The following is a 57,468-nucleotide window of genomic DNA, read 5'->3' as shown; positions in this document are numbered from 1 at the left end:
CTTTGATGGAGCTTGGTAAAGAGTTCAAAAATTTAGAAGAGACAAGGAAATATGTGTATCGGCAAATTTTGGCGTTTGAACGCAAAGGTTGGTTAGTCTCAACGGGTCACAGCAGAGCCAAAAAATACCAAAAAACCGAGTTACTGAAGTCTATCTCGGTGGTTCCGCGCAAGTTAAAAAATGATTCACGCCAAGTGGCGCTATCTCAAACGCATCAAGAAAGCGTTGATTTAAAAATTCTGCTAAAAGAGAAAAACAAGTATGAAGGCGAGCTTGCCATCGTGCTGGGTGAGGTTGAGGAATATCAATCGTTGATGGAGCGTTTTCCAAAGAAAACAGATTTGTTCCTGCCCATGTTTACTGAAAGCAAAGACCATTCAGCTAAATTGTTGGGCAAGATTAATGCCCTCTCTAAAGTTCTTCTGGCCTCAAAATCTGGGGTTTCTACTTCATGTTGAGGTTGTGGCAATCTGAGTGTGTTGCTCTAGCGATTGAAAAGTACAAAGCGTCAACGGGGCATTTCTTTTGTCAAGCGACTCCCGGTGCGGGAAAAACGGTAATGGCTGCGGAGCTGACGAAGTGTTTAATCCAAGAAAATAAGATAGACCTCGTACTTTGTTTTTCGCCGTCCTCTACCGTCGCGCTTGGGATTAAAGAGACATTCTCTCGGCATTTAGACTGCTCTTTTGATGGTGGTATGGGAGCGATGGGAGCTTCCTATACTTACCAGTCTATCCGCTTTTTAGACGATGCGTTTTGGAACACAATCAGGAAGTACCGCGTGCTTGTTGTGTTTGATGAAATTCACCATTGCTCTTTTGATGAAGAAGGTCGTTCCAATGTTTGGGGTGAACAAATCCTCACAAAAATTCAAGGTTTGGCTCGTTATACATTAGCACTATCCGGAACGCCTTGGCGCTCCGACAGTGTGCCTATTGCGATGACAGAATATACTGCCCCTGATGGACTGTTCTTATGTGATTATCAATATGGCCTAAAACGCGCCGTTCAGGAAAAAGTGTGTCGTGCTCCTAAGATTGTATTAGTCGATAGTGAGCATCTTTCTCTAACGGAAGGCTCTGAAATCAAGAAGTTTGCCTCTATTTTTGAGTTGCTTAAGCAGTCTAACGTTTCCTACCGGAGTGTGATTCAAAACGAAGCAGCGATGAACTATTTACTTGAATTAGGGTGTCGGAAACTTGCTGAGATACGTTTGTGCTCCCCACGAGCCGGAGGGTTGATCGTCGCCGCATCGGTGCAGCATGCCAAACTCATTCAATCATTACTCATTCAACATCTTGATCAGTCGGCTTGTATTGTGACTTATCAGCATGAGAACCCGATAGAAGAGATACAAGCCTTTCGCCATTCCAATACCCAGTGGATAGTGAGTGTTGGAATGATCAGTGAAGGTACGGATATCCCTAGATTGCAAGTATGTTGTCATATGAGCGCAATAAAAACTGAGTTGTATTTTAGGCAGGTGTTAGGGCGAATTTTGCGAGTGAATACCGCGCCAAATCAAGAAGCATGGCTATTCACCTTTGCCGAAGAAAGCCTAATAGGGTTTGCAGAACGAATTGAGCAAGATATTCCAGATACGTGCACGTATTTAAAACAAAACACAAAGGAGTTAAATCATTTCACAGCTGAGCCAAAAGATAACCTAAGTACAATTACTGGCAAGGCTCCATGTCAAACGGACAGCAACCAATTAAATTGGCGCGACTTAGAAGCAGTGCCAGAGAGATTATCTAGCTTACCCTTATCACAAGAGGAATTGAAACTTGGCCAGTTTAAGCAACGTGTCATTTCGGCATTTTTCGACAGGTTGTGAAATGGTTAGCTTAGGTAGCTCACTAAAAAGTGGACCTCGGGTAGGTTGCAGAAGAGTGGTTAACAGTTAAGGTCAATAACTTGCCTTAAACATCTTATACTTCCTACTTAGTTTTTCGTGAGGATCCATTTTTAAAAGTAATGGCGAAGTTCTTACATGCTGATGTGAAGCAAGGAAGGAGTAGGAACTGTAACACATTCTCATTAAAGCTATTGGAAGCTATTTCCTTAATGGAGCTGGCGATCCTCAGATTTAATTACGTAGTTTACAGCATTAGAAAGTACCAGTTCGTCATACTGAATCGTCAAATCAGTTTCAGCAAGCACGATAAGAAGCAGTACATTACTTTCAGACAAGTCATTCATCAAGTGCCAATCTATTTCTCTTTCATCGGTGCACATCACAGCTTAAATCATCATGCAAAAGAGTTCGTTTAAACCATTATTCCAATGCAATTTTACGCGATGGATGTGTGCTAGGAGGATAGCTTTAGTATTCATTCAACAATAATAGCGGCTTATTTCTATTAGCGAGTATGGCATTTGACTTTAGTATTGTGACATATGAGACGCGTGTAGGCGATATCATTCAACTCATTCCTGGACAAAAGCAAGCTAGCTCCTTTGCTCTAGATTTTGAGGTTTGGATTAGGAAATATATGGCTAACTCTCTAATGAGCAAGAGCCAGCCAGTATTCCTCTAAATTCACCATTCAAACCGTTCTTCTGATTGTCTTGACTCTAACTCTTCGTCGGCTCTTTCTCGTTCTACTCTTTTTTCTAGCTTGCTAAGTATCATTTTCGTACTTTCTACAACATCAGGGTTTTCATGGGAAAGAAGCTCCTCAAATATTTCAGCTCTTTGTTCAATTACAGATGCACATGAACCACTCCAAGACATCGGGATTGCTGCCCTTTCGAAAGCTTCAATCACTAACAACGGTTCAGGACTTTCATTGACTAGCGCGTTTGCCAAGTCGGTTAGTTTAAGGTGTTCACCATTCTTTTCATATGGAGTGATCGATGATGCTAGAGTTTTAAATCTGTATATTGGTGATTCCTTGCACCAAGCTATAGCTTTATCAATAGGGAGCTTGGAGAATGGGCTTGTTTCTCTAGATAAATGACTCGTTGCGATTTGATCAGACACATTGTCATCCTTGAGAAATACATCTAAGGCTTGGGTCGGCTGTAGTTCGATTAAAGTTGATAGAAACTCCCCATAGTCAAAAGCAGAAACTTTATAAGTAGCTATGCCTTCAAACAATTTTTTGAACAGAGTGTTAGCATCTTCCCCAGCCTCATCTTCCAAAAAACACATTTTAGCTATCTGCGTCAAAGAATAATCTCGACCACCATAGTCTCGTTGTTCTCGGCTATAATCATGCTTTAGTAAGAACTCCCTGCATTTTTTAATCAAATCCACACTAGGAGCATAAATGGCTTGTCTCTCCAATCCATGAAACCTCATGGTTAGTATTTCAATAACTGCGCTGTGCCCATTTGGTTGCAACCAGAGCAAATCCAAGATAGTAATTAAATCAAAGTCAGATATTGACTCATGCCGTCTACCAGATGCCATATTTCGGTACATCCAGCTCGGAGAAGTATTGTTTTTTAACGATGTTATGAGCCTACCTACAGCAACTTCATCTATAGGACAATCAAACTGCACCAATGGGTATATCTGACTTAGTCTATCGCTGTTTAATAAGTAATCTAAAATCAATTGTGCTTTATCAGAGTCATTATCGTAAACGTATCTAACAAAACCTCCGACAAAGTTCGAGTTTACTTTTTCGATATCTAGCTTTTCTAGGCAGGTGGCGATATCCTCCCATACCTTTTCAATATCATCTATTCCGCTCGCAACTCCATAACCAAATCTAAATAGGTGGTTGTTAGTACTCATAGTTGTAAGAATCCGAGCTAACTTGTTTATAAGATAGTTATAATGTTCTTGAGCAACATGTGTGCCTAGTTCTTCTGCGAGTTCTTGAGCTTTTTCATAGCCCCATTTTACCGTTTCACCTTCTTCATTTATCTCATCAAGACCGAAGTAATCATGGTTATCAGCAAATACATATAGCTCCATTTGACCATCTAGATCTTGAGCCGCAATAGTTGCCCTCAACATTTTAAGTCGGTTTTTATGCTCTTTCGTCATTGATGCTGAATCAAACCGCAATGTTGCCCCTAAAGCCAGCCAGCCTCGTGGCCATCCCCCTTTGCTACAGAAGCTTTTGGATATAGATTCGAGATCATCGTGTAGTTCAGCTATTTTCCACAGCCCCCTAATATGACTAGCAAAAACCTCTTTGATACGCTCATCAATAACATTATCTGACGAAGCAAGATTCCGAATAAGCAATAAGTATTCACGATACCAAGAAAGCACATCCTTTCGACTTTGAGGCTCGTAACCAAAGTCTCTTGATTTAGCACCAAAATCAAAACCATAACTTGATGAAAAATGGTAAGTCTTTAGCGAGCTATCGAGTAACTCATATCCCAGTTCTCTTTCGTTTTCATTCGTGCTATCTATGAGTTTACCAATGCAGTTAACTCGACGTTCCACTTTAGCGTGTGTACCTGATAGATAAAGCTGAAACAAACTACAAAGTAAGCTTCTAACTGAGTTGTTATTTTCTCCTTTTTTTTCAGATAATGCGAAACGACAGAGCAGATCAAAGCATTGACCGAACAAGTTATCTTCATATGCTAGAGAACGAAGAAGCCTTGTAATTGATATGTAGTGAGGGTTCTCCCTACTTAAGAAATCTGAATCACATTTTGCTCTTTGCTCCAGATAGGTGAGCACTTCATTTGGAATAACTGGGGCAATATTGCCCAACAATGAGATCGATAAGTCGTCATTACCTTTTTTAAAAAGTAGATCTATTACTCCATCAGCCTCTAGCCAAGATGATGCTAGCTTAACAGCTTCTTCACTATCATTAAGGTACCCAATACGACGTGAAAATGACTTAAGCAGTCTTGGTTGTGTGTTGCTGTTTATGAACTTAACAACATTTGAATGTGGTACGTTCTGCAACGCTAAACGGGCTAGTCTATTCGCAATAGGGTGAGGTAATATCGCCATCCAAATGCTACGTTCTTGCGCTAAGTTTCGTCGTTTCAGCTCTTTAGCAAACTTGTATATTTCATGAGGAGGAAGCATTACTATTCCACCGAGTAACTTTAACTCTTCACTAAAGTCATCTTCAGATTCCAACTGAAATGAATAAGCTAATGATAACCCCTCGGCTGCTTTTTCTAAGCCAATATCTGAATCATGGCGCTGATGAAACAGCCTTTTAAACAACTCTTCATCTTTTAATCTGGATATGTTTTCATCTTTCTCAACAGTACAGGCAAGTGCATTAGCCACTCTTGCATTACCGCCTGAAAAATCAGCGATTTTCTCAGTGGTTTGTTTACTTAAATGAGGGAATCTTGATGAAATCATTGCTTCGATAAGCTCACTAGAACTTGGCTCTAAAGTATAAACTTCAGTTTCCTCTGGCTGATCTTCTCTAACGTCGTATTCAACAGTTAGGATTCTAGCTTTGCTGTTATCTTTACATAAATTGGTAAGTTCACGATGCAAGTCGGGGGCACAGTTATCCACTACAATAACGGACTGAATATTGTCTCTAACAAGCCGTTCGACTAAAACTCGTGGAGTGGGTGAAGGAGATAGACTAATGTCCGAATAGAACACGCTCTCTTTATCAAGAGCATTTTCCCCGATTCTGTCATCAAATAGTGCTTGTACGAAGCGAGTTTTACCTACACCTGACAGCCCGACTAAACGAATAGACGCGCCAGCTTTGAGTAAGCGATTTCGAAGCAAATTCAATGCATCAACTGTAGCTAACCCTTCTGAGTCATTAGAGGAAGAATTGTGAAGGCGCACAGCTTGATCTAATATGTATTCTTCCTCAATGCCCTTTGGGCACTTAGCCCAATTACCATGCTCCTCCCAGCCACTGTAATCTCTCCCAAAATTAGCTCGTAACCAACTAGCTTGTTTGGATAGTGTATCTTCAGCCACAAACTTCTTAATATGCTTATATATATCGTCTTGTTTTGCAGATGGCTTACTTATATTAATATGATGAGCATCTATTGGAATTGCCCGTTCTTTTAAGCCTGGATCTGAGCTATCAGCCTTAACAATCCTTCCAAATATTAAATATGGCTTGGTTTCAACCAACACTAAATGCCGAATGTCTTTATCGTGACACCATCCTCGATACCAAGTATTCAGATCACGTAGAGTGGCATCGTTGCGCTCTAATGAGGCAGTTGCCGCAGAAGGTTGATGTAAGAACAGCTTGAGAAACAATTGCCCGAAAAGAGAATTACCTGTTTGCGCTAGATCTGCACCAGTATGAGGTGAGCCTAAAAACGCCACACCAGTAATTCTATTTATAAGTTCAATCGCACCCTTACGCCCATTCTGATCGCTTGCCAATCTAAGTAACTGTTTAATAATTAGTCCGCCTAAGCTATGACCGACTAGTATCAGCTCACCCTTACTTAGTTGCTGCTCAGCTAAGAGTGTCTCAAGTACGTTTTGCGCTCTATCAAGGAGACCCATTCCTGAATCGCGCACAGTTAGTTTAGGAGCCTCGTAACCAATCGACCATATACATACATCTTCTATGTCCTCATGTAACCACTTAGGCCAAAAAACTTTTTCTGAATCACTCGATTGCCATGTGGTTTCAGCATTGCCACCTAATCCATGAATAAACACAACATGTTTTCTAGCTAAAGAATCACCAGACATCAATCGTAAGTCAGCCATGCAAACCTCTATTGGTATAAATGTTATCGTTCGAATTTTATCCCAAACATTAATCACCTAATAGTTTTATTTCAACATGTTACATATAGACAAACTAAACATTAGTGATTGACACGCACAATCGTAGCCACTCAGCAGCTAAAACATTAGGCCACTCTCTCCAATTGATTGTTAGTAAACAGGTAGCCAAGTTCTTACCTATCACATTAGTTTTTGTATCGTGAAATACTCTGAATTGAATGTGACTGAAATGAATGCCCAACTCATTTCGGGGCAAAGACCTGTTTGCCGAGATCGACGTCAGCGCGTTCTTGGACATTTATTTGCCAGCGCCTTTGCTAAATTAGCAAGTCATGGACAACATAAGGTATGGCAAAGTTAGTGTGATTAGCTATAGCGATGAGTGATCACACTAACAAAAAGGTTGGTTTAGGTGCGTATTACTTGCACTTACGTTAAGTTATCAGTTTCCAAGTGCTATCAGCTCATCTAAGTCACTTTGCAAATGAGCGATGCGTTCATGTATCAAAGTTTCTAATTCTGATTGATATATTAGCGGGTAAATTGAACCACCTTGGTAGAAACTAGCAACTGCACGTGCTTGAGCTTCGCTATATGCCTCCCAGTCGATTTGGCTTTTCTCGTAGAATTGGATACGGTCGCTATCTATCTTAGATTTCAAAACACCAAACACAGCATTTAACTTGTCTACTGCTCTGGAGTAACTTTCAAGAGCTAGCTGATTCATTTCGATTTGAGTAAGATGTTCGCCTCTTACATTAGTAAGATGTGCAACTGAATCAGAATGAAGTACTTGCACATGATTTTGAACAGAATCGTTTTTTGCAGTAAGCAATTGAGCAAACGCATTTAAACTAGCTATATCAAGTTTTTGTTCACTCATCTTTCTGTGGATATCCAGAACTTTCTGGTGTTTATCAAGCTGCTCTACCTCTGGTTTTGACTCGATCTTCCTTTTAATCAAATAAGCAGCACCTGAAATCAACACCCCGAGAGCAATAAAACCTATTTTTTCAATCAATTCTGTCATTTTAAATAACCCACTTTGTAGTTCTTAGCCTTATTGTGGTCAAAACTGCCATTCATTCTTGAGTTCGCTTAGTCTCACAACCTCTGCTTTAAAACGAATTGGGTAGTTTTCTTGGATCTCTTCAACCTGACGCTTCACCTCATGCTCACTGATTTCATTTGAATCAAGCACAAGATACAAATGAAAAACCAACTTTCTAGCATCAAAACCTTGCCATTGTTCATGTAATTGATGAGCCTGTTCAAGTACTTTTTTAACTCTTGATTTGACTCCAGACTTATTGGAAACCAGTTTTGTTTCGATAGCGTGAACATAAGTCCCATCGACAGCAACACCATCAAAGAAGATGTTTCTGCCCGAGGGAGTTCGAAATGTTACGTCGGGTTTAAATGACAATTTGAGTTTCTTAGATAGTGAGGTTAAGACCAGTTTTTCTGCAAAAATGGCTTTTGATATTCGGTCGCTGTCTGAGTTTAGTGTTACGTCAACACCATCTTCGATCAAATCTTCTTTAATTTTGCTTAATTGTTCTTGAGGTTCTGCGTAACCAAATAACTTAAGAAAATTATCTTCATTCTGATAATCAGAAGGTGCGTAGAGTACTTTATGATTTAAGTTCAGCGTCACAAAAAAAGCGCCTACCAATAATGTTGGAAACAACATTAGAAACCAAATATATACGCCCTGATGGGCTACATCCACAAATGGCAAGACTATTGTTCCGCTAATCTCTGCGATTGCAGCAAACATAGCAATAACTGTTAGAGGATTTTTAACATGTGTTATTTTTTCGACCACTGAACCTTCCTTTTACTTTTAAAGCGTTATGTAGTGGTTAACTAATATTGGCCACGCTCTTAGAGTTTAACCCGAACAATCGCTCTGATTCATTGGGTGTCAAGCTACCGTTATATTGATGTGGGCGGATCTTGCTGGTACGACCTAACTTCTAAAGACACTATGCAGGTTAGAAAATGTAGGTCAAACCTATATCCTTAGATATGTGACGAATAGGTGCTCTAGCTTACAATGGGGCAAAATCTTGTAATAGCTTCAAAGTGAATAAGCTGACGGACAATAAAGAAGCCCCGCAATAGCGAGGCTTAATGATGTTTATTTGTAGTACTGGTGGCGTCTTCTTGAATTATGCTTCCAGCACTTCGCAACGTCGTATACGTATGCAGGATAATCATCCCACGAGTTAGCTAGTGCTTTCCCTCTAGCTGCTCGCAGTTTGATTGGATATCCACGACACTCAACTTTGTGTATGAAAAAGTAGCTCTTCTCCTGCTTAGTTGAAAAATGCTTATGTGTTCCGCTACGCACGCTCGGGTACACATCCCATAGATAAGTGCCGTGCGCCTTGATATGGCTTCGGTACTGTTGCTTAAGTTTTTTCATTTACCCTCCAGGTTTACATTACCTAGAAGGGGTCCTCTGCAAAGTAGTTCATTCGTCCACCATGATGTGCTCTTTACCTAAGTCTAGAAAATTCTAGTTAGGGCCTAAAATCATTACCAATGCTTATTAAGCAAACCATGCTTCTTAAAACACTTCGGGGCAATAGCGCGTTAGGGCAATTGCCCGATAAATATAGGCTTACATTAGATTCGTTATTGCAGGTTAGTCGAGTGACGCCTTGCTATGCATATTCACCTGCACCTGATTGTTCTTGAATGACTTTTAACTGCATAAGTTGAGTGCCCTCGAATTTTACGAATTCAAGTGCTTCAACTAAAGCTGTTGTTGCGATTCCTATTATTTGGTTTCTATACAAAGATACCAAGGAGGATTCTGGGCTGTGTCCTAGTGAGATCGCATCGCCTACCGTATGGTCTCTAACCAAAGTTTCAAGATTTCCATGTGCACTGCGACAGAGGTGAGCATAAAATCCCGAATACAAATTCTGCTCTCCTGCCAATTCGAATTTTCGCCAGATTTTCAGATTACCACCCTTAACTGTTTCACCTGCCATTTTTGCTTGGTAAATTTTAAAGGATCTGTTCATCTCTTCAACGTGATCAGAGCTTTTCGTTGTACACATTAAGTCTATATATGACTCTAATGCACTTCGCATTATTATTGGTACTGAAGCAACTCTGCCCCTCGTACAAAGCTCGTAAGCATCTGAACATAACTCTGTCACACGAGTTGCTAGCAACAACACATACTTCTGTTGCAAATCATAATGCTCAATTTCAGAAAATGCTTCAAATTGTAAGCGACTAATACTTAACCATTTTTCCATTAACTATCTACCTTACACCTTATAAGCAGACTAGTGTTTACGGCTTGGCACTTATTATTAGTGTAACTAACACAATAAGGCCGACTAGGAGTATCCAAACTTTTGATAAGCTAGCTTTCTTGGGCGTAGGTGGACTAGTGCTGACAGCGCTTTCTGTTGATGTCAAACTGACTTCGACAATAGCTTCTCTTTTTCCAGTATTCTCAAAGTCCCTCACTAGCTCAGCTTCGTCATTTAATTCAGCCATATAGCGCTTAATGATCGTATCTAATGAGACATCTAGTAAATGACAATAACTTTTGGCTGTTTGAGTATCTTTAATTAAATCGTAAACATTATCTGGTTCTGTAGTTAGTTGTTCTATGAGCATAAATTGGGGTCTACCAATTCTATGATCCATTGCATAGCCGCCTATCTTCCAATCTCGCCCATAACCAGTGACCATAAAACCAGCAACCAACTCAGCTAACGGTGTTCTATCTTGGCTTCTTTCGCACTGTACTTGTCTCAGCATTGATTCATAGGCTGAATACGCTCGATCCCAATCTTGTTTTTCGGTGGCCTCGGCTAAAACAGTATGCGACTCTCTCCATCTTGCATCCGCAATTGACACATTGACTTCATCTACATTCCATTCTTTTGCTAATTCTTTACGTGCACTTAATACACCGTTATTACCTTCATACCAGTCATGCCACCAACCATCTGCTAACGCTTTTAGTTCTTCTAAGAGAAATAAATCCCCTTCACGATATAGGCGCTGCTCACCAGACAATGGGTCTTTTCTAGGGTATATGGACTTCTTACAAGATTTACACTTCGCTTTACGTTTAGGTATTTTCTCTAGCGTGGAGTTGCAATACGGGCATTGAGACGTAGTGCCACAATTAGCAGCAAGTTCATTTAATTGTTGTTTCCTTTTCATATAACCTCTGCCCAAGGGCATCTATCGTTTGTATTTCGGCCATCTGTTATATCCGATATCGGGGTTGTTGGAGTTGTACTGACGGATCAGTTCAGCTTCCTTTTTTGTTTACTTCATCTGCGCTATCAGAAAAGAATATTATTTCGCGGTGAATAGTCATATTCATCCTTTCTTCAAAGCTGAAATCCTCTGCGATAACATCACTTTTCGCACTTCCCCAGTAGTTGATGCTGTTTGTGAGATCTTTCCCGATGTAGATCTTACCGTTTGGGTATGTGATTTTGTAGATAACCTTGCTATTACTATCCATGTTGGTCTTCAATGAATCTTGCTATATATGAGCTTCTAACATTAGAAATTGTTGGTCAATCTAAGCGCCCTAATTTAGTGAAGAGCATCTACTCTAAGTGATTTTGGGGCAGAATCTATTTAGGTTAGCCTGTTTGTAGTTTGTTACACGGGGTTATGATCGTATGTAGCAAAGGAGTAGTTATGAGGAAGAGTGCTTTCTCGTATTGTAGAGCTCTGACTAGTATCCAAACATCGAGATTTGGTTTGATCCAATTGATGGGATAGTTGAGAAGTTTGAGAGGGTTTTCTCAGGTTTTGGTTAGAGAAAGGGCTTTTTGTTGAGGAAGTTGTGAATCCATTGAGATTACTGGCTTCTCTCAGGATTCATAAATACAAAAATTAATTCTTGTTCTCGCATAACCATCCATCTGGTGTTGCAGAGCCCAGTCAGGCGGATCGAAGAATCACAAGGCAGTTGTCCGATGCATTGGGTTTGGTGGATATTCGAGTGCTCGATCATTTTGTGGTGGGGGATGGTGAAGTGGTGTCCTTTGCTGAAAGAGGCTGGATTTGAGCGAGTTAGGCGAAAAATTACCTTTTTATTGTAATATCTGTGAGACGGGTCTTTTGTTTTGATATTTTTCTGCTATTATTCGCGCACTAAAAGTATCATCTAACGCCAGCTCGCAGCAAAAAGATCAACAAATCCTAAAAAAGGATCTGTTCGGGTCTTGAGCAATGCATTGCAAGTTAGTATAATGCGCGACCTTTGATAGCCTTGTATGGGTATTCCATAATGGTAAGGCCTCTTGTATTTGAGGTTCGGCCACCAAGGTTGATATCGAGCTGAAACGATTTGGAGAGACATTCATGTCCCGAGTATGCCAAGTAACTGGTAAGCGTCCTGTAACGGGTAACAACCGTTCACACGCACGAAATGCTACCAAGCGTCGTTTTCTGCCGAACCTACAAACTCATCGTTTCTGGGTAGAAAGCGAAAAACGCTTTGTTAAACTACGTCTAACCGCTAAAGGTATGCGTATCATTGATAAGAAAGGCATCGATGCTGTTCTTGTTGACGTACGTGCCCGTGGCGAGAACGTTTAAGAGGAATTACGCAAATGGCTAAAGGCATTCGTGAGAAAATTCGTCTAGTATCTTCTGCAGGTACAGGACACTTCTACACTACTGACAAAAACAAACGTAACATGCCAGGTAAATTTGAGATCAAGAAATTTGATCCAGTTGTTCGCCAGCACGTTATGTACAAAGAAGCTAAAATCAAGTAATTGATTGGTTTCATTTGTCATGTAATGAAAACCCAGCTTTTAGCTGGGTTTTTTATTGCCTGTAATAAAGGCAATACCAAGCGAGGTGCTTGGTCGTTACCTTTAAGTCAGTAAGTAATGATGTAAGTAAGGAATTAGCTCGCGCCTTGGAAGTCGAACTGACGCCATGCCTCGTAGGCGATGATCGCCACCGCATTGGATAGGTTTAAGCTTCGTGCATCCGGCATCATTGGGATTCGAATTCGTTGTTCCATTGGTAGGCTATCAATCAGATCAGCAGGCAGTCCGCGAGTTTCTGGACCAAATAACAACACATCCCCTTTCTTAAAGTTAGCATCGGTATGATGCCCCGTCGTTTTTGTCGTACAGGCAAATATACGATGCTCTGGATTATGCTCGTTTAAGTAGGCAATAAATGCCGCATAGTCTTTGTGTCGTTTAACGCGAGCTAAATCATGATAATCGAGGCCTGCTCGGCGCACCTTCTTCTCTTCAAGATCAAACCCTAAAGGCTCTATTAGATGTAAATTAGCCCCGCAGTTTGCACTGAGGCGAATAATGTTACCGGTATTTGGGGCAATCTCTGGCTCATAAAGCGCGATATCAAACATAAAGTGGGGTCTCACCAATCTCAAAATAATGGCACGAGTATACCTTATGTGATCAGTAATGTGATGGTAGGGTTTTCGAGGGTGAAGAATTAAGCAAGGGAAAAAAGTCCGATGTATCGGCAGTGATAAGAGGATAGGCGCGTAGTGCGTTGTTGAGTGACTATTGCTCACCGTGTAGGTGAGCAATAGTATCACGGAGTTAAATCTTGTCGGTGACGACCAGCGTCGCCGCCAGCATGTCTTGGCCGAAGATAACGCTGCGCTCAGGTGACCAGCCATATAGAGGGTCTGGGTAGCTGTTGTTATCCTTAAATGGCATCTCGATGGTGTAGGACAAGCACTTAAACTGTTCCGCGACCCAATTTGAGCCAACCGTCAGGTTGGCTTTGCCTGGTTCGTCTTTGTCGTATCCGATGTCATCTTGGAACTCTGGAGTAATGGTCAACAATGCCTGCTTGAAGGTTGCTTCTAGCTCGGCAAACTGTGCGTCATAACTCGGGATACCCTCAGAGCCTGCTGCAAAGTTGTAAGGAATAGCTTCATCACCATGAATGTCTAAGAACATGTCGACACCTGTTTGAAGCATGCGCTCACGAACGAGGAAAACCTCTGGGCTATTTTCCATCGACGGTGTTTGCCATTCACGGTTTAGGTTAACACCGACGGCGTTCGTTCTTAGGTGGCCACGGATAGCGCCATCAGGGTTCATATTTGGAACGATGTACAGGACGGCTTTTTCGAGTAATGCTTTACTCACGGTATCACTGTCATCGAGTAAGCGTTGGATCATACCTTCGACGAACCACTCCGCCATGCTTTCACCAGGATGCTGGCGAGCAATGACCCAAATCTTCTTCTTGCCTTCTTCTGGCTCGCCAAACGTTAGCAGGCTCATGTCGTTGTTATCGAGTGTATGCCCAAGCGTCTCTAGCGAGCAGTGGTGCGCACTTTGTGCCATGTGAAGCAGGTCTTGGTGGCGGTCATAGGTATAAGGCGCGAAGTATGCAAAATACATAGACCCTCGCTCCGGGATAACATTGAAGGATAGGGTATCACCATCAAAATCTGATGGAATACGGAACCATTCTTCACGATCATAAGAAGCGACAACATCATAGCCCTTCCAGCCTTCAGGGTAGGCCGACTTAGCAAGGTCGATGATCTTAATCGTATGCGATTGCTCAGCAACCGTTTCTAAACGAAAGTGGAACCATTGATAGAATTCTGACTGATTGTCATTAGGGATGCTCAGTTGAATGTCATCTTTATTGTCTGCGCTGACAACATGAATGTTGCCACTGTCGAAGTTGCTGAAAATTCTCATTGGGTTCGTTACCTTTGATGCTAAGCAGTAAGAGGCGAGGCTAACACAAAGATAGCCTGATCTATATCATTCTGGCTTAAGCGAGGGGTAATTCAACCCGCATTTTTAGTCCACCAAGTGCACTACGAGACGCTTCTATCTGACCACTGTGTTGTAAAATAGCGCTTTGCGTAATGGCGAGCCCTAGCCCTGTTCCGCCTGAGTCTCGATCGCGCGCGGTTGAAACACGGTAGAATGGTCTAAAAATATCATTTAATTCATCATCAGGAACGCCTGGCCCATTGTCTTCGACCGTGATGATCAACGTATCCACTTGTTGCTGGATATTGACTTCAATTTTGTCGTGCCCATAGCGAATTGCGTTACGAATAATATTTTCAATCGCACTCATGAGTAGCTTAGGGTTACCGCACAAGGACGCCTCTGGGATAGTGGAAAAGGTGAGGGTTTTATCCATTTGTTCTGCCTCAAATTGAGCGTCATCTAAAATGGCTTCCCATAAGCTACTGGCGGGTTGAATCTCTCTGAGGGTATGGCTATCGGTGCTTATACGGGATAACTCGAGTAGCTCTCCAATCATTTGTTCCAACCGTTGCGCCTCAGTATCGATCCTAGATAACTCTGAGCTTTCGCCTTGTTTGCGGTTGGCCAATGCGGTTGCCATGCGCAGCCGAGTCAGTGGGGAGCGTAGCTCGTGAGAGATATCAGACAGTAATCGCTGTTGGCCTGAAATGATTTGGTTTATTGCCACAACCATCTGGTTGAAACTGGTTCCGGCTTGTTTAAACTCCGATGTGCCTTTCTCTAAGCTTGGGTCTACCTTAAATTCACCTTTGGCGACGCGTTTGGCTGCTCGCTCTAAGCGTCGAGCGGGCTGACTGAGTGCCCAGGCTAACCACAGTAATAAAGGAGTGCTCACCGCCATCACTGCTAATAATAGCTGGAAGGGTTTGTCGAACATTCGCAATAGAAAAGGAGGGGGTTGGTTCCATTTTAAAGCAATGAAAAGCTGCAGGTCCTGATTAGCAAGGGTAATAGGAACGGGGCCAGCCACCATATGCCTTCCATACAGTTTCTGCAGCGGTGTTTGTGGCGATTCAACCGAGGTAATAAAGTTTTTAAGTGCTTTGATCTTAAAATTTTCAAGTTTTTGAGTACTTAGGAGGTTACCATCAAGATCGGCAAGGAAGAGTTGTGGGGAGTCTGATTTTCTATGATTATTTGAGCGAACCGCTGCTTGCTCAAGGCGATAAATTATGTTGCCGAGATTCTTTTGATTCTCAAACCGTTGTTGTGTGTTATCCCGCAATTTATACAATTGTTGTAAATAATCGCCTTGCACCTCACGAGCCACTCTAGGGTCTAAGTGAGGAAGGGATAAAACCGCAATAAGCACCAGCAGCATCGTAAACCAAAAGATGGCAAATATACGTCCGTACAAGCTGGTCACGTTAGGCAACTTCATGGTTACTCCTTAACAAACAGGTAGCCACGGCCACGCAGTGTTTTAATTCTTGGTTTACCGTCTTGTTTTTCAGGCAGTTTTTTTCTTAGATTCGAAACGTGCATATCAACAGCACGGTCAAACGCTGATAGGCGTTTTCCCAACACATCGAGGCTTAATGCTTCTTTCGTGAGTGTCTCGCCTGGTTTGAGAACAAAATAATGCAACAGGGCAAACTCCGTGCTGGTGAGCTCGATAGAGAGCCCCTGACAGGATGCTTCTTGTTTTCCTGGATAAATCTCGATGTCATCAAAGCGAACACAATCACGCTTGGACTCTATTGGTGTGGACTGCGTGCGGCGCAGTATGGCTTTGATACGTGCGAGCAATTCTCTGTCGCTAAAGGGTTTAGGAAGGTAATCATCCGCACCGAGCTCGAGCCCAATGACGCGATCGATTTCTTCTCCCTTAGCGGTAAGCATTAATACCGGTGTTTGCCATTTTTCACGTAATTTTTTTAATGTATCCATACCATTTAGACGAGGCATCATGACATCCATGAGAACAAGGTCTACGTCGCTGTTCATTGCTTCTAGACCCGCTAAGCCATCATTGGCCTCGCTCACTTGAAACCCTTCAAAGTTGAGTATGTCTTTTAACAAACTTGTCAGTTCCGTGTCGTCATCGATAATCAGAATGTTCATCATGGTGCTATCTCTCTAATATTTACTACGATGTAATAATAATGCGTTAAATATCGTAAATATCTATCTTTACGATTCTTTACGCTCTCTGTGCGTTGCTTTACTTAAGAGCCCCTATTCTATACTCAAGCGCTGCAAAGCAAACGGGTGCAAGTGCAGCTTCCTAAACAAATGAAGGTAATGATTATGAAATTAGCAAAAAAACTTGTACTAGCCGCTGCAGTTCTTCCTTTGACGTTCGCGACAGCAAGTGCGTTAGCATACGGTGGTCAAGGTGATCACCACGGTAAGGGCGGGAAAGGCGGCGATGGTCAGTGTGGTGGTTTGGACCGTAAAGTCTTCAGTCAACTTGACTTAACTGATGCGCAGAAAGACCAGATGAAAGAAATGCGTCAATCTATGAAATCAGACAAGAAATCAAAACGTGGCGAAAACGTTGAAGCAAAAATGGCAGAGATGCAGGCTCGTCACCAAAAGATGCAAGATTTGGTGCTGGCCGATACGTTTGATGCTGACGCTGCCAATGCCCTCGCATCAGAGATGGTCGCACAGCAGACTGAGCGTCGCGTGAAGATGATGGAAAAACAGCATGAAATGCTGAGTATTCTTACTGCAGAACAAAAGACTAAACTAAAAGAAGTACAGCAAGAGCGCATGCAAAAGTGCGTGACTAAAATGGAATCTCGAGCAGCGAAGACGAAGTAATTTCGCCAAGAGATAAATACGGGACGCTTATTTGTTATAGGCGTCCTGAATGTTGGGCCAAGTGATGATGAAACAGTTAATCGCTGTTGTCGTTATGCGCTCCGTATGTTCAGCGAATGCATCGAGCGACAAGGAGTGATGTCATCAATAGGGTCGGGCGTTAGCAAATAACCATGCAGCAAATCAATGTTCTTATCGGGGTTGCACTAATATTGGGTATAAGGCCGTGGTCGCTGAATGCTAAGGAGCGCAGTGTTTATATCCAACGTGGTAAAAATGAGTGTAATATTGAGTTAGTTGGTCTTGTGAATGATGACTAACTATCTTGTCGTATTCGGCAATAGTGGTTGGGTAACCTACATTTTTCGATTTCCCTTATAGTTACCAGAAGCCTACGGCGCTTCTATCACTATTTTTAAGTGGCCTCTGGTCACTTTTTTTTTGTATTTTTGTCACTAATAATACGTATACTTACGTCACGTTAATTGAAAAATGTCACGGAAGATGGAAAACAGCTACGCCAAACTTGTTACTACGGCTGCTTGGGCCGCCACTATCATCGCTACTCTGCTTTTAATCACTAAGGTCATTGTGTGGTGGGTCACGGGTTCAGTGAGTCTACTTGCTTCGGTCATCGACTCATTGCTCGATATCGCTGCGTCAGCGGTCAACCTCGTTGTGGTTCGATATTCCCTTCAGCCAGCCGATAAAGAGCATACCTTCGGGCATGGAAAGGCCGAATCACTTGCTGCATTAGCACAAGCCATGTTTATCTCAGGTTCAGCGTGCTTTCTTATTCTCAATGGCGTTGACCGTTTTTTCAGACCCACCGAATTGCATTCTCCGGAGTTGGGCATCTACGTGAGCTTGTTTGCGTTAATCGTGACCTCTGGATTGGTCGCATTTCAACGTTATGTCGTTAAACAAACAGGCAGCCAAGCCATCGCAGCCGATTCTCTGCACTACCAAACTGATATTTATATGAATGCGGCAATTATGGTTGCACTTGGGTTGAGTTGGTATGGAATTGGACAAGCCGATTCTGTTTTTGCGGTTGGAATTGGTGTGTTTATTTTGGTGAGCGCATTTAAAATGGCGTCGACAGCCATTCAATCCTTACTTGATAGACAGCTTCCAGAGGACGAACTTCAACAAATAAAGCAAATTAGTACCGACGTCGAGGGTGTGTTGGGCGTTCATCAGTTAAGAACGCGCATGTCTGGGCCGGTTCGTTTCATTCAGTTACATCTTGAGTTGCATGATTTGATGCCATTGATTGAGGCGCATCGAATTGCCGATGAAGTTGAAGAAAAATTGATGATAGCCTTTCCTGAGGCAGATGTGTTGATTCATCAAGACCCTTATTCTGTGGTGATTAAAGATGAGAAGCAACAATTAGAAACAGACTGGTAGAGCGCTGACGGGTTATAGTCCCGACAGTGATAATGGTAATGTTATAATGCATTGCCTATTATCAGGGCTCGTGATAAAAAAGTGCGATTCTGATGTGAATCAACACAAGAGCGCCTATAAACTGTAATACTCTTACATAAGTAATATTCTTACATGAGTAACAACGTTACGTCGCCTGTGTTTTGGGGAACCCGGCGGCTCTATATAGCGAAAGCGATATAAGCGTAACGAGAAGAATTCCATATGTCGCTAAGTGCGCCATAATTAAATTGAAATTAGATTGTTAAATCGAGGGTGAGCATGATTAAAAAAATCGGTGTTTTGACAAGTGGTGGAGATGCACCTGGTATGAACGCTGCAGTACGTGGTGTCGTTCGTACTGCTTTGTCAGCAGGCGTGGAAGTATATGGTGTTTACGACGGTTATTTAGGTCTCTACGAAGACCGTATTAAGAAGCTAGATCGTTCAAGTGTCTCAGATGTGATTAACCGTGGTGGTACCTTTTTAGGTTCGGCGCGTTTCCCTGAATTCAAAGAGGTTGAAGTTCGTGAACAAGCGATCGAAAACCTAAAGAAACACGGTATTGAAGCACTTGTCGTCATTGGTGGTGATGGTTCTTACATGGGGGCTAAAAAGCTGACTGAGATGGGCTACCCATGTATTGGTCTGCCAGGCACTATTGATAACGATATCGCAGGAACGGATTATACCATTGGTTATCTAACCGCGCTTAACACGGTTATTGATGCGATTGACCGTCTACGTGATACGTCTTCTTCTCACCAGCGTATTTCTATCGTTGAGATCATGGGTCGTCACTGTGGCGACTTGACCTTGATGTCAGCGATTGCAGGTGGTTGTGAGTACATCATTACTCCTGAGACAGGGCTCGATAAAGACCTGCTCATTAGTAACATTCAAGATGGCATTGCGAAAGGGAAAAAACACGCGATTATCGCTCTAACTGAGTTGATGATGGACGCGAATGACCTTGCAAAAGAAATTGAGGACGCAACTGGTCGTGAGACTCGTGCCACAGTATTAGGTCATATCCAGCGCGGTGGTCGCCCAACGGCATTTGACCGTGTGTTGGCTTCTCGCATGGGTAACTACGCTGTTCATCTACTGATGGAAGGTCATGGTGGTCGTTGTGTCGGTATCCAAAAAGAAATCTTGGTACACCACGATATTATCGATGCAATTGAGAACATGAAGCGCCCAGTGCGCGATGATTTGTACAAAGTTGCTGAAGAACTATTTTAAGCATATCGAATACCACCGATAGGCTTTAGATACAAAAAACCGCTGACAAGTCAGCGGTTTTTTTATGCTTGCTTTAGAGGAAGCATTCGACAATGCCTCATCTAAAATCAGGAAAGCTTATGCCTTCGCTTTTGCTGCTGCTTTAGCGATAGCTGCAAAGCTTTTCGCGTCTAGTGCCGCGCCGCCAACTAGAGCACCGTCGATGTCTGGTTGTGCGAAGTATGCTTCAGCGTTTTCTGGCTTAACAGAACCGCCGTATTGAATGACAACGTTTTTCGCTACTTCTTCGCTCTTCGCGGCAATGTGTGCACGGATAGAAGCGTGAATGCGCTGTGCGTCATCAGCTGTAGCAGCTTTACCAGTGCCGATAGCCCAGATTGGTTCGTAGGCGATGATTGCACCATTAAGCGCTTCAACACCTGAAGTGTTGATCACTGCGTCGATTTGACGAGCACAGACGGCTTCAGTCTCGCCCGCTTCGTTTTGAGCTTCAGATTCACCGATACAAAAAACTGGCGTTAGGCCATTTTCTTTTAGGAAGGCAAATTTTTGCGCGATGAACTCATCTGATTCATTGTGGTATTGGCGACGCTCAGAGTGGCCAATGATGATGTGAGTTGCACCAAAATCTTTCAACATTTCTGGAGACATATCACCAGTGAAAGCACCGCTGTTATTCACATCAGTGTTTTGAGCACCAAGGATAATTGCGCTACCAGCATCTGTTAGCGTACGCTCTGCAAGATCAACGTAAAGTGCTGGTGGAGCGACTGCTACATCAACGCCAGTTACGCCTTCAAGTTCCGCATTTAAAGCAGTAAGCAATTCCGTGACCATTGCTTTGCTGCCGTTGAGTTTCCAGTTACCCATCACTACAGGTTGACGCATAAGATTTTCTCCAAAATCAATGTTTTTAAAAAACGAATGTAAAAAACAAACGTGAATACGAAAGAATATAACAGATTAATTCACACAGATCATGATTGGAGTCATGACTTTCTCGCTTTCATGTTTCCGAGTATGAGCATGACTCAGTGATCCAGTAAACAGAATAATAGATTAGTTCTCGGCATTTTCCCTTTGACTTGCTATACCTTGTTGCTCAGCTTGTCACACTAAGGAAAGACGATGCCAAATCTGGTTATGGAGTATTCCAATACCGCAGATCAACGGTTGAATATACAAGGCTTATTAGAAGACTTACATCAAGTTACGCTACACTGTGGGCTGTTTGAAGCGAATTCCGTGAAATCTCGGTCTCTTCGTTGCCATAATTGGCTTATCGGTGAACATGGAGACAGTGAAGACTTTGTCCATATTAGCTTTGAGCTATTGTCGGGACGCACTGAAGAGCAGAAGCGAGAGTTGTCGAGGCAATTAATGGATACGCTCAAGCAACAGGCAGGGCATTTGAAAAGTTTAACGGTCAATATTCGAGACATGGATAAGGCCTGCTTCCAAAAAATCAGTCAGTAAAGTGAGAGTATTTGATGTCGTTTAAATCACTGTTGTTTTCGTCAGAAGGACGAGTTGGACGTAAGACCTTTTGGGTATGGAATGTCTGCTATTACCTAGGAATTATGGTGTTTGCACAGGGCATGAATATTCTATTTCCTGCTGCTATGTCTATTTTATTACCGCTCTTTTTACTCATTATTCTTATCCCCGATTTGCTCATCACCGCCAAGCGTTGGCATGATAGGGATAAATCAAGCTGGTGGTTATTGCTCAATATCCCTTTAGTGATTGGACGCCTAAGCTTACCTACGCTCGATCCAGCGACGGCAGCTGAACCATCGTTGGTACAAAGTGTTATTTCTTTTGCGGCGATTGGGTGTGGATTGTGGATTCTAGTCGAGTGTGGTTTTCTCAAAGGCACCCCTGGCGAGAATCGGTTTGGGGCTGAACCCAAATGATCCTTACTCGATGATGAAATATGAAAGGAAGCGCAGGCTTCCTTTTTTATCGCAGTGGTTTACTTTAACGCCATTCTTCGCGACTCACAAAGGTCAGAACCGTTGCTTTACGGTTATGGCTGGGCAGGTCGCCATTTAGCGCTTTTGAGAATGTTGAAAGCTGACGATACAGCTCTTGTCGCAGGAGTATGTTGGCATGAATGGGGTTACTGGCTCGTTTAAGAATCCGTTCGATATGAGTTTGCTGAGCTTGCAATCTAGGCTGCATCTCTTCTGAGCATGAGTTAATTAGGTCTTGGCATAGAGTCTGGCGTAACTGGCTTAGTTGCTCTGGATGGTGCTTTGCCATCTCGGCGAGTTCATCGAAAGAAGGTAGCGTTTGCGAAATAGCCATGTTTCATCCTCATCTAGATCAAGCATTGCCCTTGTCTGAAAACAAGTGCTAGCACATTTAATGAGGTTAGGCGTTTTTGATGGAAGTCACATTTTTAATCGCGCTTATCTCAATTATAAGACAAGGCTCCGGCATGTGAATGAACCGTAAACTAACGTTTTGGCGTGTTAGCAATAAAGCGTTAAGACAACGCGATGTGACTCTAGGTAAGGACGTTAGTGCTCGATGAACCGATATACACAGCGTCGTGCACCCGCAACAATGTGTTCATCACGTTCGACCTGAACGGTATCCCCCATTAATGCTTGAAACACATTAATCTCGGATTGACAGAGTGCCTCACAGCGTGTGGCGGCTTGACAAATAGGGCAGTGATTCTCGATAAGAATAAAGCCTTCATCGCATTTCTGATACTCAGCCATATACCCATCTTGTTCACGTAATTCAGCTAACCGGATGAGTTTTTGTTCAAGACCCTGCAATCCCATCAAGTGATTTTGATAGTTGGCAAGCGTGGTTAACTCACGTTCTTTAGCGACTTTATGAACGCCTTCTACGCCGAATACATTCTCTATTGCATCAATGAATTGGATGGTGAGATCCGCATGTCTATCGGAAAAGTTTGCATGGCCTTTGCGCGTTAATAACCAGTGGCGGTTGGGGCGCCCAACCTTAACTTTTATGTCTTCAAAACGAAGAAACCCTTCGCTTTCCAATGACTGTAGGTGTTGTCTTGCCCCCATTGTCGTGATGGAAAGTCGAAGCGCCACCTGCTTGGCCGTGACCGCGCCTTCACGTTTGATGATATCGATGATGTGGTCAGTGGCTTTCATGTTTGATCCGGTTACTCGAGGCAAATGATAGGTGAAGTTTGTGGCTATTATGGCCGATAAGCTTTATAAAGCAAATTATTTACTATCGTAAAGGTAGCAACAAAAAACGCTGCCGTAGCAGCGTTTTTTCATCTCGAGTTAACGAAATTAGAGGATAATGCCTCTGATTTCTGGATCTTTGCGCTCTAGGTAGTGAATAGATTTGATGCGGCGAATGGTACGACAGCGGCCGCGAATCAATAGTGTTTCCGTGGTGGCGATGTTGCCTTGACGGGTAATACCTTCCAGTAGATCACCTTTAGTGATCCCGGTTGCAGAGAAGACAACATTGTCACTGCGGGCCATGTCTTCCATGCGAAGTAATACATTGGCTTTTACGCCCATTTCTTTACAACGCTCAAGTTCCAACTCACCGGCTTGACGGTTTTCTTCGTTATCGCCTTTCACTTCATGGCGAGGCAGTAAACGAGCATGCATGTCACCATCGAGTGCGCGAATGACGGCGGCAGACACGACGCCTTCTGGTGCGCCACCAATACAGTACATGACGTCTACTTCGCTATCAGGCATACAAGTAAGGATAGATGCAGCAACATCACCATCGGGCACAGCGAAGACACGAACACCCATGGCTTGCATTTCTGCAATGACATTATCATGTCGTGGTTTTGCCAATGTCGTGACGACTAAGGTATCGAGAGATTTGCCTAACGCAGCCGCGATATTTTTTAGGTTATCAGTTAGCGGTAAATCTAGGTCGATTGCACCTTTTGCGCCAGGACCCACCACCAATTTTTCCATGTACATGTCTGGTGCTTTTAAGAAACTACCTTTCTCACCAGCGGCGAGTACGGCTAATGCATTAGATTGCCCCATTGCCGTCATACGAGTGCCTTCGATTGGGTCTACTGCGATATCAACCGCATCGCCACCAATACCGACTTGCTCACCAATGAAGAGCATTGGAGCATCATCAATTTCACCTTCACCAATAACAATTTCACCACTGATGTCGGTTTTGTTCAGTAGGGTACGCATTACCTCAACTGCCGCGCCGTCGGCCGCGTTTTTATCTCCGCGCCCTAACCATTTGTATCCGGCCAGTGCGGCACCTTCGGTAACTCGTGAAAAAGCCATCGCTAAATCGCGCTTCATATTGACTCCAATAGATGAAAATTGACAAAAGGATTTACGGCGCGGATTTTAACATACCAAGAAGGAAACGTTTGCTTTTTTGTTTGATGCTGCGCAAAACCTTGACGACTTAATCTGATTTTTTATCGTTCAGCTTACCTAGGCGCTGCGAGATAAGGAGGTTCGCCTCGTATTCGATACGGTTTATTTCTTGCTTTTGTGTGTTTACGGTGTTTTTTTGACCGAATAGTGAAAAATCTGCAATATAGGGCGTGTCTATCTTCTCGAGGCTGAGTAGAATGGAGCAACGTAGAATGAAGCTATTTCATTACATAAGAATTTAACAAGGTAGGCTGAGATGTCTTTTGAAGTACTGGAACAACTAGAAGCAAAAATTCAAACTGCAGTGGACACTATCGCTCTTCTTCAAATGGAAGTTGAAGAGTTGAAAGAAGAAAAAGTTCAACTGACTAGCCAAGCAGAAGAATTGCGTAACGGCCGTGAAGAACTTGAGCAAAAAGCAGAAGTGATGCAGCGTGAACACACGCAGTGGCAAGAACGCATTCGCAATCTACTTGGTAAAATGGACGAAGTAGAATAAGCGTCAGTTCCCCCTGATTTCTAAAAAGCACTCCTCGTTGAGTGCTTTTTTTGTATTAAGTTGGTCTAACCAGTCAGACTATTGGTATCTCGCGCTTTCGCTCACAAGTTGAACACGTATACTAGCGCTAAACAGGCAAAGGATCAGTAAGAATGAAAACACGCGATAAAATAGTGTATGCCGCCTTAGAGCTCTTTAACTCAGATGGTGAGCGTAACGTTACGACCAACCATATTGCTGCTCATATCGAGATCAGTCCAGGTAACCTGTATTATCACTTTAGTAATAAGCAAGAGATTGTTCGCGATATCTTTACCCTTTATTCTCAAGAGCTCATCGAGCGTTTTACCCCGGTCCAAGGTCAACAAGAAAGCTTGGCACTGCTGAAGCATTATCTTGATTCGATTTTCACCCTGATGTGGAAATACCGTTTTTTCTACTCAAATCTGCCTGAAATTCTGCAGCGAGACGTCAAGCTGCATGATGAGTACATTGAGGTTCAAGAACGACTTCAAGGTAACCTTGTGAATATACTTCGCGCATTTGTCGATTTTGAACTGTTAAGTTTAACGGATAAAGATTTGAAATCACTCGTCACAACATTGCATATGATTGCGGTTGGCTGGCTGAGCTATCAATCGGCAATGTCACCAAAAACCAAGATTACCGAAGAAGTTATTCAACAAGGTATGCTACAGATGATCAATGTGGTTAAACCGGTGGCGACCTTGAAAGGGCAAGAGCAACTCTCTTTGCTTGAAGATGGTGTCAAAATGATGGGGCAAAGCAAGGATTAGCTTGCCGCTTTCATCCGGTGATAGGCATGTCATATAGCGAATTCGTATTTCAACAAACCCTGCTCTCCCAGTAGGGTTTGTTGCTATTGGGTGCTTGAACACCGCCGCAAACAAGGATAGGAAATGCATTACGATGTTTTTAATGGCGATGCAGATGGCATCATTGCGCTGTTGCAGTTGCGTTTATCTGAGCCGAAGCACAGCGAGCTAGTAACAGGTATTAAGCGAGATATTGCTTTGCTTGAACGAGTCCCGCTAGCGTTGGCGAGTACGGTGACGGTGCTGGACGTTTCGATGGATAAAAACCACGAGGCATTGGCGTTATTATTGGCCCATTCTATCCCTGTCACCTATATCGATCATCATAAGGCGACGTCTCCTCCGCAATCCCCACTTCTCACGAGCCATATTAATTTGGATGCTAATACGTGCACAGCCTTAATTGTCGATCAATTGCTTGAAGGTCAGCATCGGTTGTGGGCCATTACGGCGGCGTATGGGGACAATATGATTGCCAGTGCCGAAGCTTTGGCTGATGCGGAGAACCTCACTCGCACTGACCGTGATTTTCTTCGTGAGTTTGGTACCTTGATTAACTACAACGGCTATGGGGAAAAGCTAGACGACTTGCATTTCTCTCCGGTCGATCTGTATCAAGCGTTGTTGCATTATTCCAACCCATTTGAATGCCGCTCTGACCGTGACTCACCATACTACGCTTTGTTGGCGGCATTCCGGCACGATGAGGGCGCCGTTAATGAGGCGACGATATTATTTGAATCACCTGTGCTTCAGGTTATCGAATTGCCGGCAACCGCCGCTGCTAGAAGGATGTCTGGGACCTTTATCAACCGCCTTGCCAATGAAACGACATCACGCGCGCACATTACCCTCGTGGCACGTGAGTCCGGTGATGTTGATGGGGAACTGTGCTATACCGTCTCAGTGCGAGCCCCGCTTGATAATAAGCAGGGAGCGGCGGCCATTTGCAGCTTGTTTGTATCAGGGGGAGGGCGAGAAGCGGCCGGAGGCATTAATCAATTACCCCAAGCATCCATTCCTGCGCTAATAGAGGCAGCATTGAAACAATATCAATCATAACGTCACTGTAATACGTCACTTAAGTAATACGTCGCTGCAATAATAATAGCTGCGACGTTATAATAGCGTCGTCGTAACACATGGTAGTCCCGTCATCATTGATAATACTGCCGTGATAAACGACGAACTCATCGCCACACCGAAGAACCCAAGGTTAACGTTTTAGCCAGCTTTTTGGGTTCTGAACCTTGCTGTTTCTTCTAATCTCGAAATAGAGTGAGGATCTAGACTGCCCACCGGTGTCGCCTGCCAGAGCAATGGTTTCACCTGCCGTGACTTTATCGCCTTCTTTTTTTAGCAGGGTTTGGTTATAGCCATAGAGTGTCATGTCACCTTTCCCATGGTCGAGGAGGACGACTAATCCATATCCTCTGAGATAATCAGCAAAGACAACTGTTCCAGAATACACTGATTTGATAGGCGTGCCATAAGAGGCGGCGATCACCATCCCTTTCCAGTTTGCTTGCCCAGCTTGTTTTGTGCCAAAGCTATGCAAGACACCACCTTTAGTTGGCCAAGGCAGTTTGCCTTTTTGTTTGGCTAATCCATCCATCGGCACTTGATTACGTTTGGCTGCTTTGACTATCTCCGCTTTGAGACGAGTTTCATTGCGTTGTAATTCGGTGAGATAGGTTTTATCACTGGATATACTGTTACGGATCTTGCCAACGGTGCTTTTTCTATTGCGTTGATTTTTGGCTAATGTATCGCGGGTATCTTTTTGCTGTTGCAATAGTTGAGCAATCTGATTGCGCTCTAGTTCTAAGGCGCGTTCACTCTCCAATAACTGCAATTCAGTGGTAGACAGCTGTTCTAATGTTTCGGCTCTTGCAGTGGCAAGATGTTGATAGTATTGGCTGATTCTGTCATCACTGGAATCATTATTGAACATGCCTGAGCTATTGCGATTTTGTTTGGTGACGTAATAGGTTTGCACTAACTCCGCGAGAATTTTTTGCTGTGTTTTCTTTTGCTCCGTGAGTGCGGCGACGCGTTTGTGTAGCGACTCAATGTTACGGTTTGCTTCAGTGAGTTGTGAGGTGGTGGATTGAATGTTTTTCTCTATATTCGAGATGCCAATCTCTTGCTCTCGTAGCGATTTTTGCAGTTTATCGAGTTCTTTTTGCTGCTTACTCAAATCTTGTTGTTGACGTTTTATCTCACTCTTAACACCAGAGAGTTCATTTTGGCTTGCGCTGCTGTCCATTGGGGTAAGCGCCGCAATTAACCCTAAGGTTAGCGTCGAAAGAAAGATGTGAAGGCGCGTCTTGTGATTAGAGTGCATGTCGTATCCGCTGATAGAAGAGATCAAGCTAGTCTGAGTTAACTACTGTATTGAAAAGCGATTATTGGTGCAAGCATACAAAAACGCCGATGCAATGGCATCGGCGTTTTATCAGACTTGTGTCATTACTTTACTAGAACGTCGCCTGACATTTCTGCTGGGATGTTCATGCCCGTCATTGATAGCATGGTTGGTGCTAGATCCGACAGTTTTCCGCCTTCTTTAAATTCAACGTCTTTGTCGCCAACGTAAATTAGAGGGACGGGAAGGTTTGTATGAGCGGTATGCGTACCACCCGTTACCGGATCAACCATCATTTCTGCGTTACCATGGTCAGCGGTGATCAGCATTTGACCGCCCACTTCTTTGATCGCTGCAACAACTTGACCGACACTGGCATCAAGCGCTTCAATAGCTTGCTCGGCTGCCTCGTAAACACCGGTATGGCCAACCATATCAGCATTCGGGTAGTTACAAATGATGGTGTCGTATTTGCCGGACTTAATTGCAGCAACCATTTTCTCGGTGAGCTCTTGAGAGCTCATCTCAGGTTGCAGGTCATAAGTCGCCACTTTTGGAGAAGCAACCAGTTGACGCTCTTCGCCTTCAAATTCATTCTCAACGCCACCATTGAAGAAGAATGTTACGTGTGCGTATTTCTCAGTTTCCGAGATACGCAGTTGTGTTTTCCCTTCTTTTGACAGCCATTCACCGTAAGTGTTCTCTAGTGATGCTGGCGGGAAAGCGCAAAGTAGCGGAATGTTGGCGGCGTACTGCGTTAGCATGACGAAATCAACGGCTGGGAATGTACTGCGCTCAAAACCGTCAAAGTCAGGAACGAATGCGCGAGTGATCTCACGTGCGCGGTCAGCACGGTAGTTCATAAAGATAACAGCGTCGCCATCTTCAATTGCCGCGGATGCTTCACCTTCAGCGCGAAGCTCTGTTGGTGCCACGAATTCATCGTTTTCGTCACGAGCATAAGCAGCCTCTAAGCCAGCTGCCGCTGAATCAAAGGTGAATGCTCCCTTTGCTTCCGTCAGCAGGTCGTAGGCTTTTTCAACGCGATCCCAGTTGTTATCACGATCCATAGCGTAATAGCGACCAACAAGCGAAGCCACACGACCTTTACCAAGTTCAGCAAACAGGGCTTCGAAGCGTTTTAGAGAATTTTCTGCACTGCGAGGTGGTGTGTCACGGCCATCTAAGAAGCAATGTAGGTAGATTTTTTCAGCACCACGGTCAGCCGCCATTTGGACAGCAGCATAAATATGGTCTTCATGAGAGTGAACGCCACCAGGAGACATTAGGCCCATGATGTGAACGGCTTTGTCTGCTGCGATGGCTTTATCCATTGCGGCAACAAGCGTTTCGTTTTGAGAGAACTCACCATCAGCGATAGATTTAGTGATACGAGTTAGGTCTTGATACACAACGCGACCTGCGCCGATATTGGTATGGCCAACTTCAGAGTTACCCATTTGGCCATCAGGAAGACCAACATCAAAGCCAGATGCAGAGATAAGGGTGCGTGGATTATTTTCCCACAAACCATCCATGACGGGTGTTTTTGCGTTGTTGATAGCGTTGCTTGCGTTATCTTCACGGTATCCCCAACCGTCAAGAATGACTAGAGCCATAGGCTTCTTAGCTGACATAGTTATAACCTCGTTGAATTCTAAATAACTTTACTGAAAACAAATTAGCGTAATTTTACTACACTTTTTACCCAAAACAGTAGGGGCAGATCAAATATTGTTTGTGATTACCGTAGCTGGTTTTCAGTTTTTTGAAAGTTAATTGCATGGATTTGTTCTTAGTGTGAGCTAATCATAGACCCAATACGTCCATGATTCCTTTGATATTGATGTATTAATAACCGATAGCAAAGGGCATTGACCAATTGTTTTCTTCTATTAGTCCAATAGCGAAATAGGGATCTCAATTATTTATTCGAAACATGTTCCCCCCTCGCCACAAGGCAGCTAAGCCGTTATACTCCTCGTCTGATTTAATATTCAACTAATTAAGAGCGCAAGCTATGCAAGAGTACTTAGATTTTTTTCAACAAAATATGATCATGGCCGTGGTTTGGGCCGCACTTTTTGTTGCTCTGATTGCCAACTTCGTGAAGTCTGCCAATGCAGCGTACAAAGAGATTTCCGCCGCTCAGGTGACTCAGATGATGAACCGTGATAATGCTGTCGTTGTGGACATTCGTTCAAAAGATGACTTCAAACGTGGTCACATTACTGATTCAGTTCATGTGCTTCCGTCTGATATCAAAGCAGAATCCATTCCTAGCCTTGAAAATCATAAAACAGACCCAATCATTGTTGTATGTAAGACCGGCCAAACTGCACAAGAAAGTGCAAACCTGCTGGCTAAATCCGGCTTTGAACAGGTTTATGTTCTGAAAAATGGTTTGTCAGCTTGGAGCGAAGCAAATCTGCCGTTGATCAAAGGTAAAAAATAACCTTAACAATTGAGTGTTTTCGCGGCATTTTTCACGTCTGGATGTGATAAATGCCACGGATTTTAAGGCTCGCCTAGTCAATAAACCTAGGCTCAGCTAGTCTGCCAGACAACTCAGAAACGGTTTCGACAAATTTAGACGTATTATAAGGATAGTCATCATGGCTGAAGCAGCACCACAAGAAGCACAACAGAACTTCACAATTCAACGTATCTTTCTGAAAGATCTTTCTTTTGAAGCGCCGAACTCTCCGGACATGTTTCAAAAAGAATGGAACCCAGATGTTAAGCTTGACCTAGACACGCAAAGCCGTGAACTAGGAGAAGGCGTTTACGAAGTCGTACTTCGCCTAACGGTGACGGTTAAGAACGCAGAAGACACGGCATTCTTATGTGAAGTTCAGCAGGGTGGTATTTTCACTGCAGAGCAAATGGAAGCAGGCCAACTGGCACATTGTCTTGGTGCTTTCTGCCCGAACATTCTGTTCCCGTACGCACGTGAAACCATTTCTAGCCTAACTATGAAAGGTACGTTCCCACAATTGAACCTAGCACCAGTTAACTTTGATGCATTGTTCATGAACTACTTACAGCAACAAGCTCAAACAGAAGAGCAAACTGAAGCGTAATTTGCGCTCGGTGACAGGTTGCTCTTTGCGGCATGAGCGATGCTAATGCCGTACGAGACAACCCTCTTTTTGAAAATGCACAGCGCTTAGCGATGTGCATTTTTTATTTCACTTCTAAGGCTAAACTTAAACTCTTAGCAGTGGCTTTCAAACGATGACGTGGTGATGTGATGAGTAACGCATACGGGAAAGAGATTTCAATGACGGTGATTGGCGCAGGTTCTTATGGAACGTCGCTGGCCATTTCTTTAGCGCGTAATGGTGCAAATGTTGTGCTTTGGGGGCATGACCCAGTTCATATGGCACGCCTAGAAGCAGATAGAGCGAACCAAGATTTTTTGCCTGACATCGATTTTCCAGAGTCACTCATTATTGAATCGGACCTGCATAAAGCGGTTCAATCGAGCCAAGACCTGCTCATTGTTGTCCCAAGCCATGTGTTTGGCCTAGTCTTAGAAAGCATGAAGCCACATTTACGCAATGACAGCCGTATTTGCTGGGCAACAAAAGGGCTTGAGCCAGAGAGTGGCCGCCTACTAAAAGACGTCGCGAACGATATTATCGGTGACAAATACCCGCTGGCAGTGCTATCGGGCCCTACCTTTGCCAAAGAGCTGGCAGCTGGTATGCCGACAGCAATCGCAGTGGCGTCGACGGATTCGCAATTTGTGGCGGAGCTGCAAGATAAAATTCATTGCAGTAAAACGTTCCGTGTATACGCCAATGACGACTTTACCGGCATGCAGCTGGGCGGCGCCGTTAAGAATGTGATTGCCATTGGCGCAGGTATGTCAGATGGCATTGGTTTTGGTGCGAATGCGCGTACGGCATTGATTACGCGAGGTCTTGCTGAAATGACGCGTCTAGGCGCAGCCCTTGGTGCGAAGCCAGATACCTTCATGGGAATGGCTGGGCTTGGTGACTTGGTACTAACGTGTACGGATAATCAGTCACGAAATCGTCGTTTTGGCTTAGCGTTAGGTCAAGGAAAAGATGTCGATTCCGCACAGGTTGAGATTGGTCAGGTCGTTGAGGGATATCGTAATACCAAAGAAGTTTGGTTGTTGTCACAGCGAATGGGTGTAGAGATGCCAATTGTTGACCAAATCTATCAAGTATTGTATCAAGGGAAGGATGCGAGACTTGCAGCGCAAGATCTACTAGCAAGGGATAAAAAAGCAGAGAAGCAATAAGCTTAAACATCGCGCGTGGGCAGAAGCCAGTATCACGATTTAGCCTTAGGGTCATTTCTGAATCTGTGCGTGTTGTGCTGCTTTGAGGTGAGAGACAACTTCTAGGACAGAACATGAAACACTGTGAAAAACAAAAAGTATGGCAGTGCATAGTAAAAGAAGGACGTAAGCAGTCGGAAGAAGAGCCGATGCTTGCGAGCTTTTATCATGCCACAATCATTAATCACGAGAGCTTGGGTGCAGCACTAAGTTACATTCTCGCGAATAAACTCAAGACGGCATCTATGCCAGCGATGGCGGTACGTGAGGTTGTAGAGCAAGCATTTGCTGCCGATCCCTCGATTACCGATGCCGCGGCGTGTGACATTTGTGCCACAGTGAATCGTGATCCTGCTGTCTCTATGTATTCAATGCCGCTGTTGTACCTGAAAGGGTTTCATGCTCTACAAGGCTATCGTGTTGCAAATTGGCTATGGAAGGAAGGCAGAGTGGCGCTGGCTACTTATCTACAGAATCAGATTTCTGTTGCTTGCCAAGTAGATATTCACCCGGCGGCCTGTATTGGCAAAGGCATTATGCTCGACCATGCTACCGGTATTGTTATCGGTGAAACGGCAGTGGTCGAAAACGACGTATCGATACTACAAGATGTGACGTTGGGTGGTACCGGTAAAGAAGGCGGCGATCGTCACCCTAAGATCCGTGAAGGCGTTATGATTGGTGCTGGTGCGAAGATTTTAGGTAACATTGAGGTCGGGGTTGGCGCTAAGATTGGCTCTTGTTCCGTTGTTTTACAAGCGGTCCCAGCGCATACCACAGTGGCAGGTGTACCTGCTAAGATTGTCGGTAAACCTAAAACGGATATGCCATCTTTAGATATGGATCAGCAGTTTAATGGCAAATCGCAGACCTTTGTTGGTGGCGATGGTATCTAAGTCCATGCTGAGTAAGCCAAGCATTGACCCATCATCAAGCGCGGTTCGGTAGCAATAAGTTAGGCGTAAAACCGATTGTTAATCAAAAGACTCAGTGTGCACGCACTGGGTCTTTCGTATTTTAAGGGTATAGCTATAGGCCAGAATGCCACCGATGACATTCCCCACCGCGACACCAATAAATAACCCTTCGACGGAATACAGCATGTTGCCTAATGCTGCTGCGGGCAGGGTGAAGACAAACAGGCGCATAGCACTCCACATGAACGCCTTATTTGGCATGTGAAGGGCATTAAGCCCGCTTCCAAGCATCATGATGATCCCTTGAAAACCATAGCTAAACGGGACCACAAGTAGGTAATGCCAGAGTATTTCTCTTACCGCAGCTTCTTGAGAAAACATCGCGGAGATAGGGATGCTCAATGGCACCATCATGATAAATACCAAGAATTGAAATACGATGGCAAAGCGCATGCTCAGGAACAGACCAGCAAAGCTTCGTTCGGGTTGTTTGGCCCCAAAGTTTTGCGACATGAAAGGGGTTAATGCGGAGCTTAGTGAGATTAAAACCAGTATTAATATGGATTCTACACGTTGAGCGGCGCCATAAGCCGCAATGGCCGCAGTGCCATGTACGGAAAGCATCTTCATTAAGATTGCTCCCGATATCGGTGACATTGCGGTTGAAAGTGCTGACGGTGTCCCTATCTTTAAGATGGCGCTCCAGTCTTTAAATATATCAGGAGGGTTGATTCGACCGAGCAGCTTCTCACGCTTAACCAATACGTAAAGTGACCCTAACAGCGCGCCAAACCAAGCAAAACCACTCGCCACCGCCGCGCCTTGGATGCCTAACTCAGGAAACGGACCGACCCCAAAGATAAACAAAGGGTCTAAGATGCCATTTAACACGCCTGAGAGCATCATGATCTTGGCTGGAGTCTTGGTATCGCCCGTTGCTCGAATGGCACTGTTGCCTGCCATTGGGATAACTAAAAGTGGAATCGTAAGATACCAGATCACCATGTATTGGTTAATTAACGGAATAATGTCGTCATTAGCGCCAAGCATGCGAAATAATGGTTCAATGGTTGTTAACCCAATGGTTGAGGCAACGGTAACGAGGATAACGGCAAGAATAAGACCATGAGTAGTGAACTGCGCGGCGTTGCGAGTGTTGCCTTGCCCTAATAACCGACCAATGATGGTTGAAAGACCGACACCTATTCCCATTGTGATGCAGTTGACGCCAAACGTGACTGGAAAAGTGAAGCTGATGGCCGCAAGAGATTGCGTGCCAAGTAACGCGATAAAAAAGGTGTCAACGAGGTTAAAGGCCAAGATCGCCACCATGCCAAATACCATAGGGACTGTCATTTGTTTGAGCACAGTAGAGATAGGGGCAGATAGCAGCCCATGCTTATCTTGCATAGAATTCATCGTTGACGATACAGGGATTCAGGATACAGGAATTCCTTAAATCGTGCGAGATTCGACTGGATTGACGTGCCGCTGTCGTGACAAAGTCCATTTTCGTTATTTTTGTCACAAAATTTTGGCTTCTACCCCTTGGGATTAACTCGATCATCCCCAACATAATTATCACAAGCCGAATTAAGGCATTCTCAAAGCTAACATATTAATTAATTCAGGAGACACGACCGATGAATATCCGTCCTCTACACGACCGCGTGATCGTTGAGCGCAAAGAAGTTGAATCTAAATCTGCTGGTGGCATCGTTCTTACGGGGTCTGCTGCAGAAAAATCAACACGTGGTACGGTGCTGGCTGTAGGTAATGGCCGCATTCTAGAAAACGGGTCAGTTCAAGCATTGGACGTTAAAGTGGGTGACACGGTTATCTTCGCTGAAGGCTACGGTACGAAAACTGAAAAAATCGACGGCAAAGAAGTTCTGATTATGTCTGAAAACGACATCATGGCGATCGTCGAATAATAGTAGACGTTGAGTAATTTTACTCTGAATCAAACATTATCCACTGAATTTAGATAAGGAAATAAACAATGGCTGCTAAAGACGTTAAGTTTGGCAACGACGCACGAATCAAAATGCTAGAAGGTGTCAACGTTCTAGCTGATGCTGTAAAAGTAACATTGGGCCCTAAAGGCCGTAACGTGGTTCTAGATAAATCATTTGGCGCACCGACTATCACTAAAGATGGTGTTTCAGTTGCACGTGAAATCGAACTTGAAGACAAGTTCCAAAACATGGGCGCACAAATGGTTAAAGAAGTGGCTTCGCAAGCGAATGACGCGGCGGGCGACGGAACAACGACTGCAACAGTATTGGCTCAGTCTATTATCGCTGAAGGCCTAAAAGCGGTTGCTGCTGGCATGAACCCAATGGATCTTAAGCGCGGCATCGACAAAGCGGTTATCGCAGCTGTTGAAGAGCTGAAAACCCTGTCTGTTCCTTGTTCAGATACTAAAGCGATTGCTCAAGTAGGTACTATCTCAGCGAACTCTGATTCGACAGTAGGTAACATCATTGCTGAAGCGATGGAAAAAGTAGGTCGTGACGGCGTTATTACGGTTGAAGAAGGTCAGGCTCTACAAGACGAGCTAGACGTTGTTGAAGGTATGCAGTTCGACCGTGGTTACCTATCTCCTTACTTCATCAACAACCAAGAAGCTGGCAGTGTTGATTTAGAGAGCCCGTTCATTCTTCTTATCGATAAGAAAGTATCGAACATTCGTGAGCTTCTACCTACTCTAGAAGCGGTTGCTAAAGCATCTCGTCCACTGCTTATCATTGCAGAAGACGTTGAAGGTGAAGCACTGGCGACATTAGTTGTGAACAACATGCGTGGTATCGTTAAAGTAGCGGCAGTTAAAGCCCCTGGTTTTGGTGACCGTCGTAAGTCTATGCTACAAGATATCGCAGTCCTAACTGGCGGTACTGTGATTTCTGAAGAGATCGGCCTAGACCTTGAGAAAGTTACGCTAGAAGACCTAGGTCAAGCTAAGCGTGTGACTATCACAAAAGAGAACTCAACCATCATTGATGGTGCGGGTGATGAAGCGATGATCCAAGGTCGTGTGACGCAGATTCGTCAACAAGTTGAAGATGCAACATCTGACTACGACAAAGAAAAACTTCAAGAGCGTGTGGCTAAACTTGCTGGCGGCGTAGCGGTAATCAAGGTTGGCGCAGCGACTGAAGTTGAGATGAAAGAGAAAAAAGACCGTGTTGAAGATGCACTTCATGCTACTCGTGCAGCAGTAGAAGAAGGTGTGGTTGCCGGCGGTGGTGTTGCACTTATCCGTGCTGCGTCTAAAGTTGCTGGCCTTGAAGGCGATAACGAAGAGCAAAATGTGGGTATCCGCGTAGCACTTCGAGCAATGGAAGCGCCTCTTCGTCAAATTACTGCGAATGCGGGCGATGAAGAGTCTGTTGTTGCAAACAACGTAAGAGCGGGCGAAGGTAACTACGGTTACAATGCGGCGACGGGCGAATACGGCGACATGATTGCGATGGGTATCCTTGACCCAACAAAAGTAACGCGTAGCGCACTGCAGTTTGCCGCATCAGTTGCTGGTCTTATGATCACAACAGAAGCAATGGTAACCGATGCACCTCAAAAAGAAGCGCCAGCGATGCCTGATATGGGCGGCATGGGCGGCATGGGCGGCATGATGTAAGATTCACCCCTTACAAACTATTGAGTTAATTCAATAGGTTAAAGGCAGACTTTGTAACGTTGTGATAGTCCTTTGTGTATGCGCTTTGCGTGCCGGATTGTGAACGTTCAGTCTGCCTTTTTTGTTGAAGTTAGTAAATTAAGTAATAATGATTTTTCGTAGCTGAAACACCAAAATCTGATCTATCTCTATTAAAATGCTCACTATATGTATTACATAATGGTGTAGATGGCATGATTCAACTATTGAATGTAGTTACTTATTGAGGTGTGAAAAAGGTGATTGTTCCCTTTGGGATTAAAGATGGAAAAATCGTTCATGTGGATGAAGTACCTAACGGAAATCAATGTGGTGTGAATTGTCCAAGCTGCCAGCAACCTTTGATCGCGAAAAATGGTGGCAATAAAGTCACTCACCATTTCTCTCATGAAAGGGGTCACCGTTGCCCTAGTTATGCGCCAATGACATATCTTCATCTTTATGCTCAAAGGCTCATTGAGAATGAGAAGAAAGTTGTTTTGCCTCCAGTTTATTATCCAAAGGAAGCTCAGCTAACTTCAGGAGCTATTGTTGCTGAAACATACCAACTAATAGATAAAAAGTGCATTTCATTTGATTATGTCAAAAGTGAGGTTCGTTTCGATAAATTCTTTGTTGATAATATTGGATGCAAAAATGGTCGAGAAGTGCTTGTTGAGATACGAGTGACACATGAAAATTCGATAGAGAAAACTCAAGCCTTTCGAAGGTCAGGTAAGATCGCTATTGAGATAGACTTAACGAAATTGCATAAAGCTCTAAAAAATTTATCTCAGACTCAAATAAAAGCCGCTCTATTTAATGTCGAAAATATCAAATGGTTGTCAGAACCCCCTTTAATAGATGATAGAGATAAAGCTGATGAGACGTTTAGTATGCTAGTCGCTGAACATCAAAAAGCTATCGACTTAAATGAAAAAACAATGAGGGAACAAGAAGAGGCGCAGAAAAATAGACGAGAACTAGCGACTCTTGAAATGAGGAAGAAGCTTACAAGTGAACTTGCTTGGTTGGAATCTTTAAAATCCATCGACTCAATTGAACTATGGGAGTCTTCCAAAGTGTTCCCAGAAAACGGTCAAGTTAAACAGTCTCATATCGACTATTTCAGCAGGCTGGTAGGGGTGAAAATACTGGATGACTGGATCTTCATGACTAAGCGCCCTCATTGGCAGCTTCTTGTACTTAGATTCTTAGACCACAATGACAAGTGTAAATTAGCTGATATTAAGAATTTCGTGAAAAAGCATTCTGGTTTACATCCGATGATGCAGTCCTTATTAAACTCAAGGTTTAGCGGAAAAACTATTGCAGCGAAGCAAAGGTTAGATGTTGATTGGAATACATATTGGTTTTTGTCTAACGAAGAAGAGTCACAACTGATTGACCCATATATTGTTATTGGTAAGTACTTGGATTTTTTGATTGATAAGAAAGTAGTAGTGAAAGTGCCTTTTTTTAATGTGTATCGTGTTGTTCAGGGGTCGATAAGCAATGCTTTAAAAGAGCAGCAAAAGAAAGAAGAAGCTCTAAGGTTGATAAAAAGCAAAGAACTTATGGAGATGCAGCAGATCCAAAAATTTAGTGTTTACCGATTAATGAATAGAGAAGAACGGTTAATTGAGCTTCTTGAGGCTGAACAAAAGCTATTTCGTGACCATAATGGCATTGGGCTACGTTGCCTAGACTGCCACATCATTCGTCCATTAAAGGCTGTAGATAGCAGCAAACAGTGCCAACGCTGTGGCTCGAAAAAAGGGCTGGTCGAAGACGAGGTAACATCTAGATGTCTTGAAACAGCTGAGCAAAGATATAATTCTAAAGATCTACTGTAAATATGCCTCCCAAAATACCCATCGATTACAGGCTCACTGCTGGCTTAAAACCATTCGTTTATGAGCCTATCAATCTGCACCAACCCTGGGGTGGCTCAAAAGTAGTCTGTTGATGTTATTAGCTAGGCTCGTTATTATACCCCTACTTTTTGTGGTTTAGGTGTTAGCTAATGACCAATAGAACATACTACTATTGCCGAGTCTCTACGTCTGAACAGACGATTGAAAACCAAGTTCAAGCATTTAAAGATCGAGGCTATGAAGTCCAGCCTACTTTTGTAGTTGAAGACATTGTATCTGGGGGTGTTTGTGCAATGGAACGTGATGGGTTCAAAGCACTGGTAGAGCATAAGCTGATCGAAGGCGATACGTTAGTTGTCCTAAAGCTGGATCGCTTGGGGCGAGATAACATAGATGTTCAGCAGACTATTAAAGCCCTCATGGAGAAAGGTATCAATGTCCATTGTTTAGACCTGCCTCACAATGACCTTAGTAGCCCTGAAGGGCAACTCATGCTTAAAATGTTTTTAGCTTTTGCTGAGTTTGAAAAAGATCGTATCCGTGAGCGCACTATCGAAGGTCAAGCACGAGCAAGAGCAGAAGGAAAGGTAATTGGGAGGCCTCCTAAAGTAACAGCTAAGAGAGTGGTAGAGCTTCGCTCTCAGGGGCTCTCGATTGCTAAAACAGCAGACTTCCTTAACGTATCTATTGCAACAGTCAAGCGGCTTACAGCAGCAAGTAAGAAGGGATAATGAGCTTGTTGCCCCATAGCTGCTCAAGTTTGGATATCTAGTTATCGAACGAATTGTCAATGATCTCAACCGTAGGAGTCAGAAGGGTGGTAGAAAAATTAAAACTGGATAAAAGTGGCCGTATTGCCAATCTAACCTCGCTGGCTAGACCATTAACTAGCGAAGACATACATAATGCAGTAGCAGAGTTCCTTAGGCTAGGCTCAAAAGCTCCAACCTATGGTAACTCAACAACTTATGACTTGATTGTTGATAGCGCTCCATACCCTCCCAAAGCTATATTTGGCCTTGCACTAAGCCAGAAGCTAAATGTGGAAGTTAAGGCTCAGCATTTCTCCGCGGGAGAAGATACCCCATGTTTCCAGTCTTTGCGGAAGTTGAACTTCGAGATTCGGCTGAAAGAAGTTGATAAAGAGCTAATAGATTCCCTCGATAATACCCCTTGGACAGACCTAGAAATGGAAGATACGGTAAATGAGTATCTGAAGATGTTAGATGCTACTCGCAATGGGATTAAGCTAAATAAGGCAGAGGTGTATCGCAGCCTGTCTGCTAAGCATCTTCGAGGTAAGAAAGCCTATGAGTTTAGAATGCAAAATATATCTCACGTATTTGAACTGCTTGGACGAACTTGGGTGCTAGGGCTCAAACCCAAAGGTAATATCACTGTCAATCAAGTGAAGCAAATTGAGCAATTAATAAGTAAAGCTGAGCAAAGGCCGAATGAAGCTATTGCTGAGTTTGAAGCACAAGTACAAGTGTCAGCAAAAAATAAGAAGCTGAAGAAGCCAGCAGGCAATGGGAAGCCTAAATTAACAGCGGTTACATTGACTCAGTATCAAAGAAATCCAGATGTAAAAGCATGGGTGTTGAACAGGGCTAGTGGAGTGTGTGAGTGTTGTAATGAGCCAGCACCATTTGAAACTGAGGATGGCAGACCTTTCCTAGAAGTACACCACATAATACGTCTTGTTGATAATGGTGATGATTCCGTAGAAAACTGTGCGGGTATATGTCCTAACTGTCATAGAAAGCTCCACTATGGTAAAGGACGAGATGCCTTGGCAAACGAACTTAAGTTAAAAATTAACGAAAAGTAAGCAACGCTTTGTGTACAAATCATGGAAAGCCGCAATCGCTTATGTAGGATATACCCCCAATACCTCCCCCCTCCCTTGTAAGACGAAGTAGAAGCACTGGAATGACAAATACGAAAAGAATTATTTGCAAAGATTGCGGCATGAAGCGTGTGCCATTTATTGGTAGTAAAGGAAGACCAACTAAGTCCTGTAAAGAGTGTAAGGGAAATGTGTTTTGGCTCTCTAAGTTCGGAGAATGGTTTGCAAGTGCTACCAGTCGCCAGTCGCCGGACTCTATGCCTATAGATAATCAAGATATTAAACAAATACATGAACTATGGAAGCGTAAAGAGAGTGCTGGTGGATGGAGCAATGAGAACGGGCGAATCGTTAAGAAGTACGATTACCATATGTGCCATCGAGATCCAGCGAAAGGCAATGGTTTTCAAGGACGATTCACCTATGGCAACTTATTGATATGTGATAGTGAAACCAACCAATCACTGAAAAACACCGTTGCTATAGACCATGGTTATCGAGTGTATACAGATAAAGCACCATTTGGCTCAAAAGCAAAGGTTAAACGATGGTGCTCATCTAGGTATCAATTGCTCCTTTTAGTGGAAGAGCTTGGTCTTACTAAGCAGACTAAATGCACTCGGAAAAAATCACCGTTGCAGAGTGATGATTTCGGTGACTTTCTACCTCAAGGAACACCACCTGAGCAATTGATTGCATCTGAGCTGAAGCGCTTCAACGTTAATGAAGAACCATGGAAGAAAGCAGCACTCAATGCCAAAGATAAACAGAAAGCCGTATTGCTATATGGTATTGGACTTGATGGTAGAGAGCCTATTAGTGTAAAAGAGCTAGATGAATCTGAGAGGCAAGAGTTCTAGTATTTAGTTGAATGCCTTGATGCCCACGCCAAATTACAGTAAGCCATTGTATAATAAAGGGTTTACTGCAATTCCTTGGACACTCTCAGACTACTGAACCCATTCCTTATCTATCTGATCAGCAATGTCTTGAATAGTGCTGGCTAATCGTTTTATGTCACTCTTGGCATAATAGCCAAATGACATTGTTGAACCAGTCTCATGCCCGGCTAGCGTAGCAGCACTAAACTCATCAACACCACATCGTTGAGCTGCTGTAATGAAATGAACTCTAAGACTGTGGAAAGAGCGGCTTCTATCATCTGTGACCTCCGCAACTTTAAAGCGACTAAACTCCCTAGAGACTCTTTTTGAACTTGCGCTAGACGGTTCAATTCCTTTTAATTGTCTAACTATTGGGATTGCCCTCGCAGCGCTATCGGTTTTACCTGAGTCAAGAACCCAACACTCGATACCGTCAATTGTTTCCTTGTACACATTACTTATTTCGCCAGCTCGCAACCCTGTGTAGAGTCCCATTTTAACGTGTGATGAAAACGGGCTAACTAACATAGTTTTAAGCTGCTCTTTGGAAAACAACTGTTTCTTTTTAGACGGCTTTTTCCATTGACTCAAATCTAAGTTTTCAAACGGGTTCTGTCCTTCGACCTCGCCCCTCTGATTAGCCCACCTCCAAACACTCTTTAAGCGGCTTAAGGTCGCAGAGATAGTCCCATGAGAGTAGTTTGCTCCTAATTCCTCTGTAAATGTAACAACATCCTTCTTCTTGATTAGGGCTAAGGACTGATCGACCAATTTAATGTGGGAAAGAAATGCTTGAACACTTTTCTTTGTCCTATGCTCATTGTCAGCTTTCAACTTCTTGATAGCGACCATTTTAAGAAGAGCTTCCTTAAGTGTCATTGCAAAGCGTGGAGGTGTAGGTTGACCTTTATAGGTCTTGTAGGCAGCCGATGCAGCTGGTGTGCGGGGAAGAATACCAGTCCCTTTTTGGCATTCCCAATCGAATACCTCAACTGCAGACTCGTCTGAAGATATGTCTTCACTGTAATGCTTCAAGGTTTCAACATGAGCTTGAAACTCTAACCTTATGGGGCAATATGACTGCTCAAGTTGCGCTGAAACATTTGCATTGATTTGGTCTCTACGAAGTCTAGCAATTTTTATGTCTGAGGTTTGAAGGCTCTTAATTATTGTGTAACGACCATAAATACTGATTAATGATGAGGGTGTTCGTCTTCGGTAGTAGTAAGTTTGATGTTGCAATTGAAGATATTGGTCTTTGGACATTATGTGTAGCCTATGTGTGTACGCGCAATGTGATTATAAGTACATGTTACATATAGTAAACCTTTGAAATCTATCGATATGGGGCAATTTGATGTAATTCATCAGAAAACGCTGACAGAGCCAGAGGGGAAACCTCTGGCTTTTTTGTACCTGCTTCAATAATAAACCGCGTAATGTCTAGATGTTTGGCGTTATGACAATTAACTGACATACGGTATAGTGACCGGAAATAGCATCGTCTATAGTTATAAGTGTATAAAAACAGTTTCAAGTGGAAAACCGCCATTAACGGACCGAGTAGTGGCTAATGGATAAATAATAATGTCAGTGGAGACAATATAATGAAAAAAGTCGTATCCGCCATCGCAGTGGCAGCAGCAGTATCAATTTCCCCAATGGCGCTAGCAGACAGCACGCCGGTTATGTTTTCTTCTCTTAACGGCTTCAACGCACCTGACGCAAATGCGGTAGGTGGCGTGCGTCTTTCCGTTCTTCATGGTCAAGTCAATGAAGTGAAGGGTGTTGATTTCTCAGTACTAGGTATGTCTGAAACGCAGCGTACAACAGGTGTGAACTTTGGCCTTTTCTTTGGCGCCTCTAAAGTGACACAAGAAATGAAGGGTGCATCTTTAGGTATCTTTAACTGGAATACGGGCAAAACATCCGGTGTTAACCTTGGTATGGTGAACGTAACAAATGATGTTAAGGGTCTTAACTGGAGTGCGGTTAACTACTCTGAGGGTAATACCATGGCTGATATTGGTATTGCGAGTTTCTCGAAAAAGTCTAACTTCCAATTGGGTATCTTTAACAAAACCAACACTATCGATGGTGTTCAGATTGGTCTGATTAACTGTGCTGACAACGGTTTCTTTAAGTGTTTCCCAATCATTAACTTCGCTAAATAATCTCGCCTAATGGCGGTCGCGACGTAATTGATACTGAGTAAAACAATTAGCCCTTAAATGACACCATTTAAGGGCTTTTTATTGCGTATGTTTTAGAGATTACTTTTTGTGCTTTGAGCGCTTCTGAAAGGTTTGATGGACACCACGACGCAGGCTTTGGAAACTACTCTCCGCTTTATCGACCCCTAACAAAATGGTTAATGCTAATAGGGTAAGGATCACGGAGGCCTTGTAATGCTCCAAGCCAATCATCATCCCAAGTCCAGCTAATAACCAAATAACGGCGGCTGAGGTCACCCCGTGAATCTTGCCATTTTCTGACATCATCACGCCTGCCCCTAAGAAGCCAACCCCAGTAATGATCTGCCCTAATACTCGGGCTTGATCTAGGGTGTTGGGAGACAATGACACCGCCATCGACATGAATAAGTACGTGCCAGATAAGATTAAAATCGAGGTTCTAATACCAACGGGCTTGCCTCGAGTCTGTCGCTCTAAACCAATGAGTGTGCCATTGAGCATGCAACAAGCAAGGGCTTGCCATGAGAATGGACCTAAATCGAAAATCGTTACTAATTCCACAAATATCCTCCTCATAAAAAAGGCAGTATCTGTTTATTAGACCGGACAGGCGAACAAATAAATTTTATCGAAACGAAAAGGTTGTCTAAGGTAAATGCTACTCAAGATAGAGGTCGAGAGGCGTTTTGCTCGTTTTCCCCCCTTCTTCACGCGTGAGCTTTGGCACCAAATAGCCAGCAACTTTCTGTATGACCCCTTGCATCAACTGTTTTGCATCCTGATCGCTAATGAAGTAATGCGCCGCACCTTGTACTTTGTCTAAGACATGTAAGTAGTAAGGCAAAATACCAGCGTTAAAAATAGCGCGGCTAAGTGCAACTTGTGCGTCTACGGAATCATTAATGCCTTTAAGCAGTACAGCTTGATTCAGCATGATGACATTCGCTGCCTTCAGTCTGCCTATAGCTTCAGTAAACTCAGAGTTGACCTCATTGGCATGATTAATATGCGTTACAAGAACCGTATTCAGCCGAGTGGCTTGCAATAATTCACATAAGGTATCGGTGACTCGTGCGGGGATGACAACAGGCAGTCGAGAGTGAATGCGCAGCGTGGCAATATGATCAATGCCTTCTATTTTATTGATCAGCCATTCCAGTTCGTTGTCTTTCGCCATTAGCGGATCACCACCCGATAAGATGACCTCATCGATGTCGGGTTGACTGGCGATGTAATCTAATGCGAGCTGCCAATTTTCCTTGTTTCCCTTATTGTCTTGATAGGGAAAGTGACGTCGGAAACAATAGCGGCAATTTACCGCGCAACCGCCTTTCACGATCATCAACGCGCGACTGGCATATTTGTGCAAAAGCCCAGGCACCACTGCACCTTGTTCTTCTAAGGGGTCTTGCGAGTAACCGCTATGAACCTCAAACTCTTGGCTCAGTGGTAAAACTTGTTGTAAGAGTGGGTCATATGGGTTGCCTTTTTCCATGCGATCGACAAAGCTTTGGGGAACACGCATAGGAAAGAGCTTTCGAGCTCGAAGGCCACTTTCCCAAGGAGTCGCATCAATTTCCAGTTGTTCAAGCAACTGATACGGGTCTGAGATCGCATTGGATAGCTGTTTGAGCCAGTTTTGCTCAACAGAAACAAGATTTCGGGTTATGATAGGCGACATTAAATTTTAACTCGAAGAATACTAAGAGGATACAATGGCTACTGTTAGCACGAATGAATTTAAAGGCGGTTTGAAATTAATGCTGGACAACGAGCCTTGCGTAATTCTAGAAAACGAATACGTGAAGCCAGGTAAAGGTCAAGCATTTAACCGTGTTAAAATTCGTAAACTACTGTCTGGTAAGGTGTTAGAGAAAACATTTAAGTCAGGCGAGAGCTTTGAAGTCGCTGACGTCATGGATATCGATCTAGATTACCTATACTCAGACGGTGAATTCTACCACTTTATGAACAGCGAGACATTCGAACAAATCGCAGCAGACGTAAAAGCTGTGGGTGATAACTCGAAATGGCTAGTAGAAAACAACGCATGTATGATTACATTGTGGAATGATAATCCAATTTCAGTCACACCACCTAATTTTGTTGAGTTAGAAGTGACAGAAACGGATCCAGGCCTTAAAGGTGATACACAAGGTACAGGCGGTAAGCCAGCAACGCTAATCACTGGCGCCGTTGTACGTGTTCCACTATTTATTCAAATTGGTGAAGTCGTGAAAGTTGATACTCGTACTGCAGAATATGTAGGTCGTGTTAAGTAACGTCACTTCATTAATAAAAAAGGTCGCTGAGGCGACCTTTTTTATTGTTGGAACAGAAGCACTTAGTCTTGCGGACGCCAACCTAATGCACTCGCTACCGTCCCCAGAATAAGGGTATCCATCTCTGAATCGGGCAAGTTTGCCAGTGTTTGAAGCGTTATCGCGCCATTGGTTTGCGCGGCTGCAATCTCTTGACTACCGCGACTAAAACTATAGCCAAGTGGATGTTCAACACTCATCAATAGCCCCTCACCCTCGTGAATAGATTCAACATTGAAGTGCGTCTTGCGGAGCCGAATGAAGCCGATTTCTTTTTTCGTGGTTGATAGGCTGATGGCTTCGGATTTTTGTGCCACTTCATACTCCCCAATGGTTTGCCCTGCTTCATTAATCTGGCAAATGTAAGGGTCGTTACCACCAAATGAAAAACTGCCAATATCAACACTTGTGCCACCGCCACTGCATATAAGTGTCCACGTTTCCCCACTGTCAATGCGAGTCACCTCTGCAACCATATCCCCTTGGTTATTATTGACGGTATTAAACCAAGAGCTGGTGGAGGCGCTGCGTGAATATTTCCCTTGATAGAGGCCAGCTATATCGAATGAACCTTCAGGACCGAATCCCCAAAATGTGCCATCGGTTTTCAGTATGAGCTCTGGTTGTGCTGAAACCGCGTCTGATTTTTTCATATCAACGGTGCTACCACACCCAAAAAGAGCACTTGAAATAATAAGTGCGCAAATAGACTTTTTCATTGTTATATCTCTTTTTATTATGAATCGTTGCGGATTGTATAGGGAGGGGGTATTAAGGAATGTAAGGGATTGTCTGGATGGATGACGGGTCACTATGTAACGGGTAACAAAAAGGCAGCCTAATCGCTGCCTTTTTCGGTGATTAATCTTTTAAATCATAAAGATAAATATCACTGCTAATGCGCTAATAAGACCCGCAAAGAAATAGCAAGCAATCTTGCCTGCGACTCCAGCGTGGATCTTGAGGTCATGCATGCCATGGTGAAGGCGGTGCATAGCATGCCACATTGGCAAGGCTAGCGTGGCAATCACAAATAAAGCACCAATAAAGCTGGTGGCAAAATTAGCCGCGCGTTCATAGCTGAGTGCTTCGGCATCGATGATGCCCATAGGAACAAGAATGCCCAGCACAAGAATGGTCACAGGAGTGATCATGGCAAACCATGAGCCACCAGCGCCAAATAGTCCCCACCATACGGGTTCGTCTGAACGTTTAGGGTTTTGGTTAATCACAATGGTCTCCTTAGACAATAATCAGCACAATTAAAGAAATTGCGGCAACGGCCGCCCATTGTGCGAGCACGATGGTTTTCTTCTCGACGGCTTTGCCCTTGATTTTAATCGGCATAACTTGAGGCATCATGCTGAAAAACGTTTGAGCGTGAAACAAGCTGCCCGCCAACGCAACAATATTGATCGCGATCACCAGAGGGTTGGCCATAAAATCTAGCCAGCCTTGCCAAGCTTCAGGCCCTTTTACAAGCGCGCCTAAACCGAAGGTTAGGAAGATGGTGAATAAGATCAGCGGTAAGACCGTGGCCTCACGCAACATGTAGAATCGGTAAAAAGGATGATTCTTCCACCATGTTCGTTTTATTTCGCGAACATAAGGTTTTCTATTGCTCATCGTTATGCCTCCACATTCTTTGGTGAGCCATCAGGTTTAAGCATGGCAATGACGAAGTCTTTTGAAGACTCAATCTTACCTTGGTTAACCGCCGCTGCTGGGTCAACGTTCTTCGGACAAACATCAGAACAGTAGCCAACAAAGGTGCATCCCCAAGCGCCATTCTCACCATTGATCAGTGCCATTCGCTCACTTTTACCGTTATCACGGCTATCGAGGTTATAGCGGTGTGCCATTGTTAATGCGGCTGGGCCGATAAACTCTGGATTTAAGCCAAATTGAGGACAGGCGGCGTAACACAGACCACAGTTGATACAGCCAGCAAATTGCTTGTATTTGGCCATTTGCTCAGGCGTTTGTATATTGGCGCCATCTTCAGGTGTGCGAGGATTACCAATGATATAAGGTTTAACCGCTTCCAAGCGCTCAATAAATGGCGTCATGTCGACAATTAAGTCTTTTTCGATTGGGAAATTGGCTAATGGCTCAATTTTAACGCCGCCAGGGTAGTCGCGTATGAAGCTCTTACATGCCAGTTTAGGTACGCCGTTGACCATGATTCCACAAGAACCACAGATCGCCATTCGACAAGACCAGCGATAAGACAAGTCTTTATCGAGGTTGTCTTTGATGTAACCGATAGCATCGAGTACAGACATGGTTTCATCGAACGGGACATCAAACATTTGCATGCGTGGCTCAGAATCTTTTTCTGGGTCATAACGCATGATTTCAATTTTCTGAATGCGATTTGCTGACATTATGCTTGCTCCTCTGCATTGTTTTCTTTATTGGTTTTTGCTTCTTCAGCGGCGGCTTTTTCTGCTGCTTCACCATATAAACGAGCTTTCGGTTGAGATTTAGTGATTTTTACATCGCTGTAATCAATACTTGGAGCACTGTCTTCTTGGAAGAACGCGAGTGAGTGTTTTAGGTAGTTTTGGTCATCACGTTCGGTGCAGCCATCATCCAAACGCTGGTGCGCGCCACGAGACTCTTTACGAAGAATTGCTGAGTGCACCATGGCCTCGGCAACTTCCAATCCGTAGCCCACCTCGATAGCGTAAAGCAGGTCAGTATTGAATACTTTCCCTTTATCTTTAATGCCAATATTCTTGTAACGCTGCTTGAGCTCAGCAATCTTTTCAAGAGTGGCTTGCATCAAGTCTTCTTGGCGATAGATCCCACAACCCGCTTCCATGGTATGACCCATTTCAGTACGGATGTCAGCCCAGTTCTCGTCGCCGCTTTGGTTCATTAGTGCAGCAATACGAGCTTCTACGGCTTCGACTTGCTTCTCGATAGCGGCATCATCCCAGCCTTTGAAGGCTTTTGCGCGCTCAACGGCTTGTTCACCGGCCACACGGCCGAATACAACAAACTCAGCTAAGGAGTTCGACCCTAAACGGTTTGCACCGTGTAGGCCCACAGAGGCACATTCACCAACGGCAAACAAGCCTTGGATGCGAGTTTCACATTGGCCGTTTGTTTCGATACCACCCATGGTGTAGTGAACCGTTGGACGGATAGGGATCGGCTCTTTAGCGGGGTCAACATTGACGTAGGCTTTTGCTAGTTCACAAATGAATGGCAGGCGCTCTTGAAGGTATTCTTCACCAAGATGACGTAAGTCTAGGTGCACGACATCACCCAGCGGGTGCTTGATAGTGTTGCCTTTTTGCTGCTCGTGCCAGAATGCCTGAGATACTTTGTCTCGAGGTCCTAGCTCCATGTATTTGTTCTTTGGCTCACCGACAGGGGTTTCTGGACCCATGCCATAATCTTGGAGGTAACGATAGCCGTTCTTATTGACAATAATACCGCCTTCACCGCGACACCCTTCCGTCATTAAGATCCCTGTACCTGGTAGCCCAGTTGGGTGGTATTGAACAAATTCCATGTCACGCAGTGGAACACCATGACGATACGCCATCGCCATGCCGTCGCCCGTTACGATGCCGCCATTGGTGTTGCAGTGGTAAACACGACCGGCACCACCTGTTGCGAGCACCACGGATTTGGCTTTAATGGTGACCAGCTCACCCTCAGACATATGAATGGCGATAAGCCCTTGAACTTCGCCTTCAACCACAAGAAGGTCAACAACGAAATATTCATCAAAGCGATTGATTTTGTCGTACTTCATTGAGGTTTGGAAGAGCGTGTGTAGCATATGGAAGCCGGTTTTATCTGCCGCAAACCATGTACGTTCGACCTTCATTCCGCCAAAGCGACGTACGTTGACCTCACCGTTTTCTTTACGGCTCCAAGGGCAACCCCATTGCTCCATTTGGATCATTTCTTTTGTTGCGCTTTTTACAAAATACTCAACAACATCCTGTTCACAAAGCCAGTCACCACCCCCAACGGTATCGTTGAAATGATTGTCTAGGCTATCTTCATCCTTGATTACAGCGGCAGATCCCCCTTCCGCAGCAACAGTGTGCGAGCGCATAGGGTAAACTTTTGAGATAAGAGCAACGTCCAATTCAGGGTTTGCTTCAGCGGCTGCAATAGCAGTTCGAAGACCAGCGCCACCAGCGCCGATGACTGCGATATCTGTGGTAATTGTCTTCACAGTTATCCTCCAGTGTGAGGGTGAATGCGAGGGAACTCGCGGGTAATAATTAGGCTTTAAATAAGCCGATAAAAACTAAGGGTTATAGTAGAGAACCCCTTTTATAAAAAAATTGATTGAGTTAGGTTTTTTCACCGGAAATGCATGGAGAAGCATAGTATTTATATGATGTGTGACTAACGTCACTTATAATCAGGTGAGTTCTTCAAGTTTGTACAATTATCAATAACTACAGCTAATGAGTTTGATTATGATTTACAGTGACTGGCAGCCAACAGCATCAATGCCTCTGTTAAAAAAACGTGCCGAAATTATGCACTCAATACGTCAATTTTTCTTATCAAAATCAGTGATGGAAGTCGAGACGCCAGCTATGAGTCACGCCACGGTGACCGATGTGCACTTACAGACGTTTAAAACCGAATTTGTCGGGCCTGGGTACGCCGATGGACAGGTACTGTATTTCATGACAAGCCCAGAATTTCACATGAAGCGACTGTTAGCAGCGGGCAGCGGGTCGATTTATCAAATCGGCAAGGCATTTCGTAATGAAGAGAATGGCCGTTACCATAATCCGGAATTCACCATGTTGGAGTGGTATAGAGTCGGGTATGACCATCATCAACTGATGGACGAAATGGACGAGTTATTGATGATGGTGTTAGGTGGAACACAAGCAGAACGAATGACTTACCAACAAGCGTTCATTCAAGCTCTGGATGTTTGTCCGTTAACGGCTTCCATGTCGCAGCTGCGTGTCGCGGCTAGCACCTTAGGGTTGTCTGATATCGCTGACATAGAAGATGACAGGGATACGTTATTGCAATTGTTATTTAGTGTCGGGGTAGAAACGACGATTGGATCGAACACGCCTGCTTTTGTTTATGATTTTCCAGCGTCACAAGCGGCGCTGGCGAAGGTTAACGCCGATGATCCAAGGGTCGCCGATCGCTTTGAGGTTTATTATCAGGGAATTGAACTTGCTAATGGCTTTCATGAGCTGGATAACCCGAAAGAGCAACTTGCACGTTTTGAACAAGACAATCAAAAAAGAGTGGCAATGGGCTTACCTGTGCAGCCGATTGATTACCATTTGATTGCTGCACTTGAAGCCGGCCTGCCACAATGTGCGGGTGTGGCATTGGGTATTGACCGACTGATTATGTTGGCTGTCGGCGCGGAACATATTGATCAAGTGACCGCCTTTCCGTTTCCTATTGCTTAATGGCTTAATGGCTTAATGGCTTAATTACTTAATTACTTAGTAGCTTATGTAGCTTATGTAGCTTATGTAGCTTATGTAGCTTGGAGCGATAAGGCTTAATACCGAAAAGCACTACCCATGAGGGTTAGGTTACCAATATACTGGTTCCTAAGACGGCCAGTAGCGCACCTAACCACGCGTATCGGTTAGGGCGTTGTTTGGTGTATAACCAAAGTAATGGTAATACCATGATAGGTGTCGTGGAAGAAAGCAGCGCCACCATACCAACATTACCGGTTTGCAAAGCAAAGAGAATCAAGGTCATACCGACTGCCATGGCAAGAAACCCGTTGAGCGCAGTGATTCCAAAAATGGGTAGGGTGATGGGACGAAGGCTTTTAGCAAGTTTCGCACCTGTTAGCCAAAACAAGCTATGGGCGACAAAGGCGGTGATCATACGAATGGCTGAAGCCGCGACGGGGTCGATAGCAGTTTGCATCACTGGTTTTGCGATAATACCGCCTAAAGCCTGACACAGCGCTGCTGTAATGCCTAGCGCGATACCCACGGATGCTTTACCTCGAATGTCCTCTAAGCTGTTTGTTGACGCTTTATTTTGTTTGCGCCCAAAGAAGATGGCGGTTGCGACGCCAGAGAACACCAATGCAGAGCCCATCAACTCTATTGGCGTCATGGTTTCAGAAAATAGAAAGTAACCAAGAATGGCGGAGAAGACAGCATGGCAAGAGAACAACAATCCTGCTTGTCGAGGCCCCATTCGATTTAAGCAGGCAAACAAGGCGGTATCGCCAATAAAGATGCCAATCAAGCCTGAGAGTGCCATAGGCGTGATATGTTGATAGCTGACACTGCCCCAGCCACTGGTGAGTAGGGCCATGGTCGTTAAGATGAGCGCGGTGCACCCCATTCGCCATCGGCTGTAGGCAAAAGAGCCAAGATGGCGCGCTGGCGTGACAGAAATAATACTGGATACTGCCCATAAAAAAGCGGCAATAAGCGCAAACCACTCAAACCCCATGAGTTTCCCTATTCAATTCGAAGTCCTATCGATAAACAGGTTGTACTATGCGCCTCTTCAAAGTGCAACGAAATCCATCCGACGCGATGAATTTCGCTGCACTTATAGGGTTAGGTGAGAATCCAAGCGGCGGTATAAACGATAAGCAAGCCAATTACCCCAAGGATAAGTCCCATTTTCGCCATGTCTTTACTCTCAATAAGGCCGGTAGAATAGGCGAGGGAGTTAGGCGGCGTAGAAACGGGCAGGATCATACCGAGAGACGCGGAGAAGGCGACCACAACCAAAAGCCCCTGCAGGCCACCAATACTGGCAAGGCTCTCCATCGAGGCACCAATTGCAGCTGCTATTGGCATGAGCAGGTTAGCGGTAGCCGTATTTGACATGAAGTTGGCCATTAACCAGCAGACGACAGACAGTGTGAGTACGACCGCCATTGGCGATAATGACTCATAATCGATGGCATGAGCAAGCGCTACGGCAAGCCCTGTTTTATCAAGCCCAATGCCAATCGCAATCCCCCCAGCAACGAGCCAGAGTACATCCCAGTTAATCAGCTTTAGCTCTTCTTTACCCATGATTCCGGTGAGTGTAAAAACAGCCAGTGGAATGATGGAAACCACGTAGGTATTCATGCCGTGTAGTTTGGTGGTCATCCAAAGCAAGATGGTGCTAGCAAAGGTGACATAGACAACGATGGCTCGCCAATTTTTTTGGAATTTACCGTTTAACCTCAAAACCATTTTATCTTGAGATGATGGAAAAAAACGCTGCAACAGGAACCAAGCAATAGTCAGCTGAATAATGACAAACGGCAGTCCCATCATCATCCACTGAAGAAAATCGATGGTGTTGTCTCCGGTAAGGTATTGCAAGGCAATGGCATTCGGTGGCGTACCTATTGGTGTCGCGATTCCCCCTGTGTTGGCTGCAATAGGGACACATAACACTAACGCTTTGATGCCAATATCGCCTTTAGGGGCAGAAGCCACAATGGGGCCGAGTAAAGCCAGCATCATGACAGTGGTCGCCGTATTGGACATAAACATCGAGAAAACAGCGGTAATGAGCATTAACCCAAGCATGATGAATCTAGGTTGATGACCAAATGGTTTTAGCAATACGCGTGCGAGGTTGTTGTCCAGTTCGTATTTTGATGCAGCAATCGCCAGTGCAAATCCGCCCATGAACAGAATAATAATAGGAGATGAAAAAGCGCTAAAGATATCCGTGTATTTCATCAATTCGCCAAGATCATGCCCCGCTGGTGGCGTACGAAATAGGTGTAAGCCTTTATCTGAAATCATCACCAGCTCTAAGGCGATGATGAGAATAGAGGTAGCAAAGACCGGTACAGGTTCAAGTACCCAAAGGAGTGCCGCGAGCAGGAAGATAGCGAGCAATCGATGCTGAATTAATGTGAGGTTGTCGATAGGTATGGCATCGATCGGCATCATTAAGACACCGAGTGGTATGATGAAACAGATCAGAAGCCGGATCAAAATCCCGTTATTTATCTTAAGCATAGGCAGTGTTATCTCGAGTGAAAGCAAACTACTCGATAGATTAAAATATAATCGTACTAGGGTCTTAGACTGCCGTTAGAGTTTTGAAAACAAGCGTAAATTATTGGTGGGAATGTTGTTTTGCGTCAACGATTATGGTTGAAAGGCATCGATAAAGCGGCGTTAAGCAAGAATAAATAACGGCGCAAAGCTGCGCCGTTATTTTAAACAAGATTACACAAGCGTGATTTAGTTGACGCTGTTATCGGCACGGTGTGCGTATGGCGTACCCATCACGGTTGTTGCGGTATTGACCATCGTTTCATCAAAGTGAACACTATCTTTGGCAAAAAGGTTGATGACCGTTGAGCCTAGCTTAAAGCGGCCCATTTCCTGGCCTTTTTTCAATACCACAGACTTGTTGCCTTCTGCTGGGTAGTCCCATGTATGAACTGAACTGCCTGTTGGAGGCGTCACTGTCCCAGCCCAAATGAGCTCAATGCTACCCACAATGGTTGCACCGACAAGTACTTGTGCCATTGGGCCAAATTCGGTATCGAAGATACAAACCACTCGCTCATTTCGGGCGAAAAGGTTGGGTACGTTCTCTGCGGTGAGTGGGTTCACTGAAAATAGATCGCCAGGGACATAAATCATTTGACGAAGTGTTCCATCACAAGGCATGTGTACGCGATGGTAATCACGTGGAGACAGATACAGCGTGGCAAACTCACCGTCGGTGAACTCTTGCGCAAGCTTTTCATTGCCACCAAGCAGCTCTTGAGCAGTATAGCGATGGTTTTTCGCCTGAATAAGCTGACCATCTTCAATTGGGCCGAATTGGCTGACACACGCGTCTGCGGGGTGAACAAGAACATGGTCACCGTCTGTAATAGGGCGGGCGCCAGGTTTTAATTCACGAACAAAAAACTCATTAAACGTGTCGAAATGAGCGGGGTCTGAGTACAGAGCTTCGTCCAGGTTGACGTTATATTGTTTTACAAACCAACGAATGATTGCTGTTGTTAGACCACCGGCTTTAGCCGATGCCAGTTTACCAACCAGACGGGTTAGTCCGTGCTGTGGTATCCAATATTGAAGTCCAACTTTAATCTTATCCATTGCTTACTATTCCAACATTAATTGAGAGTTTCGAGTTTAGGGCGCGAGATAGTAAAATAAATCTCGTAAAATGTCAGTACCTAGTCAAGCTTAAGGACTGACACTAAGCGTAATATGCATCCCAAATTCAAATGAATTTACAGGTCTGCCTTTTTGCTACGAGAGTATTGTCGGTTCGCTTTGTTTTCTACCATGCTGTCAAGAATACGATGATAATTATCAAAGCGACCTCTTGCGATATTGCCGTTTTCAACCGCTTCTCGCAAAATACAACCCGGATCATCAAGGTGTTTACAGTCTCTAAACTTACAACCACCAAGGTAAGGCCGGAACTCAACAAAGGCTTCTGTAATCTCGTTAGACTCTAGGTGCCATAAGCCAAACTCTCGGACGCCAGGGGAGTCGATGAGATCGCCACCGGACGGAAAGTGATAAAGACGTGCGGCTGTCGTGGTATGTTGACCAAGCCCCGAATTTGTCGAAATTACGCCTTCTTCAATATCGAGCTCAGGCATCAACGCATTGACTAGGCTGGATTTTCCAACCCCAGATTGCCCGACAAAAATGTTCACTTTTCCTTGTAGATAGCCCTCGAGCTCTTTTATGCCTTCGCCGGTCTCTTTACTCACAAAAGCCACGTCATACCCGATGCCTTTGTAGGCATTAAGGGAAGCGTAAATGGCCGCTTTATCTTCTTCCGCGATTAAATCAACCTTGTTTAGCACCAACAATGGGGCGATCTGCAGGGTTTCTGACGCAACTAGATAGCGATCGATAATGTTAAATGAGAGATCGGGCGCGATGGCAGACACGATCACCATTTGGTCAACGTTGGCAGCTACCGGTTTAAGACCGTCGTAATAATCTGGACGCGTTAAGATAGAAGTGCGAGGCTCTACGGCTTCAACAACGCCAGAAATACCATGCATGGATTCGATACCGACACGCCATTTTACGTGGTCCCCTGAAACTAGAGATTCAATTCCTCGTCGTAAGTTACAGCGATGAACTTCTTGAGTTTCAAGGTCTTCAATATCGGCATGTTGACCAAAACGAGTAATCACTAAACCTTGTTTCACCGATCCCAGCATGGATTCATCCCACTGTATGGCTTCTTCTTGTTTTAGCTTTTTGCTTTGGTTGCTGCGTACTCGACGCACTTGACCTTTAGTCAGTTTTTTCTTTTTCGCCACGATAATTCTATGATGCTAAGCATCAAACCATTTGGGTTACTGAAATTTATTTCGGTATAGTACCTCTTTTGGCAGAAAACAAATAGACGAGGGCGATATGTCTTTTAGTGATCAGAATTTAATCTGGGTTGATCTGGAGATGACTGGGCTCGATCCTGAGCAACATAAAATCATTGAGATTGCGAGTATTGTTACCGACAGCCAGCTGAACATACTCGCTGAAGGCCCGGTGATTGCGATTCATCAGCCGAACAGTGAATTGGAAAAAATGGATGACTGGTGCACAAATACTCACACGGCGAGTGGGTTAGTTGATCGAGTGACAGAAAGTTCATACACCGAGCAACAAGCCATTGAAGAAACGATTGCCTTTCTTGAAAAATGGGTACCCAAAGGCGTGTCACCAATTTGTGGTAACAGCATTGGTCAAGATCGCCGTTTTTTGTACAAACACATGCCTGAGCTAGAGCAGTACTTTCACTATCGCTATATCGACGTCAGTACGTTGAAAGAATTGACACGACGTTGGAAGCCAGAGGTGTTAGACGGGTTTACTAAACAAGGTACACACTTAGCTATGGATGATATTCGTGAATCAATTGCAGAGCTTAAATACTATCGTGATACTATTTTTTCGATTTAGTGAGTAACTCTTATTAATTATAGCGGGGCTGATTTATCCTAGTTTCAAGAAAAATAAGGTATTTTTGTGTGCTTTTCCATCAAACAGAAAAAAAATGAATGTTTTTTATCGATAGGACTTGCATCACAAAAAAATGCTCTTATAATTCGCAGCCCTGAACGACGAAAGACGTTCAATGCGATACTAGCTCAGTTGGTAGAGCGCAACCTTGCCAAGGTTGAGGTCATCGGTTCGAACCCGATGTATCGCTCCACTTTTTTAAGTGGCAAAGTATAAGTTCTCACGGTACTTAACGGTGACTACAATTCGGACGCGGGATGGAGCAGTTTGGTAGCTCGTCGGGCTCATAACCCGAAGGTCGTTGGTTCAAATCCAGCTCCCGCAACCATATTTAATCAATAGCACTTGCTGTTGATATGCGATACTAGCTCAGTTGGTAGAGCGCAACCTTGCCAAGGTTGAGGTCATCGGTTCGAACCCGATGTATCGCTCCATTTTCCTTTGGAAGATGTAAGTTCTCACGGTACTTAACGGTGACTA

56 protein-coding genes, 3 tRNA genes and 1 pseudogene (1 of these 60 only partly in view) are annotated in these 57,468 nt (G+C 44.1%); 30 read left to right on the top strand and 30 right to left on the bottom strand.

What is annotated here, in order from left to right; all coding sequences use genetic code 11:
* Nucleotides 1–458, top strand: partial view of a hypothetical protein gene (locus ACE1OE_RS18345; RefSeq protein WP_449211897.1) — the 3' portion only. The gene continues 91 nt to the left of window position 1, outside the view; only the last 458 of its 549 coding nucleotides appear in the window; the start codon falls outside the window, past its left edge; its stop codon occupies nt 456–458.
* Complete coding sequence (locus ACE1OE_RS18340) at nt 452–1,837, top strand: DEAD/DEAH box helicase (RefSeq protein ID WP_449211896.1); 1,386 nt, start codon at nt 452–454, stop codon at nt 1,835–1,837. The genes ACE1OE_RS18345 and ACE1OE_RS18340 overlap by 7 nt, the downstream gene beginning before the upstream one ends.
* A gap of 227 nt (nt 1,838–2,064) precedes the next feature.
* Here ACE1OE_RS18340 and ACE1OE_RS18335 read toward each other — a convergent pair whose 3' ends face one another.
* The 7 genes from ACE1OE_RS18335 to ACE1OE_RS18305 form a co-directional block, all read right to left on the bottom strand.
* Nucleotides 2,065–2,241 (bottom strand): hypothetical protein, encoded by a 177-nt coding sequence (locus tag ACE1OE_RS18335; RefSeq protein WP_449211895.1) that lies wholly within the window; start codon nt 2,239–2,241, stop codon nt 2,065–2,067.
* Nucleotides 2,242–2,542: 301 nt separating this feature from the next.
* On the bottom strand, nt 2,543–6,652 hold the full coding sequence (locus ACE1OE_RS18330) for an esterase/lipase family protein (protein WP_449211894.1): 4,110 nt from the start codon (nt 6,650–6,652) through the stop codon (nt 2,543–2,545).
* Nucleotides 6,653–7,115: 463 nt separating this feature from the next.
* Entirely contained in the window at nt 7,116–7,703 is a 588-nt protein-coding gene (locus ACE1OE_RS18325; RefSeq protein ID WP_449211893.1) for a lysozyme inhibitor LprI family protein, read from the bottom strand.
* 39 nt (nt 7,704–7,742) lie between these two features.
* Nucleotides 7,743–8,501 carry a hypothetical protein gene (locus ACE1OE_RS18320; protein WP_372140131.1) on the bottom strand — a complete coding sequence of 253 codons (759 nt, stop codon included), beginning with the start codon at nt 8,499–8,501 and terminating at the stop codon, nt 7,743–7,745.
* An 844-nt stretch (nt 8,502–9,345) separates the two neighbouring features.
* On the bottom strand, nt 9,346–9,951 hold the full coding sequence (locus tag ACE1OE_RS18315; protein ID WP_449211892.1) for a DUF5677 domain-containing protein: 606 nt from the start codon (nt 9,949–9,951) through the stop codon (nt 9,346–9,348).
* A 37-nt stretch (nt 9,952–9,988) separates the two neighbouring features.
* Nucleotides 9,989–10,876 (bottom strand): hypothetical protein, encoded by an 888-nt coding sequence (locus tag ACE1OE_RS18310; RefSeq protein WP_449211891.1) that lies wholly within the window; start codon nt 10,874–10,876, stop codon nt 9,989–9,991.
* Between the two features lie 91 nt (nt 10,877–10,967).
* Complete coding sequence (locus ACE1OE_RS18305) at nt 10,968–11,186, bottom strand: hypothetical protein (RefSeq protein ID WP_449211890.1); 219 nt, start codon at nt 11,184–11,186, stop codon at nt 10,968–10,970.
* Between the two features lie 387 nt (nt 11,187–11,573).
* Between ACE1OE_RS18305 and ACE1OE_RS18300 the strand changes: the two are divergent.
* From ACE1OE_RS18300 to rpmG, 3 genes and pseudogenes are all read left to right on the top strand, one after another.
* Nucleotides 11,574–11,741: pseudogene (locus ACE1OE_RS18300) on the top strand (JAB domain-containing protein); the annotation flags it as partial.
* Between the two features lie 296 nt (nt 11,742–12,037).
* On the top strand, nt 12,038–12,274 hold the full coding sequence (rpmB, locus tag ACE1OE_RS18295) for a 50S ribosomal protein L28 (protein WP_076589033.1): 237 nt from the start codon (nt 12,038–12,040) through the stop codon (nt 12,272–12,274).
* 14 nt (nt 12,275–12,288) lie between these two features.
* Entirely contained in the window at nt 12,289–12,456 is a 168-nt protein-coding gene (gene rpmG, locus ACE1OE_RS18290; RefSeq protein ID WP_002535344.1) for a 50S ribosomal protein L33, read from the top strand.
* Between the two features lie 134 nt (nt 12,457–12,590).
* Here rpmG and ACE1OE_RS18285 read toward each other — a convergent pair whose 3' ends face one another.
* The 4 genes from ACE1OE_RS18285 to ACE1OE_RS18270 all read right to left on the bottom strand — a co-directional run bounded on the left by ACE1OE_RS18285 (nt 12,591) and on the right by ACE1OE_RS18270 (nt 16,542).
* Nucleotides 12,591–13,067 (bottom strand): tRNA (cytidine(34)-2'-O)-methyltransferase, encoded by a 477-nt coding sequence (locus tag ACE1OE_RS18285; protein ID WP_102471172.1) that lies wholly within the window; start codon nt 13,065–13,067, stop codon nt 12,591–12,593.
* Between the two features lie 199 nt (nt 13,068–13,266).
* Complete coding sequence (locus ACE1OE_RS18280) at nt 13,267–14,391, bottom strand: M14 family metallopeptidase (protein ID WP_372062926.1); 1,125 nt, start codon at nt 14,389–14,391, stop codon at nt 13,267–13,269.
* 76 nt (nt 14,392–14,467) lie between these two features.
* Entirely contained in the window at nt 14,468–15,856 is a 1,389-nt protein-coding gene (gene cpxA, locus ACE1OE_RS18275; protein WP_372062925.1) for an envelope stress sensor histidine kinase CpxA, read from the bottom strand.
* A 2-nt stretch (nt 15,857–15,858) separates the two neighbouring features.
* Entirely contained in the window at nt 15,859–16,542 is a 684-nt protein-coding gene (locus ACE1OE_RS18270) for a response regulator (protein ID WP_372062924.1), read from the bottom strand.
* Between the two features lie 183 nt (nt 16,543–16,725).
* On the opposite strand from ACE1OE_RS18270, the gene ACE1OE_RS18265 reads away from it, so the two are divergent.
* The 3 genes from ACE1OE_RS18265 (at nt 16,726) to pfkA (ending at nt 19,920) form a co-directional block, all read left to right on the top strand.
* Nucleotides 16,726–17,244 (top strand): CpxP family protein, encoded by a 519-nt coding sequence (locus ACE1OE_RS18265; protein WP_449211889.1) that lies wholly within the window; start codon nt 16,726–16,728, stop codon nt 17,242–17,244.
* Nucleotides 17,245–17,748: 504 nt separating this feature from the next.
* Nucleotides 17,749–18,657 carry a CDF family cation-efflux transporter FieF gene (gene fieF, locus ACE1OE_RS18260; RefSeq protein WP_372062922.1) on the top strand — a complete coding sequence of 303 codons (909 nt, stop codon included), beginning with the start codon at nt 17,749–17,751 and terminating at the stop codon, nt 18,655–18,657.
* Nucleotides 18,658–18,957: 300 nt separating this feature from the next.
* Nucleotides 18,958–19,920, top strand: coding sequence for a 6-phosphofructokinase (gene pfkA, locus ACE1OE_RS18255; RefSeq protein ID WP_449211888.1), 963 nt, complete (start codon nt 18,958–18,960; stop codon nt 19,918–19,920).
* A gap of 117 nt (nt 19,921–20,037) precedes the next feature.
* Here pfkA and tpiA read toward each other — a convergent pair whose 3' ends face one another.
* Nucleotides 20,038–20,808: a triose-phosphate isomerase gene (gene tpiA, locus ACE1OE_RS18250; protein WP_102471165.1), complete on the bottom strand. Its 771-nt coding sequence runs from the start codon at nt 20,806–20,808 to the stop codon at nt 20,038–20,040.
* A 240-nt stretch (nt 20,809–21,048) separates the two neighbouring features.
* On the opposite strand from tpiA, the gene ACE1OE_RS18245 reads away from it, so the two are divergent.
* Both ACE1OE_RS18245 and ACE1OE_RS18240 read left to right on the top strand, forming a co-directional pair.
* Nucleotides 21,049–21,396 carry a 5-carboxymethyl-2-hydroxymuconate Delta-isomerase gene (locus ACE1OE_RS18245; protein ID WP_102471164.1) on the top strand — a complete coding sequence of 116 codons (348 nt, stop codon included), beginning with the start codon at nt 21,049–21,051 and terminating at the stop codon, nt 21,394–21,396.
* Nucleotides 21,397–21,410: 14 nt separating this feature from the next.
* Nucleotides 21,411–21,836 (top strand): DUF805 domain-containing protein, encoded by a 426-nt coding sequence (locus ACE1OE_RS18240; RefSeq protein WP_102471163.1) that lies wholly within the window; start codon nt 21,411–21,413, stop codon nt 21,834–21,836.
* 64 nt (nt 21,837–21,900) lie between these two features.
* Here the strand turns inward: ACE1OE_RS18240 and ACE1OE_RS18235 are convergent, their stop codons facing one another.
* The 3 genes from ACE1OE_RS18235 to glpX form a co-directional block, all read right to left on the bottom strand.
* Nucleotides 21,901–22,230: a DUF3135 domain-containing protein gene (locus tag ACE1OE_RS18235; RefSeq protein WP_102471162.1), complete on the bottom strand. Its 330-nt coding sequence runs from the start codon at nt 22,228–22,230 to the stop codon at nt 21,901–21,903.
* Nucleotides 22,231–22,445: 215 nt separating this feature from the next.
* Nucleotides 22,446–23,063 (bottom strand): helix-turn-helix transcriptional regulator, encoded by a 618-nt coding sequence (locus tag ACE1OE_RS18230; protein WP_449211887.1) that lies wholly within the window; start codon nt 23,061–23,063, stop codon nt 22,446–22,448.
* Nucleotides 23,064–23,210: 147 nt separating this feature from the next.
* Nucleotides 23,211–24,218 (bottom strand): class II fructose-bisphosphatase, encoded by a 1,008-nt coding sequence (glpX, locus tag ACE1OE_RS18225; RefSeq protein ID WP_102471160.1) that lies wholly within the window; start codon nt 24,216–24,218, stop codon nt 23,211–23,213.
* Nucleotides 24,219–24,555: 337 nt separating this feature from the next.
* Here glpX and zapB point away from each other — a divergent pair, with 337 nt between their 5' ends.
* The 3 genes from zapB to ACE1OE_RS18210 all read left to right on the top strand — a co-directional run bounded on the left by zapB (nt 24,556) and on the right by ACE1OE_RS18210 (nt 26,696).
* Nucleotides 24,556–24,798: a cell division protein ZapB gene (gene zapB / locus ACE1OE_RS18220; RefSeq protein ID WP_102471159.1), complete on the top strand. Its 243-nt coding sequence runs from the start codon at nt 24,556–24,558 to the stop codon at nt 24,796–24,798.
* Nucleotides 24,799–24,950: 152 nt separating this feature from the next.
* Nucleotides 24,951–25,595, top strand: a complete 645-nt coding sequence (locus ACE1OE_RS18215) for a TetR/AcrR family transcriptional regulator (protein WP_102471158.1) — start codon at nt 24,951–24,953, stop codon at nt 25,593–25,595.
* Between the two features lie 123 nt (nt 25,596–25,718).
* Nucleotides 25,719–26,696 carry a DHH family phosphoesterase gene (locus ACE1OE_RS18210; protein ID WP_449211886.1) on the top strand — a complete coding sequence of 326 codons (978 nt, stop codon included), beginning with the start codon at nt 25,719–25,721 and terminating at the stop codon, nt 26,694–26,696.
* 154 nt (nt 26,697–26,850) lie between these two features.
* Here ACE1OE_RS18210 and ACE1OE_RS18205 read toward each other — a convergent pair whose 3' ends face one another.
* Nucleotides 26,851–27,981 (bottom strand): murein hydrolase activator EnvC family protein, encoded by a 1,131-nt coding sequence (locus tag ACE1OE_RS18205; protein WP_449211885.1) that lies wholly within the window; start codon nt 27,979–27,981, stop codon nt 26,851–26,853.
* 125 nt (nt 27,982–28,106) lie between these two features.
* On the bottom strand, nt 28,107–29,639 hold the full coding sequence (gene gpmM / locus ACE1OE_RS18200) for a 2,3-bisphosphoglycerate-independent phosphoglycerate mutase (protein WP_449211884.1): 1,533 nt from the start codon (nt 29,637–29,639) through the stop codon (nt 28,107–28,109).
* A 383-nt stretch (nt 29,640–30,022) separates the two neighbouring features.
* Between gpmM and ACE1OE_RS18195 the strand changes: the two genes are divergently transcribed.
* From ACE1OE_RS18195 to cysE, 4 genes are all read left to right on the top strand, one after another.
* The gene (locus ACE1OE_RS18195; protein ID WP_102471154.1) at nt 30,023–30,457 is read left to right on the top strand and encodes a rhodanese-like domain-containing protein; all 435 of its coding nucleotides are present in this window, start codon (nt 30,023–30,025) and stop codon (nt 30,455–30,457) included.
* 160 nt (nt 30,458–30,617) lie between these two features.
* Complete coding sequence (gene secB, locus ACE1OE_RS18190; protein WP_102471153.1) at nt 30,618–31,085, top strand: protein-export chaperone SecB; 468 nt, start codon at nt 30,618–30,620, stop codon at nt 31,083–31,085.
* A 170-nt stretch (nt 31,086–31,255) separates the two neighbouring features.
* A complete protein-coding gene (gpsA, locus tag ACE1OE_RS18185; protein ID WP_102471152.1) occupies nt 31,256–32,278 on the top strand; it encodes an NAD(P)H-dependent glycerol-3-phosphate dehydrogenase in 1,023 nt (340 codons plus the stop codon).
* Between the two features lie 113 nt (nt 32,279–32,391).
* The gene (gene cysE / locus ACE1OE_RS18180; protein ID WP_102471151.1) at nt 32,392–33,213 is read left to right on the top strand and encodes a serine O-acetyltransferase; all 822 of its coding nucleotides are present in this window, start codon (nt 32,392–32,394) and stop codon (nt 33,211–33,213) included.
* A gap of 78 nt (nt 33,214–33,291) precedes the next feature.
* On the opposite strand, the gene ACE1OE_RS18175 is transcribed toward cysE, so the two are convergent.
* The gene (locus tag ACE1OE_RS18175; protein ID WP_449211883.1) at nt 33,292–34,653 is read right to left on the bottom strand and encodes an MATE family efflux transporter; all 1,362 of its coding nucleotides are present in this window, start codon (nt 34,651–34,653) and stop codon (nt 33,292–33,294) included.
* Between the two features lie 224 nt (nt 34,654–34,877).
* Here ACE1OE_RS18175 and ACE1OE_RS18170 point away from each other — a divergent pair, with 224 nt between their 5' ends.
* From ACE1OE_RS18170 to ACE1OE_RS18145, 6 genes are all read left to right on the top strand, one after another.
* A complete protein-coding gene (locus tag ACE1OE_RS18170) occupies nt 34,878–35,168 on the top strand; it encodes a co-chaperone GroES (protein ID WP_102471149.1) in 291 nt (96 codons plus the stop codon).
* 68 nt (nt 35,169–35,236) lie between these two features.
* On the top strand, nt 35,237–36,874 hold the full coding sequence (gene groL / locus ACE1OE_RS18165; RefSeq protein ID WP_102471148.1) for a chaperonin GroEL: 1,638 nt from the start codon (nt 35,237–35,239) through the stop codon (nt 36,872–36,874).
* A 278-nt stretch (nt 36,875–37,152) separates the two neighbouring features.
* Entirely contained in the window at nt 37,153–38,748 is a 1,596-nt protein-coding gene (locus ACE1OE_RS18160) for a competence protein CoiA family protein (RefSeq protein ID WP_449211882.1), read from the top strand.
* A gap of 170 nt (nt 38,749–38,918) precedes the next feature.
* The gene (locus ACE1OE_RS18155; protein WP_449211881.1) at nt 38,919–39,500 is read left to right on the top strand and encodes a recombinase family protein; all 582 of its coding nucleotides are present in this window, start codon (nt 38,919–38,921) and stop codon (nt 39,498–39,500) included.
* Between the two features lie 86 nt (nt 39,501–39,586).
* On the top strand, nt 39,587–40,600 hold the full coding sequence (locus tag ACE1OE_RS18150) for an HNH endonuclease (protein WP_449211880.1): 1,014 nt from the start codon (nt 39,587–39,589) through the stop codon (nt 40,598–40,600).
* A gap of 101 nt (nt 40,601–40,701) precedes the next feature.
* Nucleotides 40,702–41,478, top strand: coding sequence for a hypothetical protein (locus tag ACE1OE_RS18145; RefSeq protein WP_449211879.1), 777 nt, complete (start codon nt 40,702–40,704; stop codon nt 41,476–41,478).
* A 90-nt stretch (nt 41,479–41,568) separates the two neighbouring features.
* Here ACE1OE_RS18145 and ACE1OE_RS18140 read toward each other — a convergent pair whose 3' ends face one another.
* Nucleotides 41,569–42,768 (bottom strand): DUF6538 domain-containing protein, encoded by a 1,200-nt coding sequence (locus tag ACE1OE_RS18140; protein ID WP_449211878.1) that lies wholly within the window; start codon nt 42,766–42,768, stop codon nt 41,569–41,571.
* Between the two features lie 341 nt (nt 42,769–43,109).
* Here ACE1OE_RS18140 and ACE1OE_RS18135 point away from each other — a divergent pair, with 341 nt between their 5' ends.
* The gene (locus tag ACE1OE_RS18135) at nt 43,110–43,676 is read left to right on the top strand and encodes a VC2662 family protein (protein WP_102471147.1); all 567 of its coding nucleotides are present in this window, start codon (nt 43,110–43,112) and stop codon (nt 43,674–43,676) included.
* Between the two features lie 99 nt (nt 43,677–43,775).
* On the opposite strand, the gene ACE1OE_RS18130 is transcribed toward ACE1OE_RS18135, so the two are convergent.
* Together ACE1OE_RS18130 and epmB are read right to left on the bottom strand one after the other, a co-directional pair.
* Nucleotides 43,776–44,258 carry an MgtC/SapB family protein gene (locus ACE1OE_RS18130; protein WP_347231009.1) on the bottom strand — a complete coding sequence of 161 codons (483 nt, stop codon included), beginning with the start codon at nt 44,256–44,258 and terminating at the stop codon, nt 43,776–43,778.
* A gap of 97 nt (nt 44,259–44,355) precedes the next feature.
* Complete coding sequence (gene epmB / locus ACE1OE_RS18125; RefSeq protein ID WP_449211877.1) at nt 44,356–45,378, bottom strand: EF-P beta-lysylation protein EpmB; 1,023 nt, start codon at nt 45,376–45,378, stop codon at nt 44,356–44,358.
* Between the two features lie 34 nt (nt 45,379–45,412).
* Here epmB and efp point away from each other — a divergent pair, with 34 nt between their 5' ends.
* The gene (efp, locus tag ACE1OE_RS18120; RefSeq protein ID WP_102471144.1) at nt 45,413–45,979 is read left to right on the top strand and encodes an elongation factor P; all 567 of its coding nucleotides are present in this window, start codon (nt 45,413–45,415) and stop codon (nt 45,977–45,979) included.
* Between the two features lie 62 nt (nt 45,980–46,041).
* Here the strand turns inward: efp and ACE1OE_RS18115 are convergent, their stop codons facing one another.
* The 5 genes from ACE1OE_RS18115 to frdA all read right to left on the bottom strand — a co-directional run bounded on the left by ACE1OE_RS18115 (nt 46,042) and on the right by frdA (nt 50,222).
* A complete protein-coding gene (locus ACE1OE_RS18115) occupies nt 46,042–46,737 on the bottom strand; it encodes a VV20781 family protein (protein WP_449211876.1) in 696 nt (231 codons plus the stop codon).
* Between the two features lie 150 nt (nt 46,738–46,887).
* Entirely contained in the window at nt 46,888–47,250 is a 363-nt protein-coding gene (gene frdD, locus ACE1OE_RS18110) for a fumarate reductase subunit FrdD (RefSeq protein ID WP_102471111.1), read from the bottom strand.
* A gap of 10 nt (nt 47,251–47,260) precedes the next feature.
* Complete coding sequence (gene frdC, locus ACE1OE_RS18105) at nt 47,261–47,644, bottom strand: fumarate reductase subunit FrdC (RefSeq protein ID WP_102471110.1); 384 nt, start codon at nt 47,642–47,644, stop codon at nt 47,261–47,263.
* A 2-nt stretch (nt 47,645–47,646) separates the two neighbouring features.
* Nucleotides 47,647–48,405 carry a succinate dehydrogenase/fumarate reductase iron-sulfur subunit gene (locus ACE1OE_RS18100; RefSeq protein WP_102471109.1) on the bottom strand — a complete coding sequence of 253 codons (759 nt, stop codon included), beginning with the start codon at nt 48,403–48,405 and terminating at the stop codon, nt 47,647–47,649.
* The gene (gene frdA, locus ACE1OE_RS18095; RefSeq protein WP_102471108.1) at nt 48,405–50,222 is read right to left on the bottom strand and encodes a fumarate reductase (quinol) flavoprotein subunit; all 1,818 of its coding nucleotides are present in this window, start codon (nt 50,220–50,222) and stop codon (nt 48,405–48,407) included. Before frdA ends, ACE1OE_RS18100 begins: the two co-directional genes overlap by 1 nt.
* 250 nt (nt 50,223–50,472) lie before the next feature.
* Here frdA and epmA point away from each other — a divergent pair, with 250 nt between their 5' ends.
* The gene (gene epmA, locus ACE1OE_RS18090) at nt 50,473–51,447 is read left to right on the top strand and encodes an elongation factor P--(R)-beta-lysine ligase (RefSeq protein WP_449211875.1); all 975 of its coding nucleotides are present in this window, start codon (nt 50,473–50,475) and stop codon (nt 51,445–51,447) included.
* Nucleotides 51,448–51,571: 124 nt separating this feature from the next.
* Here epmA and ACE1OE_RS18085 read toward each other — a convergent pair whose 3' ends face one another.
* The 4 genes from ACE1OE_RS18085 to rsgA form a co-directional block, all read right to left on the bottom strand.
* Nucleotides 51,572–52,465: a DMT family transporter gene (locus ACE1OE_RS18085; RefSeq protein WP_449211874.1), complete on the bottom strand. Its 894-nt coding sequence runs from the start codon at nt 52,463–52,465 to the stop codon at nt 51,572–51,574.
* Between the two features lie 110 nt (nt 52,466–52,575).
* Nucleotides 52,576–53,991 carry an SLC13 family permease gene (locus ACE1OE_RS18080; RefSeq protein WP_372062906.1) on the bottom strand — a complete coding sequence of 472 codons (1,416 nt, stop codon included), beginning with the start codon at nt 53,989–53,991 and terminating at the stop codon, nt 52,576–52,578.
* 228 nt (nt 53,992–54,219) lie between these two features.
* Nucleotides 54,220–55,092 (bottom strand): archaetidylserine decarboxylase, encoded by an 873-nt coding sequence (asd, locus tag ACE1OE_RS18075; RefSeq protein WP_102471104.1) that lies wholly within the window; start codon nt 55,090–55,092, stop codon nt 54,220–54,222.
* Between the two features lie 137 nt (nt 55,093–55,229).
* Nucleotides 55,230–56,285, bottom strand: coding sequence for a small ribosomal subunit biogenesis GTPase RsgA (gene rsgA, locus ACE1OE_RS18070; RefSeq protein ID WP_102471103.1), 1,056 nt, complete (start codon nt 56,283–56,285; stop codon nt 55,230–55,232).
* Between the two features lie 97 nt (nt 56,286–56,382).
* Between rsgA and orn the strand changes: the two genes are divergently transcribed.
* From orn to ACE1OE_RS18050, 4 genes are all read left to right on the top strand, one after another.
* Nucleotides 56,383–56,928 (top strand): oligoribonuclease, encoded by a 546-nt coding sequence (orn, locus tag ACE1OE_RS18065; protein WP_372062905.1) that lies wholly within the window; start codon nt 56,383–56,385, stop codon nt 56,926–56,928.
* A 177-nt stretch (nt 56,929–57,105) separates the two neighbouring features.
* Nucleotides 57,106–57,181 (top strand) — tRNA-Gly (locus tag ACE1OE_RS18060).
* A 58-nt stretch (nt 57,182–57,239) separates the two neighbouring features.
* Nucleotides 57,240–57,316: transfer RNA gene (locus tag ACE1OE_RS18055), tRNA-Met, on the top strand.
* A 30-nt stretch (nt 57,317–57,346) separates the two neighbouring features.
* A tRNA-Gly gene (locus tag ACE1OE_RS18050) sits at nt 57,347–57,422 on the top strand.
* Nucleotides 57,423–57,468: the final 46 nt, after the last annotated feature.

This window comes from Vibrio sp. E150_011 (assembly GCF_053544015.1).
Note: the sequence above shows the minus strand (reverse complement) of the source record. Positions and strands in the feature narration are given on the sequence as shown.

Bases quoted from the DNA above. Each gene is read 5' to 3' on its own strand.
- ACE1OE_RS18340 (WP_449211896.1), top strand. From the start codon at position 452: ATGTTGAGGTTGTGGCAATCTGAGTGTGTTGCTCTAGCGATTGAAAAG.
- ACE1OE_RS18330 (WP_449211894.1), bottom strand. From the start codon at position 6,652: ATGGCTGACTTACGATTGATGTCTGGTGATTCTTTAGCTAGAAAACAT.
- ACE1OE_RS18325 (WP_449211893.1), bottom strand. From the start codon at position 7,703: ATGACAGAATTGATTGAAAAAATAGGTTTTATTGCTCTCGGGGTGTTG.
- ACE1OE_RS18315 (WP_449211892.1), bottom strand. From the start codon at position 9,951: ATGGAAAAATGGTTAAGTATTAGTCGCTTACAATTTGAAGCATTTTCT.
- ACE1OE_RS18310 (WP_449211891.1), bottom strand. From the start codon at position 10,876: ATGAAAAGGAAACAACAATTAAATGAACTTGCTGCTAATTGTGGCACT.
- ACE1OE_RS18305 (WP_449211890.1), bottom strand. From the start codon at position 11,186: ATGGATAGTAATAGCAAGGTTATCTACAAAATCACATACCCAAACGGT.
- rpmB (WP_076589033.1), top strand. From the start codon at position 12,038: ATGTCCCGAGTATGCCAAGTAACTGGTAAGCGTCCTGTAACGGGTAAC.
- rpmG (WP_002535344.1), top strand. From the start codon at position 12,289: ATGGCTAAAGGCATTCGTGAGAAAATTCGTCTAGTATCTTCTGCAGGT.
- ACE1OE_RS18285 (WP_102471172.1), bottom strand. From the start codon at position 13,067: ATGTTTGATATCGCGCTTTATGAGCCAGAGATTGCCCCAAATACCGGT.
- ACE1OE_RS18280 (WP_372062926.1), bottom strand. From the start codon at position 14,391: ATGAGAATTTTCAGCAACTTCGACAGTGGCAACATTCATGTTGTCAGC.
- cpxA (WP_372062925.1), bottom strand. From the start codon at position 15,856: ATGAAGTTGCCTAACGTGACCAGCTTGTACGGACGTATATTTGCCATC.
- ACE1OE_RS18270 (WP_372062924.1), bottom strand. From the start codon at position 16,542: ATGATGAACATTCTGATTATCGATGACGACACGGAACTGACAAGTTTG.
- ACE1OE_RS18265 (WP_449211889.1), top strand. From the start codon at position 16,726: ATGAAATTAGCAAAAAAACTTGTACTAGCCGCTGCAGTTCTTCCTTTG.
- fieF (WP_372062922.1), top strand. From the start codon at position 17,749: ATGGAAAACAGCTACGCCAAACTTGTTACTACGGCTGCTTGGGCCGCC.
- pfkA (WP_449211888.1), top strand. From the start codon at position 18,958: ATGATTAAAAAAATCGGTGTTTTGACAAGTGGTGGAGATGCACCTGGT.
- tpiA (WP_102471165.1), bottom strand. From the start codon at position 20,808: ATGCGTCAACCTGTAGTGATGGGTAACTGGAAACTCAACGGCAGCAAA.
- ACE1OE_RS18245 (WP_102471164.1), top strand. From the start codon at position 21,049: ATGCCAAATCTGGTTATGGAGTATTCCAATACCGCAGATCAACGGTTG.
- ACE1OE_RS18240 (WP_102471163.1), top strand. From the start codon at position 21,411: ATGTCGTTTAAATCACTGTTGTTTTCGTCAGAAGGACGAGTTGGACGT.
- ACE1OE_RS18235 (WP_102471162.1), bottom strand. From the start codon at position 22,230: ATGGCTATTTCGCAAACGCTACCTTCTTTCGATGAACTCGCCGAGATG.
- ACE1OE_RS18230 (WP_449211887.1), bottom strand. From the start codon at position 23,063: ATGAAAGCCACTGACCACATCATCGATATCATCAAACGTGAAGGCGCG.
- glpX (WP_102471160.1), bottom strand. From the start codon at position 24,218: ATGAAGCGCGATTTAGCGATGGCTTTTTCACGAGTTACCGAAGGTGCC.
- zapB (WP_102471159.1), top strand. From the start codon at position 24,556: ATGTCTTTTGAAGTACTGGAACAACTAGAAGCAAAAATTCAAACTGCA.
- ACE1OE_RS18215 (WP_102471158.1), top strand. From the start codon at position 24,951: ATGAAAACACGCGATAAAATAGTGTATGCCGCCTTAGAGCTCTTTAAC.
- ACE1OE_RS18210 (WP_449211886.1), top strand. From the start codon at position 25,719: ATGCATTACGATGTTTTTAATGGCGATGCAGATGGCATCATTGCGCTG.
- ACE1OE_RS18205 (WP_449211885.1), bottom strand. From the start codon at position 27,981: ATGCACTCTAATCACAAGACGCGCCTTCACATCTTTCTTTCGACGCTA.
- gpmM (WP_449211884.1), bottom strand. From the start codon at position 29,639: ATGTCAGCTAAGAAGCCTATGGCTCTAGTCATTCTTGACGGTTGGGGA.
- ACE1OE_RS18195 (WP_102471154.1), top strand. From the start codon at position 30,023: ATGCAAGAGTACTTAGATTTTTTTCAACAAAATATGATCATGGCCGTG.
- secB (WP_102471153.1), top strand. From the start codon at position 30,618: ATGGCTGAAGCAGCACCACAAGAAGCACAACAGAACTTCACAATTCAA.
- gpsA (WP_102471152.1), top strand. From the start codon at position 31,256: ATGAGTAACGCATACGGGAAAGAGATTTCAATGACGGTGATTGGCGCA.
- cysE (WP_102471151.1), top strand. From the start codon at position 32,392: ATGAAACACTGTGAAAAACAAAAAGTATGGCAGTGCATAGTAAAAGAA.
- ACE1OE_RS18175 (WP_449211883.1), bottom strand. From the start codon at position 34,653: ATGAATTCTATGCAAGATAAGCATGGGCTGCTATCTGCCCCTATCTCT.
- ACE1OE_RS18170 (WP_102471149.1), top strand. From the start codon at position 34,878: ATGAATATCCGTCCTCTACACGACCGCGTGATCGTTGAGCGCAAAGAA.
- groL (WP_102471148.1), top strand. From the start codon at position 35,237: ATGGCTGCTAAAGACGTTAAGTTTGGCAACGACGCACGAATCAAAATG.
- ACE1OE_RS18155 (WP_449211881.1), top strand. From the start codon at position 38,919: ATGACCAATAGAACATACTACTATTGCCGAGTCTCTACGTCTGAACAG.
- ACE1OE_RS18145 (WP_449211879.1), top strand. From the start codon at position 40,702: ATGACAAATACGAAAAGAATTATTTGCAAAGATTGCGGCATGAAGCGT.
- ACE1OE_RS18140 (WP_449211878.1), bottom strand. From the start codon at position 42,768: ATGTCCAAAGACCAATATCTTCAATTGCAACATCAAACTTACTACTAC.
- ACE1OE_RS18135 (WP_102471147.1), top strand. From the start codon at position 43,110: ATGAAAAAAGTCGTATCCGCCATCGCAGTGGCAGCAGCAGTATCAATT.
- epmB (WP_449211877.1), bottom strand. From the start codon at position 45,378: ATGTCGCCTATCATAACCCGAAATCTTGTTTCTGTTGAGCAAAACTGG.
- efp (WP_102471144.1), top strand. From the start codon at position 45,413: ATGGCTACTGTTAGCACGAATGAATTTAAAGGCGGTTTGAAATTAATG.
- ACE1OE_RS18115 (WP_449211876.1), bottom strand. From the start codon at position 46,737: ATGAAAAAGTCTATTTGCGCACTTATTATTTCAAGTGCTCTTTTTGGG.
- frdC (WP_102471110.1), bottom strand. From the start codon at position 47,644: ATGAGCAATAGAAAACCTTATGTTCGCGAAATAAAACGAACATGGTGG.
- ACE1OE_RS18100 (WP_102471109.1), bottom strand. From the start codon at position 48,405: ATGTCAGCAAATCGCATTCAGAAAATTGAAATCATGCGTTATGACCCA.
- epmA (WP_449211875.1), top strand. From the start codon at position 50,473: ATGATTTACAGTGACTGGCAGCCAACAGCATCAATGCCTCTGTTAAAA.
- ACE1OE_RS18085 (WP_449211874.1), bottom strand. From the start codon at position 52,465: ATGGGGTTTGAGTGGTTTGCGCTTATTGCCGCTTTTTTATGGGCAGTA.
- ACE1OE_RS18080 (WP_372062906.1), bottom strand. From the start codon at position 53,991: ATGCTTAAGATAAATAACGGGATTTTGATCCGGCTTCTGATCTGTTTC.
- asd (WP_102471104.1), bottom strand. From the start codon at position 55,092: ATGGATAAGATTAAAGTTGGACTTCAATATTGGATACCACAGCACGGA.
- orn (WP_372062905.1), top strand. From the start codon at position 56,383: ATGTCTTTTAGTGATCAGAATTTAATCTGGGTTGATCTGGAGATGACT.